The sequence below is a fragment of the Paraburkholderia sp. GAS334 genome (assembly GCF_050436625.1).
Lineage (GTDB): Bacteria > Pseudomonadota > Gammaproteobacteria > Burkholderiales > Burkholderiaceae > Paraburkholderia.
In genome coordinates this window covers 115,343-173,013 of record NZ_JBNDMO010000008.1, presented here as the reverse complement: position 1 = coordinate 173,013, position 57,671 = coordinate 115,343, and the positions used below count along the sequence as shown (strand labels likewise).

General features: G+C 62.5%; 47 protein-coding genes and 1 riboswitch (2 of these 48 running past the window's edge). Of the genes, 28 read left to right on the top strand and 19 right to left on the bottom strand.

Annotated elements, in window-relative coordinates; translation table 11 throughout:
• On the top strand, positions 1-1,575 hold the 3' portion of the coding sequence (locus P3T21_RS16925; RefSeq protein WP_429257076.1) for a DUF3857 domain-containing transglutaminase family protein. It extends 321 nt beyond the left edge of the window; only the last 1,575 of its 1,896 coding nucleotides appear in the window; the start codon falls outside the window, past its left edge; the stop codon is at positions 1,573-1,575.
• 59 nt (positions 1,576-1,634) lie between these two features.
• Here the strand turns inward: P3T21_RS16925 and P3T21_RS16920 are convergent, their stop codons facing one another.
• The 5 genes from P3T21_RS16920 to glgC form a co-directional block, all read right to left on the bottom strand.
• Positions 1,635-2,786: a branched-chain amino acid ABC transporter substrate-binding protein gene (locus P3T21_RS16920; RefSeq protein WP_429257075.1), complete on the bottom strand. Its 1,152-nt coding sequence runs from the start codon at positions 2,784-2,786 to the stop codon at positions 1,635-1,637.
• Between the two features lie 294 nt (positions 2,787-3,080).
• Entirely contained in the window at positions 3,081-3,542 is a 462-nt protein-coding gene (locus P3T21_RS16915) for a hypothetical protein (protein ID WP_429257074.1), read from the bottom strand.
• Between the two features lie 150 nt (positions 3,543-3,692).
• Positions 3,693-4,574, bottom strand: a complete 882-nt coding sequence (pdxY, locus tag P3T21_RS16910) for a pyridoxal kinase PdxY (protein WP_429257073.1) — start codon at positions 4,572-4,574, stop codon at positions 3,693-3,695.
• A 245-nt stretch (positions 4,575-4,819) separates the two neighbouring features.
• Entirely contained in the window at positions 4,820-6,280 is a 1,461-nt protein-coding gene (gene glgA / locus P3T21_RS16905) for a glycogen synthase GlgA (RefSeq protein ID WP_429257072.1), read from the bottom strand.
• 48 nt (positions 6,281-6,328) lie between these two features.
• Positions 6,329-7,597, bottom strand: coding sequence for a glucose-1-phosphate adenylyltransferase (gene glgC, locus P3T21_RS16900; RefSeq protein WP_429257071.1), 1,269 nt, complete (start codon positions 7,595-7,597; stop codon positions 6,329-6,331).
• Positions 7,598-7,983: 386 nt separating this feature from the next.
• On the opposite strand from glgC, the gene P3T21_RS16895 reads away from it, so the two are divergent.
• Positions 7,984-9,036, top strand: coding sequence for an alpha/beta fold hydrolase (locus P3T21_RS16895; RefSeq protein ID WP_429257070.1), 1,053 nt, complete (start codon positions 7,984-7,986; stop codon positions 9,034-9,036).
• Positions 9,037-9,069: 33 nt separating this feature from the next.
• Here P3T21_RS16895 and P3T21_RS16890 read toward each other — a convergent pair whose 3' ends face one another.
• Positions 9,070-10,068, bottom strand: a complete 999-nt coding sequence (locus P3T21_RS16890; RefSeq protein WP_429257069.1) for an LLM class flavin-dependent oxidoreductase — start codon at positions 10,066-10,068, stop codon at positions 9,070-9,072.
• A 997-nt stretch (positions 10,069-11,065) separates the two neighbouring features.
• On the opposite strand from P3T21_RS16890, the gene P3T21_RS16885 reads away from it, so the two are divergent.
• Positions 11,066-11,635: a hypothetical protein gene (locus tag P3T21_RS16885; RefSeq protein WP_429257068.1), complete on the top strand. Its 570-nt coding sequence runs from the start codon at positions 11,066-11,068 to the stop codon at positions 11,633-11,635.
• 14 nt (positions 11,636-11,649) lie between these two features.
• Positions 11,650-12,675, top strand: coding sequence for a patatin-like phospholipase family protein (locus P3T21_RS16880; RefSeq protein WP_429257067.1), 1,026 nt, complete (start codon positions 11,650-11,652; stop codon positions 12,673-12,675).
• Positions 12,676-12,714: 39 nt separating this feature from the next.
• On the opposite strand, the gene P3T21_RS16875 is transcribed toward P3T21_RS16880, so the two are convergent.
• Positions 12,715-13,326: a class I SAM-dependent methyltransferase gene (locus P3T21_RS16875; protein WP_429257066.1), complete on the bottom strand. Its 612-nt coding sequence runs from the start codon at positions 13,324-13,326 to the stop codon at positions 12,715-12,717.
• Positions 13,327-13,697: 371 nt separating this feature from the next.
• Between P3T21_RS16875 and P3T21_RS16870 the strand changes: the two genes are divergently transcribed.
• The 10 genes from P3T21_RS16870 (at position 13,698) to astE (ending at position 24,424) form a co-directional block, all read left to right on the top strand.
• Positions 13,698-14,387: an ABC transporter permease gene (locus P3T21_RS16870; RefSeq protein WP_429257223.1), complete on the top strand. Its 690-nt coding sequence runs from the start codon at positions 13,698-13,700 to the stop codon at positions 14,385-14,387.
• A 7-nt stretch (positions 14,388-14,394) separates the two neighbouring features.
• Positions 14,395-15,108, top strand: coding sequence for an ABC transporter permease (locus P3T21_RS16865; RefSeq protein WP_429257065.1), 714 nt, complete (start codon positions 14,395-14,397; stop codon positions 15,106-15,108).
• Positions 15,109-15,217: 109 nt separating this feature from the next.
• Entirely contained in the window at positions 15,218-16,009 is a 792-nt protein-coding gene (locus P3T21_RS16860) for an ABC transporter ATP-binding protein (protein WP_429257064.1), read from the top strand.
• A gap of 30 nt (positions 16,010-16,039) precedes the next feature.
• Positions 16,040-17,101, top strand: coding sequence for a GlxA family transcriptional regulator (locus P3T21_RS16855; RefSeq protein ID WP_429257063.1), 1,062 nt, complete (start codon positions 16,040-16,042; stop codon positions 17,099-17,101).
• Between the two features lie 124 nt (positions 17,102-17,225).
• Positions 17,226-18,458 (top strand): aspartate aminotransferase family protein, encoded by a 1,233-nt coding sequence (locus tag P3T21_RS16850; protein ID WP_429257062.1) that lies wholly within the window; start codon positions 17,226-17,228, stop codon positions 18,456-18,458.
• Between the two features lie 33 nt (positions 18,459-18,491).
• Positions 18,492-19,547 (top strand): arginine/ornithine succinyltransferase subunit alpha, encoded by a 1,056-nt coding sequence (gene aruF / locus P3T21_RS16845; RefSeq protein ID WP_429257061.1) that lies wholly within the window; start codon positions 18,492-18,494, stop codon positions 19,545-19,547.
• Complete coding sequence (gene astA / locus P3T21_RS16840; protein WP_429257060.1) at positions 19,544-20,575, top strand: arginine N-succinyltransferase; 1,032 nt, start codon at positions 19,544-19,546, stop codon at positions 20,573-20,575. The genes aruF and astA overlap by 4 nt, the downstream gene beginning before the upstream one ends.
• A gap of 2 nt (positions 20,576-20,577) precedes the next feature.
• Positions 20,578-22,041, top strand: a complete 1,464-nt coding sequence (gene astD, locus P3T21_RS16835) for a succinylglutamate-semialdehyde dehydrogenase (RefSeq protein ID WP_429257059.1) — start codon at positions 20,578-20,580, stop codon at positions 22,039-22,041.
• A gap of 9 nt (positions 22,042-22,050) precedes the next feature.
• Positions 22,051-23,391 carry an N-succinylarginine dihydrolase gene (astB, locus tag P3T21_RS16830; protein ID WP_429257058.1) on the top strand — a complete coding sequence of 447 codons (1,341 nt, stop codon included), beginning with the start codon at positions 22,051-22,053 and terminating at the stop codon, positions 23,389-23,391.
• Positions 23,375-24,424 (top strand): succinylglutamate desuccinylase, encoded by a 1,050-nt coding sequence (gene astE, locus P3T21_RS16825; RefSeq protein WP_429257057.1) that lies wholly within the window; start codon positions 23,375-23,377, stop codon positions 24,422-24,424. Before astB ends, astE begins: the two co-directional genes overlap by 17 nt.
• A gap of 58 nt (positions 24,425-24,482) precedes the next feature.
• Here the strand turns inward: astE and gstA are convergent, their stop codons facing one another.
• Positions 24,483-25,091: a glutathione transferase GstA gene (gene gstA, locus P3T21_RS16820; RefSeq protein ID WP_429257056.1), complete on the bottom strand. Its 609-nt coding sequence runs from the start codon at positions 25,089-25,091 to the stop codon at positions 24,483-24,485.
• A gap of 149 nt (positions 25,092-25,240) precedes the next feature.
• On the opposite strand from gstA, the gene P3T21_RS16815 reads away from it, so the two are divergent.
• From P3T21_RS16815 to P3T21_RS16805, 3 genes are all read left to right on the top strand, one after another.
• Positions 25,241-26,146, top strand: coding sequence for a LysR family transcriptional regulator (locus tag P3T21_RS16815; RefSeq protein WP_429257055.1), 906 nt, complete (start codon positions 25,241-25,243; stop codon positions 26,144-26,146).
• A 246-nt stretch (positions 26,147-26,392) separates the two neighbouring features.
• Positions 26,393-27,187: an ABC transporter substrate-binding protein gene (locus P3T21_RS16810; protein WP_429257054.1), complete on the top strand. Its 795-nt coding sequence runs from the start codon at positions 26,393-26,395 to the stop codon at positions 27,185-27,187.
• Between the two features lie 262 nt (positions 27,188-27,449).
• On the top strand, positions 27,450-28,838 hold the full coding sequence (locus P3T21_RS16805) for an EAL and HDOD domain-containing protein (RefSeq protein ID WP_429257053.1): 1,389 nt from the start codon (positions 27,450-27,452) through the stop codon (positions 28,836-28,838).
• Positions 28,839-28,944: 106 nt separating this feature from the next.
• Here the strand turns inward: P3T21_RS16805 and P3T21_RS16800 are convergent, their stop codons facing one another.
• Entirely contained in the window at positions 28,945-30,402 is a 1,458-nt protein-coding gene (locus tag P3T21_RS16800; protein ID WP_429257052.1) for an HDOD domain-containing protein, read from the bottom strand.
• 85 nt (positions 30,403-30,487) lie between these two features.
• Positions 30,488-32,314, bottom strand: a complete 1,827-nt coding sequence (locus P3T21_RS16795; protein WP_429257051.1) for a putative bifunctional diguanylate cyclase/phosphodiesterase — start codon at positions 32,312-32,314, stop codon at positions 30,488-30,490.
• Positions 32,315-32,615: 301 nt separating this feature from the next.
• Between P3T21_RS16795 and P3T21_RS16790 the strand changes: the two genes are divergently transcribed.
• The 3 genes from P3T21_RS16790 to P3T21_RS16780 all read left to right on the top strand — a co-directional run bounded on the left by P3T21_RS16790 (position 32,616) and on the right by P3T21_RS16780 (position 35,159).
• Entirely contained in the window at positions 32,616-33,941 is a 1,326-nt protein-coding gene (locus P3T21_RS16790) for an EAL and HDOD domain-containing protein (RefSeq protein ID WP_429257050.1), read from the top strand.
• A 79-nt stretch (positions 33,942-34,020) separates the two neighbouring features.
• On the top strand, positions 34,021-34,584 hold the full coding sequence (locus P3T21_RS16785; protein WP_429257049.1) for a peroxiredoxin: 564 nt from the start codon (positions 34,021-34,023) through the stop codon (positions 34,582-34,584).
• A gap of 110 nt (positions 34,585-34,694) precedes the next feature.
• Positions 34,695-35,159, top strand: a complete 465-nt coding sequence (locus P3T21_RS16780; protein WP_429257048.1) for a hypothetical protein — start codon at positions 34,695-34,697, stop codon at positions 35,157-35,159.
• 48 nt (positions 35,160-35,207) lie between these two features.
• On the opposite strand, the gene P3T21_RS16775 is transcribed toward P3T21_RS16780, so the two are convergent.
• From P3T21_RS16775 to P3T21_RS16760, 4 genes are all read right to left on the bottom strand, one after another.
• On the bottom strand, positions 35,208-38,522 hold the full coding sequence (locus P3T21_RS16775; protein ID WP_429257047.1) for an efflux RND transporter permease subunit: 3,315 nt from the start codon (positions 38,520-38,522) through the stop codon (positions 35,208-35,210).
• 3 nt (positions 38,523-38,525) lie between these two features.
• Positions 38,526-41,660, bottom strand: a complete 3,135-nt coding sequence (locus P3T21_RS16770; protein WP_429257046.1) for an MdtB/MuxB family multidrug efflux RND transporter permease subunit — start codon at positions 41,658-41,660, stop codon at positions 38,526-38,528.
• A gap of 17 nt (positions 41,661-41,677) precedes the next feature.
• Positions 41,678-43,099, bottom strand: coding sequence for an MdtA/MuxA family multidrug efflux RND transporter periplasmic adaptor subunit (locus P3T21_RS16765; RefSeq protein WP_429257045.1), 1,422 nt, complete (start codon positions 43,097-43,099; stop codon positions 41,678-41,680).
• A gap of 505 nt (positions 43,100-43,604) precedes the next feature.
• Positions 43,605-44,441 (bottom strand): IclR family transcriptional regulator, encoded by an 837-nt coding sequence (locus tag P3T21_RS16760; protein ID WP_429257044.1) that lies wholly within the window; start codon positions 44,439-44,441, stop codon positions 43,605-43,607.
• 789 nt (positions 44,442-45,230) lie between these two features.
• On the opposite strand from P3T21_RS16760, the gene P3T21_RS16755 reads away from it, so the two are divergent.
• The 4 genes from P3T21_RS16755 to P3T21_RS16740 all read left to right on the top strand — a co-directional run bounded on the left by P3T21_RS16755 (position 45,231) and on the right by P3T21_RS16740 (position 49,660).
• Positions 45,231-46,628: an MFS transporter gene (locus tag P3T21_RS16755; RefSeq protein WP_429257043.1), complete on the top strand. Its 1,398-nt coding sequence runs from the start codon at positions 45,231-45,233 to the stop codon at positions 46,626-46,628.
• A 67-nt stretch (positions 46,629-46,695) separates the two neighbouring features.
• Positions 46,696-47,679 carry a LysR family transcriptional regulator gene (locus tag P3T21_RS16750; RefSeq protein WP_429257042.1) on the top strand — a complete coding sequence of 328 codons (984 nt, stop codon included), beginning with the start codon at positions 46,696-46,698 and terminating at the stop codon, positions 47,677-47,679.
• Entirely contained in the window at positions 47,672-49,084 is a 1,413-nt protein-coding gene (locus P3T21_RS16745) for an aspartate ammonia-lyase (protein ID WP_429257041.1), read from the top strand. The genes P3T21_RS16750 and P3T21_RS16745 overlap by 8 nt, the downstream gene beginning before the upstream one ends.
• 60 nt (positions 49,085-49,144) lie before the next feature.
• On the top strand, positions 49,145-49,660 hold the full coding sequence (locus P3T21_RS16740; protein ID WP_429257040.1) for a prolyl-tRNA synthetase associated domain-containing protein: 516 nt from the start codon (positions 49,145-49,147) through the stop codon (positions 49,658-49,660).
• A gap of 251 nt (positions 49,661-49,911) precedes the next feature.
• Here the strand turns inward: P3T21_RS16740 and P3T21_RS16735 are convergent, their stop codons facing one another.
• The gene (locus P3T21_RS16735) at positions 49,912-50,610 is read right to left on the bottom strand and encodes an SDR family NAD(P)-dependent oxidoreductase (RefSeq protein WP_429257039.1); all 699 of its coding nucleotides are present in this window, start codon (positions 50,608-50,610) and stop codon (positions 49,912-49,914) included.
• 773 nt (positions 50,611-51,383) lie between these two features.
• Here P3T21_RS16735 and P3T21_RS16730 point away from each other — a divergent pair.
• Positions 51,384-51,689 carry a hypothetical protein gene (locus P3T21_RS16730; protein WP_429257038.1) on the top strand — a complete coding sequence of 102 codons (306 nt, stop codon included), beginning with the start codon at positions 51,384-51,386 and terminating at the stop codon, positions 51,687-51,689.
• A gap of 423 nt (positions 51,690-52,112) precedes the next feature.
• Positions 52,113-52,370: a DUF4148 domain-containing protein gene (locus P3T21_RS16725; protein WP_429257037.1), complete on the top strand. Its 258-nt coding sequence runs from the start codon at positions 52,113-52,115 to the stop codon at positions 52,368-52,370.
• Positions 52,371-52,621: 251 nt separating this feature from the next.
• Here P3T21_RS16725 and crcB read toward each other — a convergent pair whose 3' ends face one another.
• Complete coding sequence (gene crcB / locus P3T21_RS16720) at positions 52,622-53,002, bottom strand: fluoride efflux transporter CrcB (RefSeq protein ID WP_429257036.1); 381 nt, start codon at positions 53,000-53,002, stop codon at positions 52,622-52,624.
• Positions 53,003-53,078: 76 nt separating this feature from the next.
• A riboswitch (Fluoride riboswitch) is annotated at positions 53,079-53,147 on the bottom strand.
• 168 nt (positions 53,148-53,315) lie between these two features.
• Here crcB and P3T21_RS16715 point away from each other — a divergent pair.
• A complete protein-coding gene (locus tag P3T21_RS16715; protein WP_429257035.1) occupies positions 53,316-53,696 on the top strand; it encodes a DUF190 domain-containing protein in 381 nt (126 codons plus the stop codon).
• Between the two features lie 50 nt (positions 53,697-53,746).
• Here the strand turns inward: P3T21_RS16715 and P3T21_RS16710 are convergent, their stop codons facing one another.
• On the bottom strand, positions 53,747-54,949 hold the full coding sequence (locus tag P3T21_RS16710) for an ammonium transporter (protein ID WP_429257034.1): 1,203 nt from the start codon (positions 54,947-54,949) through the stop codon (positions 53,747-53,749).
• A gap of 412 nt (positions 54,950-55,361) precedes the next feature.
• On the opposite strand from P3T21_RS16710, the gene P3T21_RS16705 reads away from it, so the two are divergent.
• The gene (locus P3T21_RS16705) at positions 55,362-56,993 is read left to right on the top strand and encodes a sensor histidine kinase (protein WP_429257033.1); all 1,632 of its coding nucleotides are present in this window, start codon (positions 55,362-55,364) and stop codon (positions 56,991-56,993) included.
• A 47-nt stretch (positions 56,994-57,040) separates the two neighbouring features.
• On the opposite strand, the gene P3T21_RS16700 is transcribed toward P3T21_RS16705, so the two are convergent.
• Both P3T21_RS16700 and P3T21_RS16695 read right to left on the bottom strand, forming a co-directional pair.
• Positions 57,041-57,367: a hypothetical protein gene (locus P3T21_RS16700; RefSeq protein WP_429257032.1), complete on the bottom strand. Its 327-nt coding sequence runs from the start codon at positions 57,365-57,367 to the stop codon at positions 57,041-57,043.
• Between the two features lie 135 nt (positions 57,368-57,502).
• A protein-coding gene (locus tag P3T21_RS16695) for a DJ-1/PfpI family protein (protein WP_429257031.1) crosses the window boundary here: on the bottom strand, positions 57,503-57,671 show its final stretch. The gene runs 413 nt beyond the window's last position; only the last 169 of its 582 coding nucleotides appear in the window; the start codon falls outside the window, past its right edge; it ends in the stop codon at positions 57,503-57,505.

Below are 57,671 nucleotides of genomic sequence, written 5' to 3'. Positions count from 1 at the left end.
CCGGAAGGCATTCGCGATGTGCAGGAACCGCGCTCGGCTGGCGCACCGACGTTCCAGGACGGCGTATTGCGAACCGTCATTTTTCCGGGCGTCGAACCGGGCGCGCGCGTGCATCTCGTGTTTGGCAAAAAACGCACGAAACCCCTTCAGGCAGGGACTTTTTCGTATTTTGTGGAGCCGACGCGTGAACCTGTCGAGTTCCAGCAGCTGATCTTCGATCTGCCGTCCGACGTGCCGCTTCATGCGGACGCGCGCGGCTACGTTGCGCTCGACCCGGTGACGGAAAACGGCCGCACCCGCTACACGTTCGAATATCGTCACGGTCCGTATGTGCCGACCGAGAGTGGGGCAGTGGGCTATGTGACGTGGGGCGACCGGCTGATGATTTCCACAACGCAGGATTACGCTGCGTTTGCAGAGCGTTATCGTTCACCCGCGCTAGACCCCACCGTGAACGATCCTGCAATCGTGGAGCTTGCGCGCTCGCTCACCGCGCAGACAGACGACTCGCGCACGAAAGCGCAACTGCTTTACGACTGGATGCGTTTCAATGTGCGCTACGTCGCGCTCTTTCTGGGCGAAACAGCGGCTGTGCCGCACCGCGCGACCGACATCCTGCGCAACCGCTACGGCGACTGCAAGGATTATGTCGCGCTGTATGGCGCGCTGCTCGCTGCGGTCGGCATCCGAAGTGAGGCGGTACTGCTGAATCTCGGGCCGATCTACACGTTGCCGTCGGTGCCAGGATACGGCGCCAGCGCGATCAATCACGCCATTCTCTGGATGCCCGACCTTGCACTCTACGCTGACGCCTCGGCGGGCGGAACCGCCTTTGGCTATCTGCCGCCGGGCGTAATGGATCGACCGGTGCTGCTGGTGAACGAGGGCGTGCTATCGCGCACGCCGGCCGTGCAGCCTCGCGCGCGCAGCGCGCGGCTGCAGTTCGACGTCGGCACAGACGGAAACGCGGCGTACACATATCGTGTCGAAGATTCCGGCTCGACGGCGGAACCCGAGCGGAATATGTTCCGCCGCTCGACGCGCGCGCGGGCACAACAGATCGCCGCCGAGCGCTTGCGTCAGACCGGTCTGCATGGCACGGCGCAGGTGCGCACGGGCGATCTCAGCGCGACGCAAGGACCGTTCACGAGCACGATTCAGGGCACCGTCGAGCATTTCGCATGGCCAGATGGAACCACCGCGCTGCCGGCACTGACGAGCCTCTCTGGCGGCATCGCGACGCAGGTGCTCGCATGGCTTGCGGAACCGGTGCGCACGCAACCGTATGTATGTATCGGTGGAGACTTCGACGAGACGGCGCAGATCACGCTGCCCGCCAGCGTGCGCGTGACCGACATCCCGCGTGACACGGCGGTGCACGACGCATCGTTCGATTACGCCTCGCACTATGTATACGATCCAGTCTCACGGACGTTGCAGATCACGCGGCAACTGCACGCCGCGTTTCTACATCAGATGTGTTCGCCGGAAGAGTTTGCTGCGGCGCGTGCTGCGCTGATCAGGATCGAACGCGACGCGTTTTCACAGGTCATTGTGAAGGCAACGGGCGGATGAGATGCGGTCACGCTGTCTCGCGGAAAACGCGAGACAGCGTGAGAACCATGAGGCCTGACTTAAATCCCGCTCTTGGTCACAATCGGCACCCACGTACCGCTCTTGACCTGATACAGCGTCGAAGAAGCGTTCTTGAGCGCGCCGGTGCTATCGAACGCGATCGGTCCCGTGATGCCTTCGAAGCTGATGCCCTTCAGCGCCGGGCGGTATACGTCAGGCGTCGTCGACTTCGCTGTCTGCATGGCCTTGATCGCCGCCCACGCCGCGTCATAACCGAACGGCGAGTACGACAGGATATCGACGCCGAAGCGCGTCTTGAACTTCTGCGAAAAGTCCTTGCCGCCCGGCAGTTGTGACAGCGGTCTGCCATATTCCCAGGCCATCACGCCTTCGGCCGCATCGCCGGCGAGCTTGACGAACTCGGGATCCTGGACCCCGCCGCCGCCAACCAGCTGCGCCGTCATGCCCAGTTGCTTCATCTTCTTCGCAAGCCCCGCTGCCTGCGTATCGAGACCGCCGAAGAAAATCAGGTCTGCGTTCGTCGACTTGATTTTCGTGAGTTGCGTGCTGAAATCCACGGCCTTGTTATCGGTGTATTCACGCGTAACGATCGTGCCACCCTTTGCCTTCACGGCTTTTTCGAACTCGTCCGCTTCGCCCTGACCGAACGCGGTGCGGTCGTCGATGATCGCGATGCGCTTCGCCTTCGTGACTTCGACTGCATAGACGCCCGCGTTGCCGGCGTTCTGCGCATCGGTGGAAATCACCATGAAGGTATTGGCGAAACCGCGGCCCGTGATGGTCGGGTTGGTCGCGGCCGGGTCGATCACGGGAATGCCGGCCTGCTCATAGATCTGCGAAGCGGGGATCGTCGTGCCGGAGTTGAAATGGCCGACGACCACCGATACGCCCTGGTCCACGAGCTTCTGCGCGGCCTGCACGCCGATGCGCGGGTCGGCCTGATCGTCCTCGGAAACGAGATCGAAATGCGCGACCTTGTCGCCGATCTTGATCTTCTGCGTATTCGCCTCGTCGATCGCGAGCCGTACGCCGTTCTGCAGGTCTTTCCCATAGCCGGCGTTAACGCCCGTCAAGGGCGCGGCAAAGCCGACCTTGACCGGCAGATCGTCCGCAAAGCTGGACAGCGGTGCGATCGTCAGTGCTGCGCCGACCAGCACGGCGAAGGGTTGCATCGTCTTGCGAAGACTCATGTTCTCTCCTTCCATCGACAAGGTTCAGGGACGAAATCCGACGGTACGGGCAGCGCGAACGCAACGGAAGAAGCGGGTCGCGGCCACCCTTATCGAAGTGATCAAGCTGGCGCGAATATAGAAAGCCAATTTGAGCCCGTCTTGGCAGTTCGCGGCGCTTTGACTGCGCATTTCAGCACAGACCGCGAAGGCGCGAGACCAGGGTATGACCTCAGGGACAAGAGGTCTGGCAGTCGCAGGCGGGGGCGGCGGCCCCGGCAGCCGGAAGCCGGCGCGCGTGCGCCGGCCGGCATATCAATGCTCGCCTTGCAGGCGAAGCAGTTCTTCGCGCAGGCGGATGAGCGGTTCCTTGACGTCTTCCCCGGCCCACGTGTCGAGATCGTCGATTGCGCGCATGCAACCGTCGAGGACCACGTCAAGATCGACCGGCACGCCGTTCGCGATCGCGAACTGGATCGTCTCGGCGAATTGCTGGCATTCGTCTTCGCCGTAGGAGATGTCGAGATTGTCCGCGATGATTTCGGCGATATTGCTGCGCGCCTTGTCGTCGGCGGTGACGAGATCGATGATGCCGCTTGATACAGTGGGGGAATAGTAGAGCGCAATGTCGAGCCATTGCGCGGGATCGAAACCGGCTTCGTCGAACTGGTTCTCGAAGTACTCGATCGCTTCCTGTTCGTGGGCTTCGTCAGCGTCGACGCTGATGCACAACTGCTCGAAATACTCTTCCCGCTCGCTGCGGATGTGTCCGTCCATCGGTGCCTCTCTGCCTTGTTGCGGATGGTGCGTTTGATACGATCGATACGCTGGATAGGGGCGAACGCCCCGGGCACGAATTATAGGACGTTGCGCGGCTGTGCATCCGCACGGGCCCGGATGCACATCGCGGTGCGGTTCAGCGCGGGCTCAATCTGCATCGTTCACGACCCACGCATCGAACCAGTCACGCGGATGTGCAATTTCATCCTGCGCGGCGACCAGTTCGAGTTCATAGCGATGCGCTTCCCACGTCGCCTTGACGACCGCATTGACCGCTGCAACCGTATGTTCGAACGCCGAGCGCACCGGATCGCCGAGCAGCGTGCGCGCGACGAACACCGCGCTCGTCAGATCGCCGACACCGACCGGCTGGCGCGCGAACGGATACAGCGGACGCTGTCCCATCCACGCTTCGCGCTCAGTCACGACGAGCATGTTAAAGCGGTCGGCAGGCGTGTTGCGGTCGAGCAGATGCTTCACAAGAATGATTTTCGGGCCACGCCGGATTATTTCGCGGCAGGCGGTGACGGCTTCCTCGACCGTTTCGATTTCGCGTCCGGCAAGCCGCTGCAATTCGACGTGATTGGGCGCCATGCCGTCGGCGACTTCCGGCATGGTGCGCACCAGAAACTCCTGGATGCCCGGTTCGACCTTGCAGCCGCCCGCCGCACCGCCCGGCGCTGAACCCATCACCGGATCGCAGAAGTACCACGCGTTTGGATTCGCGGCTTTCACGGCGCGGACGATTTCAACGACAGCCTTGCCCTGGTCAGGCGCGCCCAGATAGCCCGATAGCACCGCATCGCAGCGTGGCAGCACGCCGATCGCGCCGATGCCTTCCACAAGGTCTTCCATCTGCGCGGCGTCGATCGCGCTGCCGGTCCAGTGGCCGTATTGCGTGTGATTGGAGAACTGCACCGTATTGAGCGGCCACACGTTGACGCCGAGGCGGCGCATCGGGAACTCTGCGGCGCTGTTGCCCGCATGGCCGAAGACGACGTGCGACTGAATACTCAGGACGTTTTTCATGATGTGCTTCGCCGGCGCGGACCACGCGCGCCGTTGGTGGAAACGTGGACAAGGGATGCGCGACCTGAATGCTGGGCGCACAGCGTCACGATGCAAACCGTTGACGCGTGCTGCAGCGCATTCAGGAACAATACCCGAGTTTTGGCGCGTGCGGAGCCGGTCCGGCCCCGCGTTGTTGCGCCGAACCATCACGTTGGGGCGTTTTCGCGACTGCCCCGGCGCGCAGCCATTGCGCAGCGAAGGCCTCAAACGAGCCCGCGATACAGCGCCAGGTATTGTTCCGCCGAAGCGCCCCAGCCGAAGTCCTGGCGCATCGCGCGTTGCTGCGTGGCTTTCCAGTCGGTGCGGCGCGCGTATAGCGCGAACGCACGGCGGATCGCGCTGCAGAGCGCGTCGGGCACGAACTGGATGAACACAAAGCCCGTCGCGAGATCGTCGGCGAGATTTTCGAGCGACGCATCGACCACGGTATCGGCCAGACCGCCTACGCAATGCACGAGCGGCAACGAACCGTACGCGAGCGCGTAAAGCTGCGTGAGCCCGCACGGCTCGAAGCGCGACGGCACCGCGATCACGTCGCTACCCGCGACGATCTGGTGCGCGAGCGGCTCGTCGAAACCACGTTCGACCGCGACTGCATCCGGATGCGCCTGCGCGACGCGCAGCAGGCCGTTTTCGAGCGCCGCGTCGCCGGTGCCGAGCACGACGAGCTGACCGCCTCGCCTGATGATTTCAGGCAGCGCCGCGAGCAGCAGGTCGAGACCTTTCTGCTCCGTCAGGCGGCTCACGACGCCGAACAGCAGCGCATCGCTCTTTTCCGCGATGCCGAAGCGCTTTTGCAGCGCTTCCTTGCACGCCCGTTTGCCGGCGAGACGCGAACTCGTGTAGCGCGCGGGCAGGGCGGGGTCGTTGGCGGGGCACCATATCGAATAATCGACGCCGTTCAGAATGCCGCTCAGATCGTGCGAACGCTCTCGCAGCAGCGCATCGAGCCCGCCGCCTTGTGCGAGCGTCTGGATTTCGCGCGCGTACGTGGGGCTGACGGTGGTGATCCGGTCGGCGTAGTACAAGCCCGCCTTCAGGAACGACAGCTGGCCGTAAAACTCGACGCCGTGCATGTTGAAGAAATCCGCCGGCAGGCCCAGTTGCCCGAACTGCTGCGCCGGAAAGATGCCTTGATACGCAAGGTTGTGCACGGTGAAGATGCTGCGCGCGACAGGCTTGCCCCGTTCGCGTTCGGCTGCCTTCAGGTACGCAGGCGCGAGGCCCGCATGCCAGTCATGCGCATGAACGATCTGCGGCGCCCACGAAGGATCGACGTGCTGCGCAAGCTGTGCCGCCGTCCAGCCGAGCAGCGCGAAACGCTGTGCGTTGTCGCCGTACGGCACGTGGTCGTCGTCGAGATACGGATTGCCGTGACGCGTGTACAGCTCGTCGGCGCGGATGATGTAGACCTGAAGGCCTGTCGACGGCAGCGTGCCGAGTTCGAGCGTCACGTGGGCCGCGCCGAACCGCCTGCCCAGTTGCGCAACAGGCCGCAGATCGGTGAGGCCGCTCACGACCGGCGGAAAGCCCGGCAGCAGCGCCCTGACATCGGCGCCACGTTCGATCAGCGCGGGCGGCAGGGCGCCGACCACGTCGGCGAGTCCACCGGTTTTCAGGAGCGGATACAGCTCGCTCGCGACGTGCAGGACGCGCGTCGTCATAAGTGAGACTCCTCGTCGATACGATGGTTTGCGCCATGCTTGTGGCGTCTAGCGTGCCGCCTGTCGTCGCAGCGCCTCCGGGGTGACGAGCACGACGCCGCTCTCGGTACGATAGAAGCGCTCGCCGTCCTGCGCCGGGTCTTCGCCGATCACGGTGCCTTCCGGAATCGTGCAGCCGCGGTCGATCACGACCTTGCGCAGCCGGCAGCTCGGTCCGATCGTCACCTGTGGCAGCAAGACTGCCTCATTGATGTTACAGAACGAATTCACGACGCAGTTCGACGACAGCACTGAGCGCGAAATCTGCGACCCGGAGATCACGCAGCCACCGCAGACGATCAGGTTCGTCCCGGAACCCTGCAGCCCGTTCAGGTCGCGCACGAACTTGGCGGGCGGCAACTGCTGCATGTGCGTCCAGATCGGCCAGTTCGGGTCGTACAGGTCGAGCGTCGGGATCGTCGAGGCGAGATCGAGGTTGGCCGCCCAGTACGCGTCGATCGTGCCGACGTCGCGCCAGTAGGGTTCCGTCTCGTTGCCCGTCGACACGCACGACATGCTGAAAGGATGCGCGATCGCATGCCCCTGCGTGACGACGCGTGGCAGGATGTCCTTGCCGAAATCGTGATCGGTCGCGGCGCTCGTGATGTTTTCCTCGAGCAGCGTGTAGAGGTAATCCGCGTTGAACACGTAAATGCCCATGCTGGCGAGCGCGACGTCCGGGCGGCCAGGCATCGCGGGCGGATCGGCGGGTTTTTCGACAAAGCCGGTCACGCGCCGGTTTTCATCGACGTGCATCACACCGAACGCCACCGCCTCCATGCGCGGCACCTCGATGCAGCCGACCGTGCAGTCCGCGCCGTTTTCGGCGTGGTCCATGATCATGCGCGTGTAATCCATCTTGTAGATGTGATCGCCCGCGAGCACGACGACGTATTTCGGCCGGATCGAGCGGATGATGTCGAGGTTCTGGAACACCGCATCGGCCGTGCCGCGATACCAGTGCGCGCCTTCGACGCGCTGCTGCGCAGGCCACAGGTCGATGAATTCGTTGAATTCGCCGCGCAGGAAACCCCAGCCGCGCTGCACGTGCCGTATCAGCGAATGCGCCTTGTACTGCGTGACGACCGCGATGCGGCGAATGCCCGAATTCAGGCAGTTCGACAGCGCGAAATCGATGATCCGGTATTTGCCGCCGAAGTGAACGGCCGGTTTGACGCGCTTGTTCGTGAGCGGCCCGAGGCGGGTACCGCGGCCGCCGGCCAGAACAATGGCGAGCGTGGAGCGTTGCAGATCGTTGAGGCTTGCCGGAGTTTCCATGTTTTCGTCTCCATGATTGTTTCCCCGGTTGCAATGCCATTGTTGTTATCGCAACTTCGCCTGACAGTTTTAGCATTGAATCGACGCCCACGCATAGTCTGGATTGTGTGGAGGCGGGAGACGCTTTCATGCCTGCTGGCGCTCCCAGTATCGCCCCGATCGATCCCGTGTGCGAGTGCGGTGTACCGCAAAGCGTGGGTTTTTAGGGCGCAATCAGCGTGCCACGGTCAGACTCGCGTAAGCGGGTGGCGGCCTTGCCGGCACGTCTGGCGCGCGCGACGTAGAATCGGCGGCTTCCCGATGGCGGTCGTTTCGGCGTTCTGCCGCTTGAGCCGCCATCTGAATCTGCCCGATCCCGTTCATCTGTCTTTCGTCTGCACCTGCCCATGAATTTTCGTCGTCGAATCCTGCCTGCGTTATTCGTTTCGCTGGCCTTTGCCGCTTCGTCCGGCGCTTTGTCCGCCACTTCGGCGGCCGACGAAAGCGCCGATGGCCCCGCATATGGTTCTGAGCTGCAGGGCTTCAACTATCCCGCGCCGGTTCAGCAGTTCGAGTTCACGTCGCAGGGCGAAACGCTGCATATGGCGTATATGGACGTCAAACCCGTGCATCCGAACGGACGTACCGCCGTGCTGCTGCACGGCAAGAATTTTTGCGCCGCGACGTGGGAAACGACGATTCATAGGCTGAGCGACGCCGGTTATCGCGTGATTGCGCCGGACCAGATCGGTTTCTGTAAATCCAGCAAGCCCGCTCACTACCAGTTCAGCTTCCAGCAGCTCGCGCGCAATACGCATGCGCTGCTCGCGTCGATCGGCGCGGAAAACGTCACCGTCATCGGACATTCGACGGGTGGCATGCTCGCAATCCGCTATGCGCTGATGTATCCGAAGGAGACGCAGCAACTGGTGCTCGCGAACCCGATCGGTCTTGAAGACTGGAAGGCGAAGGGCGTGCCGTCGCTATCGGTCGACCAGTGGTACGAGCGCGAACTGAAGACGACCGCCGACGGTATCCGCCGTTACGAGCAGGCGACGTATTACTCGGGCACGTGGCGCCCGCAATATGAACCGTGGGTGCAGATGCTGGCCGGCATGTATCGCGGGCCGGGGAAGAAGGAAGTCGCGTGGGATTCGGCGCTGCTTTACGACATGATCTATACGCAGCCGGTGGTCTATGAACTCGGGCAACTGCAGATGCCGACGCTGCTCCTGATCGGCGACAGGGACACGACCGCGATCGGCAAGGACACCGCACCGCCCGAAGTACGCGCAAAGATCGGCCTGTATCCAGAACTTGCGAAGCTGACCGCGAAGGCGATTCCGCACGCGACGCTGGTCGAGTTCGCCGAACTCGGCCACGCGCCGCAGATGCAGGACCCGCAGGCATTTCACAAGGCGCTGCTCGACGGGCTGGCAGCGGTTCCAGTGAACGATTGAGCCGCAGCCGTCGTCATTCGTCAAAGACCCGTTTTACTGCTTGCCTGCAATGAGTTCGTCGCGCACCTGCGCGGCGATTTCGAATGACCGCAGACGCGCCGCGTGGTCAAAAATCTGCGCGGTCAGCATCAATTCGTCGGCACCGGTCTGTTCGATCACCGAAACAAGGCCTTCGCGCACGGTGTCGCGATCGCCCACCACCGAGCACGCGAGCGAATGCGCGACGCTGCTCAATTCCAGTTCCGTGGCCTGAATGCGATCGACGGGCGGCTGCAGCTGGCCCGGCGTGCCGCGTCGCAGGTTCACGAACTGCTGCTGGAGCGACGTCATGAGCCGCTGCGCTTCGTCGTTCGTTTCCGCGGCGAACAGGTTCACGCCCACCATCGCGTAAGGTTTGTCGAGCGTCGCGGAAGGGCGAAACTGCGAGCGATACAGGCGCAACGCCGTCAGCATATGGTCCGGCGCGAAGTGCGACGCGAACGCAAACGGCAGGCCCATCGCCGCGGCCAGCTGCGCGCTGAAGAGGCTCGAACCCAGCAGCCAGACCGGCACCTGCAAACCGGCGCCGGGCACGGCTCGCACGCGCTGGCCGGACACCGGTTCCGCGAAATAGCGCTGCAGTTCGACGACGTCGTCGGGGAACGAATCGGCGCTGCCTTGCAGATCGCGCCGCAAGGCGCGGGCGGTCGTCTGGTCGGTGCCGGGCGCGCGGCCGAGACCGAGATCGATCCGGCCGGGGTAGAGCGATTCAAGTGTGCCGAACTGTTCGGCAATCACGAGCGGCGCGTGATTCGGCAGCATGACGCCACCGGAGCCCACGCGAATCGTCTTCGTGCCGCCCGCGACGTGGCCGATCACCACCGAGGTCGCCGCACTCGCGATGCCTGTCATGTTGTGATGCTCGGCAAGCCAGAAACGGCGATAGCCCCACGTTTCAGCATGCTGCGCGAGATCGAGCGTGTTTTTGAAGGCCTGCGTCGCCGTTGCGCCGACAGTAATGGGAGAAAGATCGAGTACGGAAAAGGGAACCATGGCGAAGTTATCCGGCGCCTCATGCGTGGCAGCCTGCGTCGGACGAAGTGTCCAGATGCGCGTCGGGCCGCCCGCAGAACAGGCAAAGCGCGATTGTGCCAAAGCGCCTGCATTCTCGCTGACGGCGCTCACAAGTCCCTGTCCCCAGAAGGGTGTTGTGGTGCACCGCGTTCGCGCGATGATGCTCGCGGAAAAACAGTGCAGTGCACTGCCATGTGCTCCGACGCACGTCAACGTACGTCAACGCACGTCAATGCACGGAAAGGGCGAATGCGTGTGACGTCGCACAGAAGTCGTGACGCGTTCGCGTTAGGCTGAAGCTGCCGCTTCCTGGGTGTGGACGTGCAGACGGCATTGCAGGAAGTGACAACCGTGCTGGGCATTTGACGCTGACCGGCCCGGCATTGTCACGCGTAGGTCGGCTACGCAGAACAACTCCGGGCGATGCGGACCGGTCAGGTCAATTGACGGGACCTTTCCTGCTCCGTGTGCCCTTCGTTGACCTGTGGGTGCGCTTTCACTCGACGACGTATTCATTCGCGCGTTTGACCCGGCGCATGAAGCATTGCGCATCGCTCACGCCTTTCAGATCAGGCGCATGACAACGTCCTGAGGAACGCCATAATTCGTCAGCCGAGTCGGTGTAAACGCTCTCTCGCTTAACAACCGGATTGCGTCTAGATTGTCGTCACCCGAATCGATTCAAGTCGAGGGACCAGACGACCGCGAGCAGCGGTCAGCATTGCGGCGCTACACGCTCAGGCAGGAAAGCCTGACGGGTTGCGCCGGATGCTGCGCCGCTGCCAGGCGTCTTTTTTTATGTCTCCGCACTTTGCAGCGCGATGCGTTGTTCCGCGTTGCGATTTGCCTGTACAGCCATTTCGCCCGCCTTCGATCTGCGCGCACGCGCACGCTCCTTCTGCTGAATACTCGCCCTTTTGATGACGGGCGGTTATCCTGTAACGCATCATTCATACAAGATGCAGTCGCTATCAGGATGGTGCTTCGTTCCAGATTGCCCGTCGTTGTCACGCTCACGCTCGCGTTAGCCGCAGCGCTTTCGCTTGCTGCCTGCAACGACCAACAAACCGACCAGGCCGTGCAAAAGCTCAAGGACTTCTTTAACGCCGTCAAGCCGGACACGCTCCTGCTGAAGGGCCTCACGCCCGGCATCACGACGGAAGACCAGATTCGCAGCCAGATGGGCAAGCCGGAAACGGAGCGCACCTTCACCGATGGCTCGAAACGTTTCGAATACCCGCGCGGCCCGACAGGGCTCAACACGTACATGGTCGACATCGACCGCGATGGCCGCCTGAGCGCGATCACCCAGGTCCTGACCGCCGGCAACTTCGCGAAGATCCGTCCCGGCATGAGCGAGGATGAGGTGCGGCGTCTGCTCGGCAAGCCCGGTGAAATCGCGCGTTACCCGCTGAAGCCCGAGACGGTGTGGAGCTGGAAGTGGCTCGAAGGCGGCGTGACGCCCGAGGCATTCTTCAACGTGCACTTCGATGCGTACGGCAAGGTCTATACGACGTCGCGCTCGGACATCATCCGCGGACGTTAACGGGGAGCATAGAAATGATCCATCGACGCCAGCCTCATCGACTCGGCCTCGTACTTGGCGGCGGCGCCGCGCGGGGCTGGGCCCATATCGGCGCGATACGCGCGCTGCAGGACGCCGGCATCCGGCCGGATGTCGTGTGCGGTACGTCGATCGGCGCGCTGGTCGGCGCGGTCTACGCAAACGGCGATCTCGACTGGCTTGAAGAGTGGGTCTCACGGCTCACCTGGCAAACGGTTGTGCGTCTGCTCGATCTGCGTTTTTCCGGTGGTTTGCTGGGCGGCCGGAAAGTGATCCAGGTTTTCGCTGACCGGTTCAACGGGTGCGAAATCCGTGACCTCAGGATGCCATTTGGCGCGGTGGCCACGGAACTCGATTCTGGCCGTGAGGTGTGGCTGCAGGATGGGCGCGTGGTCGATGCGGTGCGCGCATCGATCGCGATTCCAGGTATCTTCACGCCGGTGCTGCACGACGGCGTGTGGCTCGTCGACGGCGGCCTGGCGAACCCGGTACCGGTCTCGGTCGCCCGCGGTATGCGGGCCGATTGCGTGATCGCCATCGATCTGAACAACGACATCCTCAACGGGCGTGATCTGGGCGGCGTGGTCGTTGAAACGCCGTTGCCGTTACCCGTTACGGAAGTAGAAGCGAAAATCGAGGCCGAAGCTGACGGGGAAGTGGACGCGAACGCGGTTGCGAACGCGCCGCCGCCCGTCGCGCTGCGCAAGAACGGCAAGCCGTGGCCACGCTGGCTTGCGCCTGAAAACGATCGCGCCATCGGCACGGGCGACGTTCGCGTGCCGCCCCCTCCAAGCGCTCGCGTGCCTTCGATGCTGAGTTCGATCGCGCAGAGTATCGACATCATGCAGGTGCGCATCACGCGCAGCCGTCTCGCCGGAGAGCCGGCCGATATCCTGATCCAGCCGCGGCTCGGCGGCATGGGCATCTTCGATTTTCATCGCGCGGGCCCGGCGATCGAGGAGGGCCGCGCGGCCGTCGAAACCATGATGCCGGCGATCAAGGCGCGGCTCGGTATGGACTGAGTGCAAAAACGCCGCGTCAAGGCGGCCGCTTCACCTGTATCAATCTTCGCCTTCGCGCTTCGACGCTATCACGCGGCAGATGCGCTTGCCTGAACTTTCGCTCGTGACGTCCTCGAACAGCAGGATCGCGCAATCGTTCAATGTGTCCATCACGAGCGCGGGTTCGAACGCGCTATAGAGCCTTCCGTCCTTCTGACGCTGGTCTTCGCCTTCGGTCACACGCCAGGAGAGATACAGTACGCCGCTCGGCTTCAGGATGCGCAGCAGGTTATCGATCGCGAGGGGGATCGACGCGGCCGGCAGATGCATGATCACCGTTTCGCACACGACGTTGTCGAACGTTTCGTCGATCTCCGCGAGCGCTGGCAGCGAGGCCGCCCGAAACGTCAGCGCCGGATTGAGCCGGCGTGCTTCGGCGAGCAATCCCTCCGACGCATCGAAGCCCGTCACCCGGTAACCCTTCGCGGCCATCCATGCGACGTCGCGCCCGTTGCCGCAGCCGATATCGGCCGTCGCGCCGCCTGGCAGAAGATGTGTCGCGAGCAGTGCATACATGTCATCGGGAGGCGGTTGGTCGAGCCAGTCCTGGCTATAGCGGGCGGCCCCCTTTGAATAGGCGTCGAGCGTCGCGAAATCGAACCGGTCTGTCATGCGTGGACTCGCTGGAAGAAGAGGGGTGCTGGCCCGCCCGGCACGCGAGCCGGCCTCGAAAAGAATATCAGTCTAGCGAAAAGGCCCGGGAGACACGCAAACCGTCTATCGAAAAAGCGACTCGAAACTTGCCAAATCGCGGCGGTGCCGGGGGGCGCGGGATGACCTTACAAAGGGATTCGGCCCGCCAGAACGGGCATCACGCGGTTTCTCCGCTTTGAATCGCGCATTGTTGCGACGCAGCAAACGTCCGGCGTGCCTTTGAGCGATTTTTTTTTGCCTGCGACTATCCGCGCCATACAGGAAGGCCAACCGGAAGCTGCAAGGATTCGCGCGACGGCCTCCATGACACTACTTCGATGGAGACACCCGTGGTCCTATACGGCTTTGGTCCGTTGCTCCTTGCGGGCACGATGCAGACGATCGAGCTGTCTGTGCTGTCGCTCGCGGCTTCCGTGCTGCTGGGGCTGGCGGGCGCGGCAGCGAAGCTCTCGTTCAACCGGCCGCTGCGCGTCATCGCAACCGGCTACACGACACTGATCCGCTCGGTGCCGGACCTCGTCCTGATGCTGCTGCTGTTCTACAGCATCCAGATCGCGGTCAACAATCTCACCGATGCGCTCAACCTGCCGCAGTTCGATATTGATCCGTTCGTCGCGGGCGTGCTGACGCTCGGCTTCATCTACGGCGCGTACTTCACCGAGACGTTTCGCGGCGCGTTTCTCGCGGTGCCGCGCGGCCAGCTCGAAGCGGGCAGTGCGTACGGTATGAGCGGTGTGCGCGTGTTCACCCGCATCCTGTTTCCGCAGATGATGCGATTCGCGCTGCCGGGTATCGGCAACAACTGGCAGGTGCTCGTCAAGGCGACCGCGCTGGTGTCGATCATTGGCCTCGCCGATGTCGTGAAAGCCGCGCAGGACGCGGGCAAAAGCACCTTCAACATGTTCTTCTTCATCGCCGTCGCAGCGCTGATCTATCTCGCGATCACGACAGTGTCGAACTTCGCGCTTGTGTGGCTCACGCGACGCTATTCGACTGGCGTACGCCACGCTGACCTTTGAGGTATCCATGATCGAAATTCTCACTGAATACTGGCGCGCCTTTCTCTTCTGGGACGGCCACCGCATCTCGGGCCTCGCAGTCACGCTCTGGCTGCTGGTCGTCTCGATCGGTTTCGGCTTCGTGATGGCGATTCCGCTTGCCGTCGCGCGCGTGTCGAAAAAGCGCTGGCTGTCGATGCCCGTGCGGTTCTATACCTACGTATTTCGTGGCACGCCGCTTTACGTGCAGTTGCTGCTGATCTATACCGGCATCTACAGCCTTGAATTCGTACGCGCGCATTCGCTGCTCGACGCGTTCTTCCGCAGCGGCTTCTACTGCGCGATTCTCGCGTTTGCACTGAACACCTGCGCGTACACGACCGAAATCTTCGCAGGCGCGATCCGCTCCACGCCGCATGGCGAAGTCGAAGCGGCGCGTGCTTACGGCATGAGCGGGTTCACGATGTACCGGCGCATTGTGATACCGTCCGCGCTGCGCCGTGCGCTGCCGTTGTACAGTAACGAAGTGATCCTCATGCTGCATGCGACGACTGTCGCCTTTACCGCGACCGTGCCGGATATCCTCAAGGTCGCCCGCGACGTGAACTCGGCGACCTATCGCTCGTTCGAGGCGTTTGGCATCGCAGCACTGATTTACTGTGCGATATCGTTTGCGCTGGTTGCCGCATTCCGGCGCGCCGAACGCCGCTGGCTGGCCTATCTGGCGGTGCGCACGCACTGAGCGCGCTGCCTGCCGTATCCCGGTCTGGCGGTGCGCGTCATGCTGAAGCCGCCGGGCACCGTGTTGCACCCTGTCGCAGAACTGCCTGCATTTTCACTGGGAGAGCATCTTGCTCCATACAAGTCAAACCGAAGCCTGCAAGCTCGCCGTGCAGGACGTCCACAAGCGCTACGGCGACAACGAAGTGCTGAAGGGCGTGTCGCTGAACGCGAACAAGGGCGACGTGATCAGCATCATTGGCGCGAGCGGTTCGGGCAAGAGCACGTTTTTGCGCTGCATCAATTTCCTTGAGCGGCCGAACGCCGGGCAGATCGTCGTCGACGGCGAGGCGGTGCGCACGAAGGCCGACAGGCACGGTAACCTCGAAGTGGCCGACCACAAGCAGCTGCAACGCATTCGCACGAAGCTCGCGATGGTGTTCCAGCATTTCAACCTGTGGGCGCACATGAATGTGATCGAAAACATCATCGAGGCGCCGATTCATGTGCTCGGTCTGCCGCGTCGCGAAGCAGAAGAGCGCGCACGCGTGTATCTGGAGAAGGTCGGTCTCGCGCCGCGTCTGGAAAAGCAGTATCCGTCGCATCTGTCCGGCGGTCAGCAGCAGCGCGTCGCGATTGCCCGCGCGCTGGCGATGGACCCCGACGTGATGCTGTTCGACGAACCCACTTCCGCGCTCGATCCTGAACTCGTCGGTGAAGTGCTCAAGGTGATGCAGAAACTCGCCGAAGAAGGCCGCACGATGATCGTCGTCACGCACGAAATGGGTTTCGCGCGCAACGTGTCGAATCACGTGATGTTCCTGCATCAGGGCCGTACCGAAGAAGAGGGCTTGCCTGCCGAAGTGCTCACCACGCCGCGCAGCGAGCGCCTGAAGCAGTTTCTGTCGGGCAGTCTTAAATAATCCCTGCAATTCAGGCGGTTTAAACCCCAGATGCCTCGCACGTCCAGCCCGACACGTACGACCCAGGTCGCGATCGTCGCGTTGCCGCCGGTGTCGATGTCCGGCGTCGGGCCCATCGTCGACGCGTTGACGCTCGCCAACGAGATCGACGGACGCGCGCTGTATCGCTGGCAGGTGTGTTCGTGGGACGGCCGGCCCGTGCCGCTCTCGGGCGGCGCGCAATGGCCCGCCGATGCCGCATTCGGCGACGCGATCTCGTGCGACTGGCTGATCATCGTGAGCGAGCGCTTTCAGCAGTTCGCCGACTATCGTCTCTTTCTCGCCAGCCTTTCGCGTGTCGGACAGCGCACGCCGCTCGTGACCGGCATTCATCACGGCGTGTGGTGGCTCGCCATGGCGGGCCAGCTTTCCGGCTATCGCGTGAGCGTCAACTGGGAAACCTATCAGCAGTTCACCGAGCAGTTCGAACGCTCGATCGTCACCCAGCAGATCTTCGAAATCGACCGCGACCGCGCGACGTGTGCGGGCGGGCAGGCAACCGTCGACTTCATGCTGGCGATGATCGGCCGCGAACACGGCCCCGAACTCGCGGACCGCATCGCCGACACGCTCGGCGTCGGCGTGTTGCGCGCGGGCGAGGAACGCCAGCGTATTCCCTTTGTAACCGCGCCCGGTGAGCGCCATCCGCGGCTGAACGATGCGCTCCTGCTGATGGAAGCGAATATCGAAGATCCGCTGACTACCGATGAAATCGCGGGCCTCGTGGGTGTATCGCGGCGCCAGCTCGAACGTCTGTTCCGTCAGTATCTCGCTGCGATGCCTTCGCGTTACTACCTCGGGCTGCGGCTGTCGAAAGCGCGCACGCAGCTTCAGCGCACCAGCAAATCGGTGGTGCAGATCAGCCTCGCATGCGGTTTTTCGTCGGCGGCGCACTTTTCGAATGCGTATCGCGAACATTTCGGCGTCACACCGCGCGAGGATCGTCGCAATTACATCGAGAAGCAGCACGGCGGCGCAGCGGCGGACGGACGCCCGGTCGTGGCAAGCGAGCCGCGCCCGGCCGCGCTGATCGAGCCGCCGGACACGGATTAATGACGTCCGGGCGGCGAATCGATCGCCGCCCGGACACCGACATCGATAGAAACGCGTCGCGTATGAGCAAGACGGCCAGCGCACGTTTTCCTACACTAGTGACATTACTGAACGAGGATTCGCCATGAACCACCTGACTGTGACGCGCCAGACCTTCGACGAAGTGATGGTGCCGCTGTTCTCGCCCGCTGCGTTCGTGCCGGTGCGCGGCGTGGGCTCGCGCGTCTGGGACACGCAGGGCCGCGATTACATCGACTTCGCCGGCGGCATCGCCGTCACGGCGCTTGGCCACTCGCATCCGGAACTGCTGAAGGTTCTGCAGGAGCAGGGCAGCCAGCTCTGGCACATCGGTAATGGTTACACGAACGAGCCGGTGCTGCGCCTCGCAAAGCGCCTCGAAGACCTGACGTTCGCCGATCGCGCATTCTTCGCGAACTCGGGGGCCGAAGCGAACGAAGCCGCGCTGAAGCTGGCGCGCCGCGTTGCGTTTGAGCGGTTCGGTGCAGACAAGTACGAAATCGTCTCGTTCACGCAGTCGTTCCATGGCCGGACGTTCTTCACGGTAAGCGTCGGCGGTCAGCCCAAGTATTCGGAAGGCTTTGGCCCGATTCCCGAAGGCATCATCCATCTGCCGTACAACGACACGGAAGCCGCGCTGAAAACCATCGGCGCGAAGACGTGCGCGGTGATCGTCGAGCCGATCCAGGGCGAAGGCGGCGTGATTCCGGCCGATCCTGCTTTCCTGAAGGCGCTGCGCGAGGCCTGCGACAAACACGGCGCACTGCTGATTTTTGACGAGGTACAAACGGGTGTGGGCCGCAGCGGCTACTTCTACGCGTATCAGGACACGGGCGTGACACCGGACATCCTGACGACGGCGAAGGCGCTCGGCAACGGTTTCCCGATCGGCGCGATGCTGACGACGACCGAAATCGCCGCACACTTCAAGGTGGGCGTGCACGGCACGACGTACGGCGGCAATCCGCTCGCGGCAGCGATCGCTGAAAAGGTGGTCGAACTGGTTAGCGCGCCGGCCGTCCTCGAAGGCGTGCGTACGCGTAGCGAATTGCTGAAGGCGAAGCTCGCGAAGATCAACGAGCGCTTTGGCATCTTCACGGATGTGCGCGGCAAGGGTCTGTTGATTGGCGCCGAACTGAATGACGCATTCAAGGGCCGCGCGAAAGACTTCGTCACCGCTGCTGCCAATCACGGCGCGATGATGCTGATGGCCGGCCCGGACGTGTTGCGCTTTGCGCCGTCGCTCGTGATGCCGCTCGACGACCTGAACGAAGGTCTCGCGCGCATCGAAAAAGCGATCGAATCGGTTGTCGCCGCGACTGCTGAAGCCGCACGCTGATCCACCGCATCGCCTTCAACTACTGGAACGATGATGCTCTTCGTACGCCCCAGCCGTCTCGCTGATCTCGATGCGCTCGAACACATGGCGCGCACGGCCCAACCGGTGCTGCATTCGCTGCCGCACGACCGGCGGGCGCTGGAAGCGCGCGTCGCGTTGTCCGAAGACTCGTTTCGCGCGGAAGTCGATTTTCCCGGCGAAGAGTTCTATCTGTTCGTGCTCGAAGATGCCGCGACAGGCAAGCTGCTCGGCACCGCGAGCATTGTCGCGGCCGCGGGTTATTCGGAACCGTTCTACGCGTTTCGTAACGACGCGCTGATTCATGCGTCGCGCGAACTGCACGTGAGCCGCAAGATTCACGCGCTGACGATGTCGCATGAACTGACGGGCAAGAGTCGTCTCGCGGGCTTCTATATCGATCCGTCGCTACGCGGCGATGCGGCCGCGCACCTGATGTCGCGTGCGCGGATGATGTATATCGCCGCGAACCGCAAACGCTTTACGCCTGAGGTCTTTTCGCTGCTGCTCGGCGTGACCGATGACGCAGGTGTTTCGCCGTTCTGGGAAGCGGTGGGGCGCAAGTTCTTCGGTCGCAATTTTGCGGATATCGAAGTGGAATCGGGCGGACGTAGCCGCACGTTTATCGCTGAAGTGATGCCGAGCTATCCGGTCTATGTGCCGCTCTTGCCGGAAGCCGCGCAACGCGTACTCGGCGAGCCGGATGAAAAAGCATTGCTCGCCTACGATATCCATCAGGAAGAAGGTTTTGAAACCGATCGCTACGTCGATATCTTCGACGCGGGTCCGGTACTGACCGCGCAGATCGATCGCGCGGCCTGTGTGGCGCGCAATGAAAATCGCGTGGTACATGAAGCCGCCGCGGCCGCTCAGGGACCGACGTATCTGGTTGCGAGCAATCGCGAAGGCCGTTTCCGCTGCGTGCTGGCGGATCTGTCCGTCGACAGGGCGTCTGGCGCCGTGCTGCCTGCTGCCGTGCGCGAAGCACTCGGCGTCCAGGACGGCGATACGGTGCGCTGTGTGCCGCTCCATCAGGCCACACAGAACGAATATTCGGGAGAAGCACAATGATCGTCGTTCGCGTCGTGCAGACGGGCGATGTGGATGCGCTTGTCGCGCTCGCTCATGAGACCGGCCCTGGTCTCACCACATTCAAGCCGGATCGTGACGCACTGGCTGCGCGCGTCGAACGCGCGCGCCGCACGATGGAAGGCAACGCCGCGCCGCACGAAGCCGGCTATTTCTTCGTGATGGAAGATACGGCGACGGGCGATGTCGCGGGCGTGTGCGGTATCGAAGCCGCTGTCGGCCTTGAGCAGCCGTTCTACAACTATCGCGTGAGCACGGTCGTGCACGCGAGCCAGGATCTCGGCATCTGGACGAAGATGCGCGCGCTTAACATCTCGCACGATCTGACCGGCTACGCCGAAGTGTGCTCGCTGTTTCTGAGCCCACGTTATCGCACGAGCGGCGTTGGTGGTCTGCTGTCGCGTTCGCGCTTCATGTTTATCGCCCAGTTTCCTGAGCGTTTTCCGCAGCGTATCTGCGCTGAACTGCGCGGGCATTTCGATGCGAACGGATCCTCGCCGTTCTGGCGCGCGGTCGGCTCGCATTTCTACCAGATCGATTTCAACGCGGCGGATTATCTCAGCTCGCACGGACGCAAGGCGTTCCTCGCCGAACTGATGCCGCGTTATCCGGTGTACGTCGATCTGCTGCCGGAAGAAGCGCAGGAGTGCGTCGGGCTCACGCATAGCGACACGATTCCCGCGCGCCGCATGCTCGAAGCGGAAGGGCTGCGTTACGAAAATCACGTCGATATTTTCGATGCGGGTCCGGTGCTCGAATGTCATATCGCCGACTTGCGCACAGTGCGTGAGAGCGTCGTCGTGCCGGTCGAAATCGGCGCGCCGCGTGTGCATCACGACCGGCAACGTGCGCTCGTATCGAATACTTCGCTGACCGATTTCCGCGTAGGCGTAGCGCCGGGTGCGCCGGAAGAGGGCGTGTTCCGCCTGTCCGCCGACGATGCCGCCGCGCTCGACGTGCGCGCTGGCGATACCGTGCGCGTGTTGCCGCTGAAATCAAAACAAGGATGATCATGAACGAGCTTTTCATCGACGGCGAATGGGCCGCCGGCACCGGCCACGTATTTGCATCGCGCAATCCGGGCACCGACGAAATCGTCTGGGAAGGCAAGAGCGCCTCGGCGGACGATGTCGATCGCGCTGTGCGCAGCGCACGCAGTGCGTTCGCACCGTGGGCCTCGCTGGATTTCGATGCACGTATCGCGATTGCACGCCGCTTCGCTGCGCTCCTGACTGAGCGCAAGGAATCGATTGCGGAAGCGATCGGCCGCGAGACGGGCAAACCGCTGTGGGAAGCGCGTACTGAAGTCGCATCCATGGCGGCGAAGGTCGAGATTTCGATTCAGGCCTATAACGAACGCACCGGCGAGAAACGCGCAGCGATGGCCGATGGCGTCGCGGTGTTGCGGCATCGTCCGCATGGCGTGGTGGCTGTGTTTGGTCCGTATAACTTTCCGGGCCATTTGCCGAACGGGCATATCGTGCCGGCGTTGATCGCAGGTAATACGGTGGTGTTCAAGCCATCCGAGCTCGCGCCGGGTGTCGCACGCGCCACCGTAGAGGTATGGCGCGAGGCTGGCTTGCCGGCGGGCGTGCTGAATCTCGTCCAGGGCGAGAAGGAAACCGGTATCGCGCTCGCGAATCATCGGCAGATCGACGGCCTGTTCTTCACCGGTAGTTCGGACACGGGGACGCTGCTGCACAAGCAGTTCGGCGGCCGCCCGGAGATCGTGCTCGCGCTCGAAATGGGTGGCAACAATCCGCTCGTGATCGCGCCGGTCAGCGATGTCGATGCCGCCGTGCATCACACGATTCAATCCGCGTTTCTGTCGGCAGGGCAGCGCTGTACGTGCGCGCGCCGCATCTTCGTGCCGAACGATGCGTTCGGCGACCGCTATATCGAGCGTTTTGTCGATGTGAGCTCGCGGATCGCCATCGGCGAATACAATGCGGATCCCCAGCCGTTCATGGGCGCGGTGATTTCGGCACGGGCGGCTTCGCGTCTCGTCGCGGCTCAGGACCGTCTGCTCGCTGACGGCGCGAAATCGCTACTCACGATGAAGCAGCGCGATTCGAAACTCGGCTTCGTCACGCCCGCGATCATCGACGTGACCCACGTACAGGATCTGCCCGACGAAGAACACTTCGGCCCGCTTGCGCAGATCGTCCGCTACGGCAACTTCGACGAAGCGATCGAGCGCGCGAACGACACCGAATTCGGTCTCTCCGCTGGCCTGCTCGCCGATGACGAAACGCTGTGGACCCACTTCCAGCGCCGCATCCGCGCAGGCATTGTGAACTGGAACCGGCCGACCAACGGTGCATCGTCAGGTGCGCCTTTTGGTGGCACGGGCCGCTCGGGCAACAACCGGCCGAGCGCGTACTACGCCGCCGATTACTGTGCGTATCCGATGGCTTCCGTCGAAAGCGCACAACTGCAGATGCCCGCGAGCGTGTCGCCGGGCCTTCAATTTTAAGGAACGACGATGCACGCATCCGAAGCCAATTTCGACGGACTCGTCGGCCCGACGCACAACTACGCGGGGCTGTCGTTCGGCAACGTCGCGTCGCAGAGCAACGAGAAGTCCGTTGCCAATCCGAAGGCCGCTGCAAAGCAGGGCCTGCGCAAGATGAAGCAGCTGGCCGACCTCGGCTTTAACCAGGGCGTGCTGCCGCCGCAGGAACGGCCGTCGATGCGCCTGCTGCGCGATCTCGGCTTTTCAGGCGACGACGCCACCGTGATCGCACGTGTCGCGAAGGACGCGCCTGAACTGCTCGCAGCCGCCAGTTCCGCATCGGCGATGTGGACGGCGAATGCCGCGACGGTGAGTCCATCTGCGGATACGCACGATGGCCGCGTGCATTTCACGCCTGCGAATCTGTGCAGCAAGCTGCACCGCGCGATCGAACACGAATCGACGCGCCGCACGTTGCGCGCGATGTTTGCCGACGATTCACGTTTCGCCGTGCATGAAGCCTTGCCCGGCACGCCGGCGCTCGGCGACGAAGGCGCGGCGAATCACACGCGGTTTTGCGCGGAATATGGCGCACGTGGTGTCGAATTCTTCGTGTACGGCCGCGGCGAATATCGCCGCGGGCCGGAGCCGAAGCGCTTTCCCGCGCGTCAGACGTTCGAGGCGAGCCGCGCGGTCGCGCATCGTCACGGTCTTGTCGAAGGCGGCACGGTCTACGCACAGCAGAATCCTGATGTGATCGACGCAGGCGTGTTCCATAACGACGTGATCGCAGTCGGTAATCGCAGCACGCTGTTCTGTCATCAACTGGCGTTTGTCGACCAGTCGTCGGTGTATGACGAGCTGTCGACGAAGCTCGAAAAGCTCAACGCGACGTTCGGCGTGATCGAAGTGCCGGACGCGCAGGTGAGCGTGTCGGATGCGGTGTCGTCGTATCTGTTCAACAGCCAGTTGCTGACGCGTCCCGATGGTCGTCAGGTGCTGGTCGTGCCGCAGGAATGCCGCGAGAACGCGCGCGTTGCTGCGTATCTCGACAGCCTGACGGAACAGCATGGCCCGATCGATGAAGTGCTGGTCTTCGATCTGCGCGAGAGCATGAAGAATGGCGGCGGTCCCGCGTGTCTGCGTCTGCGCGTCGTGCTGAATGATGAAGAACGCGCAGCGGTGACGCCGGGCGTGTGGATCAACGACACGCTGTTCGGTCGTCTCGATACGTGGATCGAAAAGCACTATCGCGATCGTCTCGCGCCGTCCGATCTCACCGATCCGCTGCTGCTGGTCGAATCGCGCACGGCACTCGATGAACTGACGCAGATTCTCGGCCTCGGCTCGCTTTATGACTTCCAGCGCTGAGCGCGGCGTGAACGCGCTGCTCGACAATTTTCTCGCGTACACGCTTGGCGGGGCGCGTCCTTCGTCTGCTGATGCGGAAGGCACATGCGCGAACGGTGTGCGTTATCAATGGCGCGACGATGGCGTGCTGCTGCTCGAACCCTCGACGCTCAAGCGCAACACACGCAGTGTGCTCGCATCCGCTGGCATTCACGGCGATGAGACTGCACCGATCGAACTGCTTTCGTCGATCGTGCGTGATATCGCATCCGGCCATGCGACGCTTGCATGCCGGCTGCTTGTGGTTCTGGGCAACGTCGATGCAATGCGCGATGCGTGCCGCTATCGCGACGACGACCTCAACCGCCTTTTCAGCGGCCGCCATGCACAGGTGCCGCAGAGCCACGAGGCGCCACGCGCTGCAGCGCTCGAAGAGGCCGCGCGGCGCTTCTTCGCCGATGCACCGGATGCGCCCGAAGCACGCTGGCATATCGACATGCACACGGCGATCCGCGCGTCGGTATTCGAGCAGTTCGCGTTGCTGCCGCACACGGGCGCGCCGCTTTCACGTGTGATGTTCGAATGGTTGCGCGATGCGCGTATCGCCGCCGTTCTGCTGCACACGACGAAGGGGAACACGTATTCGCATTTCACCGCCGACGCATGCGGTGCGCTGGCGTGCACACTGGAACTCGGCAAGGTGCGTCCGTTTGGTCAGAACGATCTGGCGCGCTTTGCAGGTGCAGATCACGCGTTGCGTCATCTCGTAGCGGGCGAAGCCGGTGACGAAACCGCGCCTTTGCCGCGCGTGTTTACCGTCATCGACCAGATCACGAAGCAGAGCGACGCGTTCGAACTGCTCGTTGCCGCCGACGTGCCGAACTTCACACCCTTCGAAAAAGACACGCTGCTCGCGCGTGACGGCGACTATCGCTATACCGTGCATCACGACGAAGAACGCATCGTGTTTCCGAATCCGGCTGTGAAGCCCGGCTTGCGTGCGGGGCTGCTCGTCATCGACACGACCGACAGCACGCTGGCCGCGCTTGCCTGAAGCGATCAGCTGCGCGGTCCGGCGATGTCGCACAAGCCGGACCGCAAGCCTTAAACGATCACGCCTTCAATCCCTCTGCTGCCATCGCCTCCTGCACCTTGGGCCGTGCGGCGACGCGCGCCTGATACGCCTTCAACGCCGGATACGGCGACAGGTCGATCGCGAGCATGGGGCTCCAGTTCACGATCGTGAACGCGTACGCATCGGCGACGGTGAACGTGCCGGTCAGATACTCACGCCCCCCTAGAACCTGCTCCATCCCGGCAAAACGCGTGGCGAGTTTCGCCCGGCACGCCTCTTTCGTGGACTCAGCCGTATCCGGATGCCACAGCCACGGGCTGAATGTCTTGTGAAGTTCGCTGCTGACAAACGTGAGCCATTCGACCACCGCAAGACGTTCCAGCGAACCCGGTGCCGGGATCAGTGCATGCCGCGGGTCCAGATCGGCGACATACTGCAGCAGCGCAGCGGCTTCTGTATGGCGCGAACCGTCGTCCAGTTCCAGCATGGGCACATAGCCACGCGGCGAGATTGCATAGAAGTCTTCACCGCTGGCGAGCGTGTGAGTCTGCAGGTTGACCTTGACGCCCTGAAAGTCGATGCCCGCTTCGCGCAGTGCAATGTGGACTGCCAGCGAGCACGCGGCTGGAGAGAAATAGAGTTTCATGAATAACCGCCGTGGATGAGTTCGAATCAGGAATGCACGCGACACGTTAATCCCGTATGCACGCCGTTGGCGTGGCTCGTCGGCCGACAAGCCAGTGTGGTAAAAGTAGCACCGGTTCAGCGGCGAATAAACAGGCGGATGGCCAAAGCATGCGTGCAAAAACGCAATACGAACTGACGTCGACGGATACGCAGACGATACTCGCGCTCGTGCGCGCCGGTACGCTCGCCGAAGCGGCGCAGCGGCTCGGCATCGATGCGTCGACGATTTTCCGCTCGGTGCAGCGCATCGAGCGCGGGGTGGGGCAGCGTCTCTTCGAGCGCTCGCGTGCCGGCTACCGGCCGACGCCGCTCGGGTTGCAGCTCGCGCGGCACGCGGAGCGGATCGAGAGCGAACTCGCCGCCGCGCGCTCGACCGTGCAAACAAGCAGCGATCACATCGCGGGCGCGGTCCACATCACGACGACCGATACTGTGCTGTACGGTCTGGTGTTGCCGGCATTGCGCGATCTTGCCGCGCTGCATCCGGCGCTTGCCGTGGAACTCAGCACGACGAACAGCGTCGCGAGTCTGACGAAGCGTGATGCCGATATCGCCGTGCGAGCGACGCGCCAGCCGCCGGATCACCTGGTCGGCCGGCATGTCGGGCCCTTGCAGATCGCCGTATTCGCGGCGAAAACGCGCGGCCTTCGCGTCGGCGATCCTGAAACGCTGGCGCGGTGCGACTGGGTCGCACCGGACGGCTCGCTCGGCAATCACCCGTCGGTCATGTGGCGCAAGCGGCATGTGCCGACCGTGCAGCCGCGCTATAGAACCAACAGCGTGATGGCGGTGATGGAGATGATGGCGCGCGATTTTGGCGTCGGTATCTTTCCGGTGTTTCTGGCGCGCGGTCGCGAGGATCTCGTGCAACTGACGCCGCCACTCGACGAAGGCGAATCGCAGCTCTGGGTGCTCGCGCATCCCGAATCGCGTCATTTGCCGCATGTGTCGGCGGTGTTCGCGCATCTGGCCACGCGGCTCGCAATCGAGCTTGGCGCACCCGCTGGCGCATGACATCTCTTGCCTGATCGCGATACGAAATTGCATCTTCAACAGAATGCGCACGCGCTGAATCCGGCGGCGTGCCATGCAGGCGGCAAGTCAGGCCCGTCGCGCCGAGCCTGTACAATCCCGCCCTCGCGACTGTTGCGCTGCACCACGGCAGTCGCCCCGATTTGAACCGCAATGCGGGCGCTGCAACCATGCACGCCTCGATCCGGTTCCCTGTATCACCTCATTATTATCAGCAAGGACTCCCTGATGAACACAACCTGGCGTTACATGGCCGCGTTCGCGCTTTTTGCGTCGGCCGCGATGGCAGCGGGCAATGCATCCGCAACCGACATCAAGGAAATCCGCTTTGGCGTCGAGGCCTCGTATGCACCGTTCGAATCGAAGTCGCCGGCGGGCGCGCTGCAGGGTTTCGATATCGATGTCGGCAATGCCGTCTGCGCGAAACTGAAAGCGAAGTGCGTGTGGGTCGAAAATTCCTTCGACGGTCTGATCCCGGCTTTGCAGGCGCGCAAGTTCAATGCGATCAACTCCGACATGACGATCACGGACCAGCGCCGCCAGGCCGTCGACTTCACCGATCCGATCTACACGATCCCGAACCAGATGATCGCGAAGAAGGGCAGCGGTCTGCTGCCGACGCCGGCATCGCTGAAGGGCAAGCATGTCGGCGTGCTGCAGGGCACGATTCAGGAAACGTACGCGAAGGCGCGCTGGGCACCGGCCGGTGTCGACGTCGTGCCGTACCAGACGCAGGACCAGATTTACGAAGACCTGGCATCGGGTCGTCTGGACGCCGCGTTCCAGGATGCAGAGGCTGCATCGAAGGGCTTTCTGAAGCGTCCGCAGGGCGCAGGCTTCGAGTTCGCCGGCCCGGCGGTCAGCGACGAGAAGCTGCTCGGCGCGGGCGTCGGCTTCGGCGTGCGCAAGAGCGACACGGCCCTGAAGGACGCGCTCAACCAGGCGTTAAAGGAATTGAAAGCTGATGGCACGATCGACCGTTTCGCGGCGAAGTACTTCGATGTGAAGGTCGTGCTGAAATAAGCGGCACGGGTGCTGATTGAGGCGCATGAGCGCTTCGATGTAGCATCTTGCCTGTGCAGTGATGAAACCGGCCATTGATATGGCCGGTTTTTTTTCGGAAAACCGCCCCGTGCGTCTGTCTCATCAAGCCCGCGTGCGCTAGAATCTGCCAGTGCTGGAGAACCGTGCCGTGACTGCACGCAAACTGCATTCAGCCACGACGAATACACCAGAATCAGCCAGGTAGAACGGAGTGCCGTTGCGCTCCGCCGGGGGACGGGGAATGACCAACATCGCAGTCGAAGATCCGCATCAGCATGCGGGCACCGCAGGGCGACCGGACGGCGTGCCGGACGAAGTCTATGTTGCGCGTCAGCCTTTGCTGGACCGCGAGGGCATGCTCTGCGGCTTCGAGCTGAAAGTGCGTCGCCCGGCTGTGCCGGAACCCGATCCCGCCAACTTCACCGAAAGCGAAACAGACGTTGAAGCGCTGAAGCAGGCGGTAAAAGCTGCACAGGAAGCCCGCGTCGCCGTGGCGAAGCGGATGATCCAGGCCGCCGCCCACCCGGATGCCCAAAGCGCGCTCGCGGGCCATATCGCGTACGTCGATGCCAGCCGCGAGATGCTGTTCGACGAGACATTGCGTCGGCTGCCCGCGGGTCGTTTCATGCTCGAACTGCCGTCCGATCTCGACGCTGACGATGCGCTCGTCAGTCGTGTGATCGCATTGCACGCGAAACGCTATCGCTTTGTGCTCGACGACGTCACGCAGGCGAGCGAGACGTTCGCCAAACTGCTGCCGTACGCGGACGCCGTCAAGATCGATTTTCGCCGCACGCAGCCTGCCTTGCTGCCGAAGCTTGCGAAAGTGCTGAAGGCTGCGGGCAAGATCCTGATCGCGAAGGGACTCGATACACCGACCGATTTCGAGGCTGCACACGACCTTGGCTTCGACCGCTTTCAGGGCTACTTCTTCGCGCGTCCGCAGGCAGATAACATGCGTCGCGCAGGCGCGCCGCGTCATGCACTGCTGAATCTGCTGCAACTGCTCGCGTCCGATCCGACCGTCGCGCAGCTCGAAGCGGAACTCAAGCTCAATCCCGTGCTGGTGATGCATCTGATGCGGCTCGCGAATTCGAGCGGGCTCGGCGTCGGTTACAAGGTCACCACACTGCGTGAAGCGATCAACGCGACGGGCACGAACCGCATCGCGCGCTGGACGCAGTTGCTGCTTTACGCGGACGGCCGCAAGGTTTCGCTTGAAGACGATCCGTTGCTGCAACTCGCGGCCACGCGTGCACGCTTCATGGAACTGGCCATCGAGCGTCTGCCTGAAGCGGGCCGTGATGAGGCCGATGCAGCGTTTCTGACCGGCGTGTTTTCATTCGTCGACGCGGTGTTCGGCGGCTCGCTGGACAGCACGCTCGATATGCTGATGCTCACACGTCCGATCCGCGCGGCGATCCTGCGTGGCGAAGGTGCGCTGGGCGTGCTGCTGTCGGCGATCGATGCGCTGGAGCGCGGGGCGTGGAGCGATGTGGAAGCGGCGAGTGCGCAGCTTGCACCGCTGACGCCGGCTGATCTTGCTGACCTGGCGCTGGTGGCTGCCGCGTGGGCCGGTGTTGCGGATAGCAGCGCCGAAGCGGCGGGGCTGGAGCGGATCGAGGATTAAGGCAGGCAACAGGACAGGGGGCGCGAGTTGATGAGCGCCGCCGTGTACGGCCGGTGTACGATGCACCGGCGGTCGTCAGCAATGACCCGCGCATCGCCGGAGTCGCCTAAAGCAACTCCATCTCACTAGCAGGCGACTGCGCGAAAAACCGCCCCAACTCGCGCGCCAGTTCATTCAACGCCGCCATCTCTTTCTGCGATATCTTGCGCGCTTCCTGCGCGTGCGACCAGTCGCCGTACATCAGCGCAACGGTCGACTGATTCGTCTCCAGCACGACCGGCAGAATCACGAACGAACGCGCATCATCGAACGAGCGACGGAACCACTCCGGCAGGCGCGCCATGATCTTCGGGTCACGTGCGTTCTCGATGAAAATGCCGACCGAATTCGCGATCGCCAGATGGAACACGTCAGGCTCGAACGTCGCGGTGAAGCCGAGCGTCGGCAGCATTTTGTCCATCTTCGGACCGAGGCCGAGACGCGCCTTGAACGAACCCGCGCCTTGCTTCACGAACACGATCGTGCGCGTAAAGTTAAGCCCGGCCAGTACCGTTTCCGATGCCATCGCCAGCACCGGCCCAAGCGGATTATCTGAAGGCAGGGCGCGCAGATCTTCGACACCCGCAGCGATGCGTGCCTCGGGATCGAGCGCTTCGCGTGCAATGGCGTCGGCGTTGGCGCGCAGTTCGACGATCTCGCGCATCACGCCGTCGTCGGACTCTTCGCCTGCGAGCGCAATGCTCATCGCGACGAGCGTTTCCGGGTCGGTGCCCAGCGTGCGACCGTAGTGGTGCGCAAGCTCAGCGATACGCGCTTCGCGCACCGAGTCGGAAATGTTCGGCGTAGTCAGGACGTGCGAGACTTCGGTCGAGTAATTGGTGATGGCACGCAGCCACTGCACCTGACGCGATGCGTTGTCCGGCGTCTCGTACTGGCTCATGCCAGCGCGGATCATGTCCGGCAGGCGCCAGCGCGTGGCCGCTTCCAGGCCGATCTCGTCGAACGTCACGCCGAGTTCGGCGTTGCACGCTTCGTCTTCTTCCATGCCGGCATCGATGTGAATGCGGATCTTGTCCCACTCGGCGTCGAGGTAGAACACGACGAGCAGCTTGCCGACCTGGCGCATCAGCGTGCAGACCACGGCTTCCTCGCCCGCGCGCAGATCGCCGCGTTCGGTGAGCTTGCGCGCGACGCAGCCCGACAGCATCGTGCGGTTCAGTTCGAGCTTCGCGTCGATGCGGCGCGGTACGCTGTGATGGAAGTGATCGACGAGCTTGAGGCCGACGATCAGATGGCCGACCGCGTCCATGCCGAGCACCATCAGCGCGCGCGTGACGGTCGTGATGTTGCCGCCGAACGCCATGTACATCGCCGAGTTCGCGAGCCGCAATACCTTCTGCGTCAGCGCGAAATCCGACAGCACGACCTGCACGAGCGCGGTGAAGTCGAGGTCGTCATTCGTCATCGCTGCCATGGTGCTGCGCAGCGCCTGCGAGAGCATCGGGAAATCCCCGCGCTCACTCATTCGCGACCACAGTCTGTCGAGCAGCGCAGCCTTTAACATGTAAGTCCCGCCAAAGCCATACGTATTCCAGTGTTCAGCATGCCAGTGCGTGTCGGGTATCCGGGCCCCGGGTAGATCAGCTGCATCACGACACCGCGCTGTGCAGACGGAGCGTGCGCGCTTCGAAGCGCTGCGCCAGTTCGTCTGACGGCAGCGCCTTGCAGACGAGCCAGCCTTGAATGTGATCGCAGCCCATCTCGGTCAGAAGGGCGCGCTGCGCTTCAGTTTCGACGCCTTCGGCGACGAGTTCGAGATCGAGTGTCTGCGCGAGTCCGACGACCGCGCTAACGATTGCCTGATCGTTGCGCGAGGTTAGCAGATTCTCCACAAAGCTACGGTCGATCTTGAGTTTTGCGAGCGGGAAACGTTGCAGATACGCAAGGCTCGAATAGCCAGTGCCGAAATCGTCGACGGCAAAGCGGATGCCGATCGCGGTCATCTCTTCCAGCAGGCCCTTCGCGTGCACCGGGTCGTGCATCAGCAGACTTTCCGTAATCTCGAACACGAGCCGGTGCGGATCGATGCCGGTCAGCGCGATCGCCTCGCGCACACTGTCCGTAAAGCGTGGATCGCGGAACTGCTGCGGCGACACGTTCACGGCGACGTACTGCAGCGAGATGCCCTGCGCGTCCCACTGGATCAGCTGCATGCACGCAATCTTCAACACCCAGTTGCCCAGATAGTTGATGAGGCCGACCGACTCCGCGAGCGGAATGAACATCGAGGGCGGCAGGAGGCCGTGCAATGGATGCAGCCAGCGGATCAGCGCCTCGACACCGACGACACCATGCGTCTGGCTGCTCGTGATCGGCTGGAAATGCAGTGAGAACTCGCCGTTGCGCACGCCGTCGTAGAGATCGGATTCGAGCTTGAGACGCTCGGCGTCGGCGGGGTTGTCATCGGGGATGTAGAAGGCGAGGGTGTTGCCGCCGGACGTCTTGGCCTGCATCAACGCATGATCGGCCCAGCGTAGCAGCTGGCTGTCGCCTGCGGGCGTGTCCTTCAGATGCCGTGCGTCCGGATAGAGCGCGATGCCGATGCTCGCCGACAGATGCACCTGCTGGCCATTGAACGAATACGGTTGCTGCACGGCCGTCAGTAGACGCCGCGCCAGCGCTTCGGCGGCAAGGGCGGCGTTCTGGTGCGTCGAGATCAGCGGCATCAGGATCGCGAACTCGTCGCTAGCCACGCGTGCGAGGATCTCGCCGCCGTTCATCATGTTCTGCAAACGGCGCGCGGTGTCGCGCAGCATTTCGTCGCCGGCGTCGTAGCCGAGCGCGCGGTTGACGCGCTGGTAGTCGTCGATGTCGAGCAGCAGCAGTGCGGCGCTCGAACCATGCGCGTCCGCCTGCTGCTGCGCATTCAGCAGCGCGGGAATCAGCGCCGGCTGGTTCGCGAGGCCGGTCAGCCGGTCGTGATGCAGCGCGTGATTGAGGCGGTCTTCGGCCGCACGCCAGGCCGACACGTCGAAGCCCGCGATCGCGTAGCCTTCGACGCCGTCGTGCGTGTTGCGCACGACACGCAGTTCGACTGCGACCGGATAGGTCAGCGACTTCACGAGGTCGAGCGTGTCTTTTTCGATGGTGCTGCTGCCGGCCGCGCGGGCGAGCAGGGCGTCGAGCTTCGCGACGTCGGCGGGTGCGACGAGATCGTGCAGTGTGATCGTCTGCAGGTATTCGCGGTGGTAGCCAATAAAGCGCAGGCTCGCGTCCGAGACATACAGGAACTTCAGGTCACGGTCGACGTGGGCGAGAAAGTCCACCGCCCCGACGGCCCCAACCGTATCCCCGATGAACGGGCGGTTGCCGCTGCGGGCGGTTTCGCCGCCCGTGCGCCGGCCGAGCGTACGTAACCGGTCGATGACCGTGCGCAGAGGGCCCCGGCGGGGCGCGGTGACGCTGTTCGCTTGCATGTTTGTCGGTGGCAACCCGTGTTCTCACTTACAGGCGGACGACTGGTCCCGCCGTTTCCGGTGGCGCGGCTCAGAGGCACGAGCCCGCCCATCAGAACGAGATAACGACCCTTACGCGAAAATCTTTAGCCGAAGGAGCAAAAAAGCAACGCATACCGGAAGCGCTTCCATGGGGGCTGTAATAAATTCCGGATTCGGTTACAGTTGCGCGGAAATGTCGTCGATGCGCCAGATCCCAGCAGAAGCGCAGGCACGCGATTCGCGCGCGCTGTGGTCCATCAGAATCCCATCTGCCAAAGACATGTCTGAACCGATCGAGACCGGATCAACTTCTGCGCGCGCTAATAGCGGCGCGGACCCGCAGGCGCCTGAGGGCGCCGTTGCGGCGTGCCAGTTTGCCTTTCTGGGCCGGCAGCCGATCCTCGACCGGACGGGCGCGCTATCCGCCTATGAGCTGCTGTTCCGCTCCGGCGAACAGAATTTCGCCGAAGTCAGCAACGACGCCGAGGCTACGGCGCACGTGGTCGCGCGCACGATTGGCGGTCTGGGCGTCCCGGCGGTGCTCGGCGAGCATCGTGGCTATGTGAACATCGGCCGGGAACTCCTCTTCGACGACATCGTTCATCTGATGGCGCCCGAGCGCTTCGTGCTCGAAATCCTCGAAACGGTCACCTTCGACGCCCGCGTGTTGAGGCGCCTCGGCCAGTTGCGCCGCGCCGGTTTCCAGATCGCGCTCGACGACGTGGTCGAACTCTCCGATGCGCTGCTCGCGGTGCTGCCGCATACGGACATCGTCAAGGTCGACTTCCTGCTGACCGACCGCGCGAAGCTGCCCGAGCTGGCGGCGACGATCAAGCGCCTCGGCAAGACGCTGCTCGCGGAGAAGGTCGAGACACACGAAGACTTCGCGCTCGCCGTTGAACTGGGCTTCGATCTGTTCCAGGGCTACTTTTTCGCCCGGCCGCAGGTGCTGAGCGCACCACGTCCGCGCCCTTCGCGTGACGCGCTGTTGCGGCTGCTGGCGCTGCTCGCGCGCGAGCCTGACATTGGCGAAATCGAAGACGAACTGAAGCGCAATCCAAGCGTCGTCGTGCAGTTGTTGCGACTCGCGAATTCGAGCGCGTTCGGGCTCGGACGCGAAATCTCGTCGTTGCGCCAGGCGATCACCGCAACAGGCACGCGGCAGATCGCGCGCTGGACCCAGCTGCTGCTTTATGCGGACGGTCGCGACCTGCCGTGGCGCTCCGATCCGCTCGTGCAACTTGCAGGCACGCGTTCGCGCTTCATGGAGCTGACAGGCAACTGGCTGCGTCCGTTCGACGACCGTTTCTCCGACGCGGCCTTCATGACCGGCATCTTTTCGCTTGTGCACGTGGTGGTCGATTCGACGCCGGAAAGCACGCTCAACCGCCTCGGCCTCGCGCCGGAGATTCGCGATGCCATTGTCCACTACGCCGGTCCGCTCGGCACGCTGCTGCGCATTACCGAGACGATCGAGCAGGGCGGGGATGTGGACGCCATCGCGTGTGGAACCCCACTGCCGGAGTTTGCCGGGCTCACACCCGACGTGCTCGCCGAGTTGAGCCTTTCTGCAGCGTCGTGGATCGGCGCGCATACTGACGTCTGAACGCAGCATGGCGGGCACGGTGATCAGGCCTGATTCGTGCCTGCCATGCTGCACATCAGTCGCTCGAAAGGAATCCATGATGAAACGAAAAAAATGGCCGTGGATGGCGGCCGCCTGTCTGTCAGCGGCCTTTTCGCTGCATGCGCTCACCGCCAGCGCCACGCTGAAACCGGGCGATACCGCGCCTGACTTCAAGACGCAGGCTTCGCTGGGCGGCAAGACATACACGTACGAACTCGCCGACGCGCTGAAAAAAGGCCCTGTCGTGCTGTATTTCTACCCGGCCGCGTTCACGACGGGTTGCACGATCGAAGCGCACGAATTCGCGGATGCAGTCGACGAATACAAAAAGTACGGCGCAACGGTGATCGGCGTGTCGCACGACAATATCGAAACGCTCACGAAGTTTTCGGTCAGCGAATGCCGCAGCAAATTCCCCGTAGCCGCCGACGAGAACAGCAAGATCATCGACTCGTACGATGCGGGGCTGCCGATGCATGCATCGATGGCGAACCGCGTGTCGTACGTGATCGCACCCGACGGCAAGATCATCTATGAGTACACGAGCCTCTCTCCAGAACAACACGTCGGGAACACGCTGAAAGCCGTGAAAGAGTGGGCCGCGACGCACAAGCCGCAGTGACGGTGTCGTGCAGATGAAGCGCGGCGGGTGATTCCGCCGCTTTGCATTTGTGCGCGCTGCTTTTGTGGTTGCTTTACCGGCGCGTTGTATCCGTATCGAGGTGATGCTGAATGCCGATTCTGGTTCTGCTAATTGTCTTTATCGCGCTGATCTATGGCGCGGTGCGGGCGTTCGATTATCTGTCGCTGCAGTTTGGTCTGGGCGTGGCGGTGGGGGTGGCGACGGTCGTCAGCATCGCTGTGCTGCTGGCGATCGCGTGGTGGTGGCGGCGTCGCCGCGAAGTGGCCGCGAATGTCCACGGTGGCGACTGGACGCATGAACTGAAGGGCGAGTGGGGCGAGGTGAAACTGGCCGCCGCGAAGCGGTTCATGACGGTGCGGGTCGGCGATACCGTCGGTCAGTATATTTTCGCGGATCTTGTGAAGGCCGAAGCAGCACGCGCCGCGAACGGCTGGCAGGTGGCGCTGACGGTCAAGGATGCGATGCAGCCGGTCTGGCAATTGCCGATGACGAGCGATCGGCAGGCGAAACAATGGGCGAGGATTTTTGCGCTCGCGGCCGCGCAAAAGCTCTGACTTCGGGACAGCACGCGACGCCTTTAACAAAGGCGCCGCGCTTCGTTGTTATTCCACCGCCGGCGTCGTACCGCCGCGACGCCGTTCACGCCGCGCATTCCAGCGCACGCGAATCCGGTCCATGTACAGATAGACGACCGGCGTCGTGTAGAGCGTGAGCATCTGGCTCACCATCAATCCGCCCACAATCGCGATGCCGAGCGGCGCACGCAGTTCAGCGCCTTCGCCGCTGCCGAATGCGAGCGGCAGTGCGCCGAGCAGCGCAGCGCACGTCGTCATCATGATCGGCCGGAAGCGCAAGAGACATGCCTGGAAGATCGCGTCGCGCGAAGACAACCCCTGGCGCGACGCTTCAATCGCGAAGTCCACCATCATGATCGCGTTCTTCTTGACGATACCGATCAGCAGGATCACGCCGATCAGCGCGATGATGCTGAACTCCGTCTTGAAGAGCAGCAGCGCGAGCAGCGCCCCGACACCGGCTGAAGGCAGCGTCGACAGAATCGTCAGCGGATGGATATAGCTCTCGTAGAGCATCCCGAGCACGATATAGACGGCGGCAAGCGCGGCGAGAATCAGGATTGGCTGATCCGACATCGATTGCTGGAACGCCTGCGCGGTGCCCTGGAAGCTGCCGCGGATCGTGCCCGGCACGCCGATCTCGGCCATCGTCTGGTAGATGATGGCGGTGGCCTGCGATAGCGACTTGCCCGGCGGCAGGTTGAATGAGATCGTCGACGCGACGAACTGGCTCTGGTGATTCACCGACAACGCTGTATTGCCCGGCTCGAACTTCGCGATGGCCGACAGCGGAATCATTGTTTCCTTGGACGTTGACACCGCCGCGCCCGACGACGCGCTCGATTTGCCACTCGCGGCAATCGAGTTGGTCGCCTGGTTGCGCGCGGAGTCGGCTGCGATCGCGGCGGCGCTCGAAGCCGTCGTGCCTGCCGTGCCGCCGGATTTCGCGCTCGTACTGGTGGCGGCCGATGTCACCGTGCCGGCGGTCGCGTTCGTGGTCTGCGCGCCGCTCGCGCTGCCGCCCGATGTACTGACCCAGATCTGGTTCAGCATGTCCGGGCTTTGCCAGTACTTCGGCGCGACTTCCATCACGACGTGATACTGGTTCAGCGGGTTGTAGATCGTCGATACCTGGCGCTGGCCGAACGCGTCGTACAGCGTGTTGTCGATCTGCGAGGGCTTGATGTTCAGGCGCGCCGCGGTCGCGCGGTCGATCGTGACCATCGCTTCGAGGCCGCCTTGCTGCTGGTCCGAGTTGACGTCCGCGAGTTCAGGGCGATGCTGGAGCGCTTCCGTCAGCTTCGGCACCCACGTGTAGAGATCGGACGTCGAATCCGACAGCAGCGTGAACTGGTACTGCGCGTTCGACTGCCGGCCGCCCACGCGGATGTCCTGCACCGCCTGCAGGAACGTGCGCACGCCCGCGACGTCGCCGAGCGGCGCGCGCATCTGCTGGATCACCTGATCGGCGGAAATGCCGCGCACGCTCTTTGGCTTGAGCGTGACGAACATGAAGCCCGAATTGGTCTGCCGGCCGCCGGTGAAACCGACCACGCTGTCGACAGCCGGGTTCTTCTGCACGATCGCCATCATCTCGGAGAACTTCACCTTCATCGCCTGGAACGACGTGCTCTGGTCCGCCTGAATGCCGCCGACCAGCCGGCCGGTATCCTGCTGCGGGAAAAAGCCCTTCGGCACGATGATGTAAAGCCAGACGTTCAGGCCGATGGTCGCGATCAGGATGGTCACAATCAGGCGCGGATGCAAGAGCGCCCAGCCGAGCGTGCGCTCATAGCCCCGCTGCATCGACGTGAAACCGCGTTCGAGCCAGCGTCCGAGGCGACCTTCTTCCTTCTGTTCGTGATGCTCGCGCAGCAGACGTGAACACATCATCGGCGTGAGCGTCAGCGACACGAGCAGCGACACGCCGATCGCCAGCGACAACGTGAGCGCGAACTCGCGGAACAGCCGCCCGACGATGCCGCCCATCAGCAGGATCGGCAGGAACACGGCGACGAGCGAGATACTGATCGACATCACCGTAAAGCCGACTTCGCGCGCGCCGACAAACGCGGCTTCCATGCGCGACTTGCCGTTTTCCATGTGCCGCGAGATATTCTCGAGCACGACGATCGCATCGTCGACGACGAAGCCGGTCGCGATCGTCAACGCCATCAGCGACAGGTTGTCGATCGAGAAGCCGAGCAGGTACATCGCGGCGAACGTGCCGATGATCGAGATCGGCACGGCCACGCTCGGAATCAAGGTGGCGCGCCAGTTGCGCAGGAACAGGAACACCACCATCGTAACGAGCGCAACCGCGATGATCAGCGTGCGCTCGGTATCCTTCAGCGACGTGCGGATCGTGGTCGAACGATCGGCGGTCGGGATCACGTCGACGTCGGCGGGCAGCGACGCTTTCAACTGCGGCAGCATTGCCTTCACGCGATCGATCGTCTCGATGATGTTCGCGCCCGGCTGGCGATACAGGATCACGAGCACCGCGCGCTTGCCGTTGATGAGGCCGAGGTTGCGCAGATCCTCGACCGAATCGACCACCTCCGCGACATCGGACAGATGCACCGCCGCGCCGTTGCGATAGGCGATCACGAGGTCTTGGTACTGCGCGGCCTTCGTCGCCTGATCGTTGGTGTACAGCTGCACGTGGTTCGGGCCGAACTCGATCGAGCCCTTCGGACTGTTCGCATTCGCCGCGGCGAGCGCGGCGCGCACATCCTCGAGACCGATGCCGTAGTGGAACAGCATCTGCGGTTCGAGTTCGACGCGCACGGCCGGGTTGGCCGAACCGCTCACATCGACTTCGCCGACGCCATCGACCTGCGACAGCGACTGCTGCAGGACAGTGGCCGCCGAGTCGTAAAGCTGGCCGGCCTGTAGCGTATTCGACGTGAGCGCGAGCACGAGAATCGGCGCGTCGGCGGGATTGACCTTGTGATACGTCGGGTTGCTGCGCAGGCTTGCCGGCAGATCGGCACGCGCGGCGTTGATCGCGGCCTGCACGTCGCGCGCGGCGCCGTCGATGTCGCGATTCAGGCCGAACTGCAGCGTGATGCGCGTGGAGCCGACCGAACTCGTCGACGTCATTTCGGACACGTCGGCAATCGAACCCAGATGGCGTTCGAGCGGACTTGCGACGCTCGTCGCGACGGTATTCGGGCTCGCGCCCGGCAGACTCGCCTGCACGGAGATCGTCGGGAAATCGACCTGCGGCAAGGGTGCCACCGGCAGCTTCACGAACGCGAAACAGCCGGCGAGCGCGATGCCGATCGCGAGCAGCGTCGTCGCGACGGGGCGGGAAATGAACGGACGCGACAGGTTCATCGCTCAGTTCCCCGCGTCGGTGGCCGGCGGCGGCGCGTCTTTCGGCGCATCGCCACGATGGAAGCGGGCACGTGCGCGACGCGCCAGCGAATCGAAGCCGAGATAGATCACGGGCGTGGTGAACAGCGTCAGCAACTGGCTCACGATCAGACCACCTGCAATGGCGATCCCTAGCGGATGGCGCAGCTCGGAACCCGCGCCGGTGCCGAGCATCAGCGGCAGCGCGCCGAGCAGCGCCGCGAGCGTCGTCATCAGGATCGGACGGAAGCGCAACAGGGCGGCCTGATAGATTGCCTCACGCGGAGGTTTGCCGTGATCGCGTTCGGCTTCGAGCGCGAAGTCGATCATCATGATCGCGTTCTTCTTCACGATACCGATCAAGAGCACGATACCGATGATGCCGATGATGTCCAGATCGTGCCCGGTGATCAGCAGCGCGAGCAGCGCGCCGACACCCGCTGACGGCAGCGTCGACAGGATCGTGATCGGATGAATGAAGCTCTCGTACAGCACGCCGAGCACGATATACATCGTGACGATCGCGGCGAGGATCAGGAACAGTTCGTTCGACAACGACGCCTGGAACGCGAGCGCCGCGCCCTGGAAGCGCGTCTGGAATGACGCGGGCAGGCCGATATCCTTTTCTGCCTGATCGATCGCTTTTACCGCTGCGCCGAGCGATGCGCCCGGTGCCAGGTTGAACGAGACCGTCGTAGCCGGGAACTGGCTCAAATGGGTGACGAGCAGCGGCGACGGTCGCTCATGGAAGCTCGCGATCGAGTTCAGCGGCACCTGTCCGCCCGAAGCGGTGGAAGAGGGCAGATAGATCGAATTCAGCGATTCGATGTAATGCTGCATCGTCGGCTGCGCTTCCAGAATCACGCGGTACTGGTTCGACTGCGTGAAGATCGTCGAGATGATGCGCTGCCCGAACGCGTCGTAGAGCGCGTTGTCGACGGTGGCCGGCGTGATGCCGTAACGCGCGGCCGTGGCGCGATCGATTTCGACGTACACCGACTGACCGTTTTGCTGCAGATCGGTGGCCACGTCCGCGAGTTCCGGCGACTGCTTCAGCCGGTCGACCAGCTTCGGCACCCACGTCGCGAACTCGGTGATGTTCGGGTCGGTCAGCATGAACTGATACTGCGTCGGGCTGACGGTCGAATCGATCGTCAGATCCTGCACCGGCTGCATGTACAGCGACACGCCCGGGATATGCGCGACGTCCTGCTGCAACTGGCGGATCACGTTGCTCGCGGTGTTGCTGCGTTCGTCGCGCGGCTTCAGGTTGATCAGCATCCGGCCGCTGTTCAGCGTGATGTTGCTGCCGTCGACGCCGATAAACGACGTCAGGCTTTCCACGTCCGGGTTCGTCAGGATCTGCGCGGCGAGTGCCTGCTGACGCTCGGCCATCGACTGATACGACACCGACTGCGGCGCCTGCGTGATCGCCTGGATCACGCCCGTGTCCTGCACCGGGAAGAAGCCCTTCGGAATCACCACATACAACAGCGCGGTGAACACCAGCGTGAGCACGGCGACGACGAGCGTCGAGCGTTGACGGTCCAGCACCCACGTAAGCGCGACGGCATAACGGCCGATCACGTAATCGATGAACTGGTGCGCTCTCGCCTCGAAGCGATGGCTTTCCTTCGGCGGCGTGTGACGCAGCAGCTTCGCGCACATCATCGGCACGAGCGTCAGCGAGACGACGGCGGAAATCACGATCGTCACGGCCAGCGTGATCGCGAATTCGTGGAACAGGCGGCCCACCACGTCGCCCATGAAGAGCAGCGGGATCAGCACGGCGATCAGCGACACCGTCAGCGAAATAATCGTGAAACCGATCTGTTTCGAACCCTTTAACGCTGCTTCCAAAGGCGGATCGCCTTCCTCGACATAGCGCGCGATGTTCTCGATCATCACGATCGCATCGTCGACCACGAAGCCGGTCGCGATCGTCAATGCCATCAGCGAGAGGTTGTCGAGTGAGAAGCCGCACAGATACATCACCGCGAGCGTGCCGATCAGCGACAGCGGCACCGACAGACTCGGGATGATCGTCGCGTAGATGTTCGCGAGGAACAGGTACATCACGAGCACAACGAGTACGACCGACATCAGCAGTTCGAACTCGACGTCGCGCACGGAGGCGCGGATGGTCGTCGTACGGTCGGTGACGACCTCGACGTCGAGCGCGGCGGGCAGCGACTGCTGCAACTGCGGCAGCAGCGTCTTGATGTTGTCGACGACCTGGATCACGTTCGCGCCCGGCTGGCGCTGCACGTTCAGGATGATCGCGGGCGTGTTGTTGACCCACGCGCCGAGCTTCGTGTTTTCCGCGCCCTGCACGATGTTCGCGACGTCCGTCAGCATCACCGGGCGGCCGTTCTTGTACGCGACGACGGCGCTCTTGTATGCCTCAGCGTCGGTTAGCTGGTCGTTTGCGTTGATCGTGTACGAGCGCGTCGGGCCGTCGAAATTGCCCTTCGGCGTGTTGACGTTCAGGTTCGAGATCGTGGTGCGCAGGTCGTCCAGATTCAGACCGTACGACGCAAGCGCGCGCGGATTCGCCTGGATCCGCACAGCAGGCCGCTGGCCGCCCGAGAGACTCACGAGACCGACGCCCGCTACCTGCGAGATCTTCTGCGCGAGACGCGTGTCGGCGAGATCCTGTATCTGCGTCAACGGCAGCGTTTTCGACGTGATGGCGAGCGTGATGATCGGCGCGTCGGCGGGATTGACCTTCGCGTAGATCGGCGGCGCGGGCAGGTCGGACGGCAGCAGGTTGCCCGCCGCGTTGATCGCGGCCTGGACTTCCTGCTCGGCGATATCGAGCGGCAGATCGAGACTGAACTGCAGCGTGATGATCGACGAGCCCGCCGAGCTTTGCGACGACATCTGGTTCAACGACGGCATCTGCCCGAACTGCCGTTCGAGCGGCGCGGTGACGGATGACGTCATCACGTCCGGGCTCGCGCCCGGATAGAAGGTCTGCACCTGGATCGTCGGATAGTCGACTTCCGGCAGCGCCGACAGCGGCAGAAAGCGCAGCGCGACGAGCCCGACCAGCATGATCGCCGCCATCAGCAGGGCGGTGCCGACCGGACGCAGGATAAAAGCGCGGGATGGGTTCATGCGATATCAGCCGTACCTTATTCCGCCGACGCTTGCGACGCCTGCTTGTGACGATGAGCATGCGCGCCGGATGCGCCGGAAGCCGCGGCGGCGCCCGATGCACCCGCACCGGATGCACCCGAAGCGCCCTTCGGCCTGTCCGCCGGAATGGTGATCTTCGCGCCTTCGCGCAGGCGGTCCGAACCGTCGATCACGACGCGTTCGCCAACCTGCAGACCTGATTTGATGCTGGTGCGTTCGCCGTCGACCGGCCCGACCTTCACCGGCCGCACGGTGACCGTGTTATCCGGCTTAACGACATACACGAACTGTCCCATCGAGCCGTTCAGCACCGACGAAGTCGGCACGATGACCGCGTCCTTGATGACGTCGACGAGCAGGCGCGTATTGACGAACTGGTTCGGGAACAGCAGGCCGTTCGGGTTCTGGAACGTTGCACGCAGCTTGACGGTGCCGGTGGTGGTGTCGATCTGGTTGTCGATGGTTTCGAGGAAGCCGGCTTCGAGTGAAGTCGTATTGCTGCGGTCATACGCTGTAACCGACATCTTCGTGCCGGTGCGGATCTGTTTCGTGATCGCCGGCAGGTTGTCTTCGGAGGTCGTGAACAGCACGCTGATCGGCTGAAGCTGCGTGATGACGACGATGCCGTTCGTATCGCCCGGCGTTACATAGTTGCCCGCATCGACCTGGCGCAAACCGACACGTCCGGACACCGGCGCGGTAATACGCGCGTAGACGAGGTCGAGCATGAAGGTATTGATGTTCGCCTGGTCCGACTTGACCGTGCCTTCGTACTGTCTGACGAGCGAGGCCTGCGTGTCGACCTGCTGGCCCGCGATCGAGTCCTGCGACAGCAGCGTCTGGTAGCGCTTCAGGTCGAGACGCGCGGTTTGCAGCAACGCCTGATCTTTCGCGAGCGTGCCCTGCGCGTTGTCGAGGGAGATCTGATATGGACGCGGGTCGATCTGTGCGAGCACGTCGCCCTTTTTGACCATCTGACCTTCCTGGAAGGCGACCGTCTGCAGGATGCCGCTCAACTGCGTACGCACGGTGACGTTCGCCAGCGGCGTGACCGTGCCGAGCGCAGTCAGCACAACGGGCATTTCGCCCTGCTTCGCCGCGGCGACGTGGACCGGCTGCGGCACGTTGGCCTGATTGGCGCCGCCGCGGCCGCCACGACCCGCAGAGGCACCGCTGGCGCCGCCAGGCGCTGCGGCGCCGCTCGGGGCGCCCCATGGATGCCAGCGCACCAGCACGATGCCCGCGATCACCACCACCGCGACGATCAGCGCGATCATGCGGCCCCGGTGGCGCTTCGGGCCGGGCGGTATGTCGCTGCCGGTGCCGCCCGGGCCGCCGGCAGTGTCAGTGGCGCCGGGCGGTCGTTGAGCGGGATCAAGGCGGCGCGGCGTTTCCGAAAGCTTTTGTTGTTCGTCCATCGGTTCAGTCAGGTGGCTGGCTTGGAATATGGAATGGGGCAAGGCGCGATACGCGGCACATGCACGGCATCACGGGTTGCAGACGACCGGTTGCAGGCTACCGGCCGCGGGCGGCCGGTAGCGGACGGCGTTCGGTCGTCCGCACACGATGTGCCGGCCCTCACGCATCGGCCGTAGCGTCGACATCCGTGCCTGCGCGATGCTACGCGAGGCGCGGGGAAAAGGGGTTACACGTGTAATGTTCGGCAGGGGCAAGAGGCCAGCGCGAAGGCCGCTTTGGGCCACACTGCGTCCCGCGCCGGAGACCGCGTGGGATGCTTGCGTAACCCCTTGATCCGCATGCGGTGAGCCGCCCGGCAAGCCGGCGGCGCTGCCCGCCGCGCCTGAAAGCATGATGCTACGTCCCGTCCCTTGTTACAGTCCAGCGGCGTATTTTTCGTTTGATTACCCTGGTTACAGATGTGCAAGGTGGGAGATACCGGCACGCAGCGTTTTCGTCATCGCGTCAGGTATCGAGTCGCCGGCCGGGCGTGCCGCCGATCTCATAGACGATTTTCTCGATGCATTCGAGGAGGGCGGGCGCCGCGCGTTCCATCAGCCATTCACGCGGGCATTGGTGAGCGGAGCCGCCGCAGTTGACCGCATAGCGTTCCCCCGACGGTCCGATGAAGCCCGCCGCGATCGCGTTCAGGCCTTCGTGCCACTCGCCCACGGCAATCGCATAACCCTGCGCGGCGGTTTCCTGCAACGCGGTGTGCAAGCGGTTGCTCAGGTGGCCCCAGTCGTCGCCGGTGGCGGCCTGCACGCCGGTCAGCAGCTTGTCGCGTTCCGCGTCGCTGAGCGCGGCCAGATACGCCCGGCCGACTGCCGTGCGGCACATGTCCATCCGCGATCCCACTTCGAGACGCGATACGAGTACAGCCGAGCGCGGCCGGATCGCGTCGATCACGACCATGTCGAGCCGGTCGCGCACGGCGAGATGCACCGACAGCGAAGTGCGTTCGGCCAGTTCGATCAGGAAGGGCCGCGAGCGGGCGCGGATATCGAAGTTGCGCAGAAAGCCGTTGCTCAGTTCGAGCACCGATGACGTCAGCACAAAGCGCTCGCTGTCGGGCAGACGAAACAGGAAGCCGGCGCCGACGAGCGTCGCGGTGATCCGCGACACGGTCGGCTTGGGAATACCCGTCAATTCGGTCAGCTCGCGGTTGCTGAGCGGCGCATCGGCGGCGGCGATCCGCCGGAGGACGGTGAGGCCACGCGCCAGCGCTGTCACTTCGTCGCCGGAGCCTTCCTTTTCCTGAAGGGGATCAGCGTTGCCGATGGACGTGAGTCGCTTGTTCATGTCGTTTTTATGGAACTGTATTTCAATTTAATCGCTCTGGTCGACCCGTCATCCGGGCTGCGCAAAACCCTGCGAAGCCCATTCAAACAGCGTCTCCAGCGGTTTTCTTATGAAGATTCATTGTATCGGAAGGTTCAGTGCGCACGCGCACGCGTGGGCTACTTTTTGCTTGACTTAGTCAGCTTAAACATAAAAAATGGAACCTCATTTCGAAAGACGAGCTACTCATCTTTGTTTTGAATCTTTTTGTCGCATGGCTGAACGGCACGGAGTGCGGATTCAGGCTGGAGCTTAAGGGTTTAGGCAGAGCCGGATGGGCAAGATCGAATTTCGGATCCCGTCTCTCAGGTTCTAGCACGGCCCTCGGAATGGCTAGAACTTTTTAAGGCGCCACGGTTACGTGGCGCTTTTTTTTCGTCCGTATTGCGGCACAACAAGGTCTGCGGCATTCATAAAATGCCCCTTTGCGTGCAACAAAGTCTGCGGGTTTCCTCCCTTTTATGCCACGTTGCAGCAATTCCGGGCTGCGCTGTCACGTCGAGGTCGATGCGCAAACCGCCCCGCATTGGGTGCCCGGTTTTCGATATTGGCGACAGTATTGACGCCCAATCCGGCGGCACGGCTACCCGTCGCTTCCTGGTGTTTGTGCAACTTCAACACGGCTGGGTCTCAGTATTAGAATTAGTGATACTAGGTCGCGACATGCTGTTTTCTTGAATTCGTCACCATAAACTGGTTTCCAAGGCGCTGCTGACTTGAGCGCCAGAACGAGAGACACAGGAGACGATTGTGAACAAACAGGTGTTGCTGGAGGATTTGCCGCTGCGCCCATTCCACGTGGGCGTCGCGTTTAGCGGAACGGGCGGCCAGTTCAGTGATGGTTTCGTGCTGGGGATTATCGGTATTGCCGTCAGCATGGCTGCCGGTCCGCTTCATCTCGATGCTCTCTGGATGGGACTGCTCGGGGCGGCGTCGCTTGCGGGACTCTTTTTTGGCAGCATGCTGGCGGGCCCGATTGCGGACAAGTATGGCCGCCGGACGATTTTTGCGTTCGACATGTTGCTCTTCGCGGTAGTCTCAGCCGCTCAGTATTTCGTGACGTCACCTGCACAGTTGCTGGTCTTGCGCCTCGTGCTCGGGTTCATTCTCGGCGCCGACTACGTTGTAAGCAAATCCCTTGTGACGGAATATTCGCCTCGTCGCTATCGTGGACGTCTGCTTAGCGTGCTCGCGGCGGCTTGGGCCGCCGGGTACGTCGGTGCCTACCTGGCCGGCTTCGCGATGCGGGATATCGGCCCTGACGCATGGCGCCTCATGCTTGCAGCAAGTGGAGTTCCGGCCTTGCTGATTCTTCCGTTCCGGCTCGTCGTGCCCGAATCGCCGATGTGGCTGATGAAGCGAGGTCGCGGCGATGAAGCGCTTGCCATCATCCGTCGCAAGTTCGGTAGAGAGGTCATGCTTTCGAAGCCGACCGTGGCGCCTCAACAGCGTCGCGGCGCCTGGTCGGAGCTGTTCTCGCCGCGTTGGCGCAAGAACACTATCGTTGGCTGCGTCTTCTACACGTGCCAGGTGATTCCTTACTTTGCGTTGGGCACCTTTTCACCGAAGGTTCTTGAGGCTCTGCAAGTAAAAGACAAGTTCGTGGGCGGCCTCGTCTACAACATCCTGCTCTTTGCTGGCGCAGTGATTGGCCTGCTGCTCATCGATAAGCTCTCCCGTCGCACATTCCTCATCGGGACCTTCTACTTTGCGGCGTTTGCCCTGGCTGTGCTCGCCTACGCCAGCTTTGGACCCATCGGCACGATGCTGGCGTTCGGGCTCTTCGCATGCATTCTGTCGGCCGCAGCAAACCTCGAATTCGTCTATCCGCCCGAACTCTTCCCGACGCACCTTCGAGCATCTGGCGTCGGCCTGGCCGTCGCCTCAAGCCGCTTCGGTTCGGCCATCAGCACATTCCTGCTGCCGCTCGCAGTTCAGCACGTTGGCATTCACGCTGCATTGGGTGTCTGTGTTGCGGTGCTGCTGTTCGGCGGAGTCTTCTGTCATATGCTGGCTCCGGAAACTGGTGAGGAAAACCTCTCGGACGTAAAGTCCGATGCTGCTGGAGAAGACCAACCGATAGCTGAAGAGCGACATGACACATCCATCGCTACCTCAGCGTTGGGCCGCAGCAAAACACGGTTCTGATTGCCCATCGAAAGCCGGCGGTCCGGACGCGAGAACACAGGCCAGTACGCTCTTGTCAGGACGCGCCATGTCGCCAAACAAACCCATCGATATGCATGCAGTACAGGTCTTTGTCGCCGTCGCCGAAGAGGGAAGCATGTCCTCGGCGGCAGCCAGGCTGGGTATATCTCAATCTGGCGTATCGCAAATCATTCGGCAACTCGAGGAAGAACTGGGCGTCGTGCTGGTGAACCGCACGACGCGGCCACTGGCGCTAACACCCTTTGGCATTGCACTTAGGAATCGAGGCGCCGTTTTAAGCGAAGAGATTGCAAATCTGAAGGCACAGGTTGTCGAAGCCGGCCGCGGCATCAAACCGGACCTGCGCATCGGACTGGTCGATTCGTTCGCGTCTACTTGCGGCTCGGTATTTACGAAAAACCTGCTGGGAAAAGTTTCACAGTTGTCGATACGTACCGGATTGAGTCCGCAGCAGGGAGAGGCACTCCTGCGCCGCGACCTGGACCTGATCGTCACGAGCGACCCGCTGATAGACGCCAATGATGTAGTTCGGTATCGACTTTTTTCGGAGCGCTACTTTGTCATAACGCCGAAGGAGCACAGAAAGCCCGTGCGAACCATCGAGGATGTGCGAGCGCTTGGCAACAGTCTGCCCATCGTTCGTTTCAATCGCACATCGCAGGTTGGAATGCAGATTGAGCGGTATTTGCGACGGATTGAAGTACGACTTCCGAACCGGCTTGAACTGGACAACGCCGATGCTTTGACTTCAATGGTCGCGGAAGGAATTGGATGGGCCATCACGTCCCCGATGTGTCTTCTTCAGGGAGTGACCCATGCAGGAAACGTTGCGACCCATGTGGTTGAGAAGTTGGGACTGGAGCGCTCACTCTATCTGGTGGCGCGCCGGGACGAATACAACGCTTTCTTCGATGACGCTTGCGATACAGCGCGCGAGGTAATTGAAACGTCATTCATGCCGAGGCTGAAAGCCTTAGGCGGAGAAATAGAGAACCTTATTACCGTTGGCGAAAGGAATTCCTATGAATAAGCTCACTCAAGGTGAACAAAGAATTGAACGTGACCATGTCGGCGAGGTCACCATTCCAGCTGACAAGCTGTACGGAGTTAACACGGTTCGCGGCGTTGACAACCTCACGGTTTCGTCTCTGAGCATCGCTCACTACTCGCAGTTCCGGGACGCTTTCGCCCAGGTCAAGTGGGCTGCTGCGCTGGCCAACCGCGACAACGAGGTCGTAACCAGAGAGCAATGTGAGGCCATCGTCAAAGCGTGCCAGGAAGTCATCGAGGGGCACTTTGACTCTTCGTTCGTGGTCGACCTGATGGAGGGGTCCGGCGGGACATCCACCAACATGAACTTCAACGAGGTCATCGCCAATCGCGCCCAGCAGCTTTTGGGTCATGCAGCCGGAAACTATGAAGTGATTCATCCGAATGACCACGTCAACCTGTCCCAATCTACGAACGACGCCTATCCGGCGGCGTTGAAAATTGCGACGTACGCAATGCTCGACCCGTTAATCAAAGAGGTCACGCAGCTTGCAGCACTGTTTGATAGCAAGGCCACTGAGTTCGCTGACGTGCTGCATCTGGGCCGGACCTGCCTGCAGGACGCCCAGCCGATGCGACTGGGTCAACTCTTCGGCGGCTACGCGTCTCTGACGGAGCGTCTGGCAGAGGAACTTGTGGCGGTCCGCGACAAGCTCCGAACACTTCCTTTGGGCGGCACCGCAATTGGCACCGGCTTCGGCGCGCCCGCGGGTTACCGTGCCAATGTGTACACGCACCTTCGCAGCATCACTGGTGTGGATTACCAGGCACCGGCGAATTCGTTCGATGCAATGCAGAACATGGATGTGTTCTCACGCGTTTCAGCTGAACTTCGTACTTGCGCTGTTTCTCTCGCAAAAATCGCGTCTGACCTGACAGTCCTGTCGTCGGGTCCTGTCGGCGGCCTTGGAGAGCTGAAGCTGCCGGAAGCGCAGGCCGGGTCATCCATCATGCCGGGTAAGGTCAATCCTGTCCTGCCGATGGCGATGATTCAGCTGAGCTTTGCGGTTGTTGGAAATGACGTTGCAGTTGCGCAGGCAGTGCAGTATGGCGAACTGGAAATCAACCATTTCGAGCCCGTGGTCGCGTCGCGCGTTTTCGACAGCATCGCGCTGCTCACAAACGGCATTCAGCGCTTCGCGCAGAAGTGCGTCACGGGCATCAAGGCTGATGTTGCGCGCAACGAGCAGCATTTGATGGAATCCATGGCAGTTGCCACGGCACTGGTTCCGAAGATTGGCTACGCTCGTGTAAGCAAGCTTGCGCGCCAATCCGTGGCCGAAGGTCGCTCTTTGGTCTCGATTCTGGACGAGTCCGGACTGCTTTCTAAGGAAGACACCGTCGCGGCAATCCGCAAGGCGTCGTATCCAGTGTTTGACGCGTAAGCGTTCGCTGCGAGCGAGCCGACCTGGAGCCGCTCCGGGTCGGCTCGCTCTTCACTCTATATGAACGACAGCATGCCAGGAAAAGACGAACTACTGAATCTCCTGAAACAAAGGGATATACCGTTTTTCTGCGAGGAGCATGATTCGGTGCTCAATATGGCCGAGTCTGAGAAGTTGACGCTTTCGCTGGATGGTGCACGCTGCAAGAATCTGCTCCTCCAGGATAAGAAGGGCCACCACTTTCTTGTAGTGACAACCGCTACGAAGTCGCTAGACCTGTCTGCGGTCGCCGAAGCGCTGGGCAGCAAGCGGCTTTCGTTCGCATCCGCAGACAAGCTCTTCGAGTTGCTGGGGATACGTCCCGGCTCTCTGAGCCCCCTCGCGTTGGTCAATGATGAAGCCAAACGTGTACGACTCGTCATCGATTCGGAACTGGCCGGAGAATCAACGTTTCTGTTCCACCCGCTTGAGAACAATGCAAGTGTCTCGCTTTCTCGAGCTGGATTGGATGAGTTCCTCGCGAGCGTAGACCACCCTGCAGATTGGCTGGTCTTCGCTGGACGTGCATCCGATTAGAGCCATCCATCCGACGTTGGTGATTTTGTCGCCGCGCAGCCGGGGCCTCAAGCCGCTTGCGCCAGTGGCCGTGCCACGTGTCCCCGCACTCCGCTTCCTCGGTCTTTTTGCTTGATTCAGCGAGTCAAACGACTCGCTGGTGGCGGTTACGGTATAACCGACATAGTTCTTGAGCCGGCGCGGAGGGGGTACGAAGCTTTCGGTGTTAATGCGAAGCCGGCTCTTTCTCCGTTCCACGGTCGAGATGCGCGCTAAAACTTCTCTACCCAAGGACGAAGTTCTACCTCCCATGTCCACGCACTACGATGCTGGCGATGGATATGGAGGTATTCCATGGCGATGGCGTCAGGGTCCAACCATTTGTCGTCATGGCTGGCATCGTCCGGTTGAGGACGGCTACTGGCGATGCCGCCGTCGATGACAAAATGCGCTACATGAATATTTTTCGGAGCGAGTTCTCGCGCCATACATTGGGCCATCCCCCGCAACGCGAATTTGCCCATTGCAAATGGCGTCGAACCGGGTAGACCTTTCACGCTCGCCGTAGCGCCGGTCAGGAGAATGGTGCCGTTGCCGCGGGCCAGCATTCGAACCGCTGCGGCCTGAGCTACGAGAAAGCCACCGATGGCGGTCACCTTAAGCGCATCCTCAAGTTTCTCTGCCTCGACATCTTCGACAGCCGCGCGATAGCGGCCGCTCGCGTTGTACACAACGAGGTCAGGAGCGCCGAATGCGTCTTCTACGTGGTCAAAGAGTGCCTTGACATCGTCCGGCCGACTGGCGTCGCAATTCAAGGCGAGAGCGCCCGTCTCGTCGACGAGGTCCGTCAGCTTGCTGGTATCGCGGGCTGCGAGCGCGACGTGCATACCTTCTGCCGCAAACAGTCGCGCGAGCGAAGCACTCAATCCCTTTCCCGCACCCACAATCAAAGCAGTCTCAGTTCGACTCATGATTCCTCCGGATTCAGTAGGAGCGGCGCGGCAGCGTATGCCGTGCCGTGAGTACCTGTTCGCGCCACGCCTCGCTGATTGTAGTCGCTCGTCCGGAACGACTGCGTCCGGTCGCTTTCTGCGGTGCCATGTTAACGAAACGCGGAAGCCTGCGATGCGAGCGTGGACTTGCCTGGGTTCCGGCGCTTTATCTCCGCGACGTACGGCCCCGATGTTGCGCCGCGGGTTTGTGAGTTGTGAAACCGACTGTTTCAAGGGTGCTGGCCGGATGAAATGACGCACTCATCGAAACAAATCATCAGGGGCGCTTGCCCCATTTTCTCTCGCAATTGCGCACGTCTCAGACACCTTGCCATACCATGCGCCGCTTATGCGCATTGCTCCGAGATTTGCGTGAACAACGTCAGTGATGCTACGCGTTGACTGCTAGTCCAGGCAAACGTATTGCACCCTGTTGGGATCGTCCGGTCTGATTGCTCTGAGCCGACAAGGCTGCAAGCTCATACGACACGTTTCGTTACACACAAATACATCGGTAATTCCCGCTCTCGATAGCGTGGTCTCAAGACCAACGGGTGGGGCATTCCATGAAGAGAATCCTTGTGTTGACGCTAGTGTCCATATGTCTGGGAAGCGCATTGAGCGGCTGCATTATCGTTCCAGAAGGCGGCGAATATCACCACCATCACGACTACGAGCTCTACTAATGGAAGCAGGGTCTCCGTGGAAGCAGCCGCACTGACCTGCCTATACCTATTGGAAAGGAGGACAGAATGAACATCACATCCAGTCGTCTGTTCGCCATAACCCTCGTTACGGGTATTGGCATCGGTGTATCGTCCGTCGCACTCGCGCACGTCGACGTTGGCGTTGGTATTGGAGTGCCGGCGCCAACGTATGCGCCGGCACCACCCTACGTCGAGCCGCAACCGGAGTATGCCCAACCTCCGGGTGTTGTCGTCGTGACACCGGGCTGGTACGGTGACAGGTACTATGACGGACATCGTTATTGGGCGCGTCGAGAGTGGGAGGAGCGCCATCACGATTGGGCGCGAGGTGATTGGCGTCACGACCACTAACGCAGCCTCGGGCGGAGCGGGCGGTGAATCGTTCCCCTCATCGTGTGCGCTCCCGTAAGCGATTACGACGCGACCCCGGCCGCTCCGGATTTGCCGCTTCGCGATTATCCTGTTAATCACTGCCTCAGCGGCCTATAACAGAACTGCAGCATGGTTCTTATTGGCTAGCGGATTTACAACGTCCTGCCACCAGCGTACTTATTGCGCACCGTTCTGCTCCGCCCGGTACCAGCCTCGCGTCATTGCCCACATAGTCATCTGATAAGTTCGGTATCTTGCACAGGGCGTGCCAGAAACCGGCTTTGGATCCGCTCGCCTCGACGGGAACGTACGGGTCGTCGGCGAGGCCGCGTCGACATTGTCTGGAACGGCCGCTCTTGCCTGGTTCGAGAGACCGAACCATATTACGTGGAGTACATAGATATGAACCCGCTCAGATTCGCAGCAGTTAGTGTCGCCGCTCTCGCATTCGGGTATGTTCAGGCTCAGGATATGTCGCCTGCAACGCCGGCCACCAGTCCCGCTGTGTCTTCGACAGAGTCTGCCGGGGGTGTCCCGGCCACGACCAGCGAGACAGGCATGTCAATGGGCAAAACCCGGGCTCAGGTCTATCAGGAATATGTGCGCGCGCGCCAGTCGGGTGAACTCGACAAGATAAACCAGCAATATGGAGGGGAATAACGACAGGGGGTGTGCGATTCCAGGGTAGCCAACCGTTTCAAGCTCGCCCGAACGCGTCAGGCGGCAAACGGTCGGCAATTGCTATCACACGTCGCACGCGGCTATCCGAAAGGCAAGCTCCGTTCTTGCCATGTGACAGTGAACAGGATGAGGGCGACCCGAGGTGCGAAGAGCCGGTGAATCAGCCAACCCACGAGCAGCCGTTCTAGCGCGACCGCGGCGATTCAAAGCCCGACCGCGTCACAACGCACTCACCGTGTAACCAGCGCAACCGTCCCGAGACCCAGCAGCGTCATCGCCAGCGAACTGCCGACGTGAATCGCGATCTCGGCGGCGGCCCAGCCGGGACGGCCCAGCTGAAGATGGGCGACCACTTCGGCGGAGAAGGTCGAGAACGTCGACAGTCCGCCCATCAGGCCGGTGATCACGAACAGCCGCCATTCGGGCGCGATGCCCGGATAACGTGCGAACACCGCGACCGCGATGCCGATCACATATCCCGCGATGATGTTCGACGCGAGCGTGCCGAGCGGCAATACAGGCAGCACGGCATTGAGCCGCAGACCCAGAAACCAGCGAAGAAGTGAACCAAGTGCGCCGCCGATTCCGACGGCAAGAATGGACAGATACATTGTTGTTAGAGGTCCTGGCAGGTCGATAAACCGGATCGTTTGCGGGCAGACATGGCGCTGCCCGCCGGTCTCCCGGGCGAGGGCAGGCATCATCAGCCACGAGGGCGGTTTAGGGACAACGGAGAATGCCATCTCCGGCCGGCAGTCTATCACCGGGGCGGCTGTCCGGGCGAGCGGCGATGGGCTTCGCGCGCGAAGGTGTCGCGTCGTGAACGGCGTAAACTAGAGTAAAGCGAGACGCCTGCCGCCGTTAGGATCCACGCCTCGACGACGGGCGCGCCGTCGTATCCTCGCCCCTCGCCGGAGGCCACTCATGAAGGGCTACCAACTCACGTTCTACACGGAACAGAACCGGCGGCACGGCCGGCAACCCGTGATCGACTGGCTACTCGCGAAGGCAAAACATACCGGCATTCAGGGCGCGACCGTGATCGCCGCCACCGAAGGCGTCAGTCATGCGGGCGTCCATCACGCCGCGCGTTTTTTCGAGCTGACCGATCAGCCGATGCAGGTCATTTTCGCGGTCACGGAAATCGAATCGGAGTTGATGCTCGACGCAATCCGGCGCGAAAACGTACACGTGTTCTACACGCGCTGTCCAATAGAGTTCGGCGTGCTAGGCGGCGACCAGCCGGCGCCGCGCAGGGCGAAGCTTTTTTCACTGTTCCATCGGGTACACCGTCCGGCGCATTGAACCGGGCCGGCCGGTGTTGAGCCGATATTCAGCCAGAAATCAGCCAGAAATCAGCCGACCGCTTCACGCTCGGGCGTCGATGTGATCCGGTGAATTGACAGGTCAGCGCCGTTGAATTCGTCTTCCTGGTCGAGCCGCAGGCCGACTGTCACGCGGATCGCGCCGTAGACGGCCGTACCACCCAGCGACGCCACGACAACGCCGCCCAGCGTACCGACGATCTGCGCGCCCAGCGATACCCCACCGAGTCCGCCGAACGCGTGCAGTCCGAAAATCCCTGCGGCAATGCCACCCCACGCGCCGCACAGGCCGTGCAGCGGCCAGACGCCGAGCACGTCGTCGATCTTCCAGCGGTTTTGCACGCACGTGAACATGTAGACAAACAGCGCGCCCGCGATGCCGCCCGTCACCAGCGCGCCGAGCGGGTGCATCACGTCGGACCCGGCGCAGACCGCGACCAGCCCGGCGAGCGGTCCGTTGTATGTGAAGCCAGGGTCGTTGCGGCCCGAGACCCACGCAGTCAAGGTGCCGCCGACCATCGCCATCAGCGAGTTGACGGCGACGAGGCCGCTGATTTTGTCGATGGTCTGTGCGCTCATCACGTTGAAACCAAACCAGCCTACCGCCAGCACCCACGCGCCGAGCGCGAGAAAGGGAATGTTCGACGGCGGATGGGCGGCGATGCGCCCGTCGCGATGGTAGCGTCCGTGGCGCGCGCCGAGCAGCAGCACGGCGGGCAGCGCGACCCAGCCGCCGAACGCATGCACCACCACGGAGCCCGCGAAATCGTGGAACGGCGCGCCGAACGTCGAGGCGATCCAGTTCTGGATACCGAACCGGCCATTCCACGCAATACCCTCAAAGAACGGATAGACGAAGCCGACCAGCACGAACGTCGCGAACAGTTGCGGGTTGAATTTCGAGCGTTCGGCGATGCCACCTGAAACGATCGCCGGGATGGCGGCCGCGAAGGTCAGCAGGAAGAAGAAGCGCACGAGCGCGTAGCCGTTGTGGGCGGCGAGGACATCGGCGGAATCGTAGAACTGCACGCCGTACGCAATCGTGTAACCGATAAAGAAATAGGCGATCGTCGATACCGAAAAATCGACGAGGATTTTCACCAGCGCGTTGACCTGATTCTTTTTACGCACTGTTCCCAGTTCGAGAAATGCGAAGCCCGCATGCATCGCCAGCACCATGGCGGCGCCGATCAACAGAAACAGCGTATCGGTGCCGGTCTTCAAGCTTTCCATCCGTGAGTCTCGCTTTGCGCAAAAACCGGGCACGGAACGCAAGAAGTGGGCCAAATAGGGGCCCGTTGCGGTTTATCGCGGTGCATGCTGGCACCAGTATGGTTTTTGCCGGCATTCTTCGTTTCGAAGACGACCTTGAAACGAAACTAAAATGCACCATGAAGGTGCTTTTGGCTTATAAGTGGGCGCGGTGTGTCTCGTATCGGGGCAATATCTTCGATTTCGTTTACGCGCTGATTCGATTTGCTGACGACAGCATTTCAGCGACGCTTCACCTTTCGCGCTTACGTGAAGCCGACGACCGCCTGTCTCCAAACGAGACGAAACGGCGCCTTTGTCATCCCGTGCAAACGCCGACATAATGGCCGTCCCGGAGCGGCGTCCGCCGCATCTGGACCTTCCTTTCGCGCGCATGAGACTGACCACCAAAGGCTTGTTGCTGATCGCGATTCCCGCGCTGTTCGAACTGGCGCTGCTGGCAGGCGTCGTCGAGGCCCAGGCCGACGCGGCCAATGCGGAGCGCTGGGCGATTCACAGCCAGGACGTGCTGCGTCACACCACCGCGATCCTCGATCCCGTGCAGTTCGAATCCGTGCGTCTACGCGGCTCGGCCGTCTCCGGCGACGCCGGCGCGGCCACACCGATCGCGATGTGGATGGACATCGACCGACGGATCGACCAGCTCGTCGAACTGGTCGCGGATAACCCGTCGCAGGTCGAGCGCGCCGTGCAGATTCGCCAGGCGATCCAGTCTTACCGGCAATGGTCCGACCGGATTCAGGATCTGCTGCGCTCCGGGCGACGCGCCGAAGTGCTCGACCGTTTTCGCGACCCGACGGCGGAAGCCGTGCTCGATCGCGTCCGCACGCGGATCACTGCGTTCCAGCAGGAAGAGCGGCGTCTCGATATCGCACGTACAGCGGCCGCTGCGACGGCGCGCGAGCGTCAGCAAATGCTGGTCGTCGCGGCGGTGCTCGGTTCGATTCTGTTCGCCGGGATTGCGTTTGGGCTTTTGGCGCGCGGTCTGCGCGGGCGGCTTGCCGCGCTGTCCAGCAATGCGCAACGTCTTGCGCGGAACGAGCCGCTCGCGCCGCTTGCCCCAGGCACGGACGAGATTGCGCGGCTCGACGTGACGCTGCACGAAACCAGCCGGCGCCTGCTCGAAGCCGATCGCCTGCAGGCGCGTTTCCAGTCCGATCTCGCCCGGCGCGCAGGTGAACTCGCACGCATCAACGAGACGCTGCGGCAGCAGACGCAGGAAAACGAGATGTTTATCCACAGCGTGTCGCACGATCTGCGCTCGCCGCTCGTCAATCTGCAGGGCTTTTCGAAGGAACTGATCCACGCGTGCGACGACCTGCGCGCGGCGGTGCGCGCGTCGTCGCTGACCGCGACGCAGCGCGGGCACATCGAACGGCTCATCGACGAAGACATCAGCGAGGCGCTTCGCTACCTGCAGACGGCCGTGCTGCGCGCATCGCACATCATCGACGCGTTGCTGCGCCTGTCGCGCGTCGGACGCGTGGAGTACCGGCAACAGCATGTTGACGTCGCCGATATCGTGCAACGCGTGATCGACGCGATGCAGGTGTCGATCCGGGCGCGCGGCGCGCAGATCATCGTGCGCGAACTGCCGACGGTATGGGGCGACGCGACGGCGCTCGAACAGGTGTTCGGCAATCTGATCGGCAACGCGGTGAATTATCTGAATCCGTCGCGCGAAGGGCGTATTGAGATCGGCACGACGCCGGCGCCCCCCGGCGTGCATTCACTGCGGATTTTCTACGTGAGGGACAACGGACTCGGCATTCCGGAAGTCGCACTGCCGCGGCTCTTCAACGCGTTCCAGCGGCTGCATGGCAACGTGGCGCCAGGCGAGGGGGTCGGACTCGCGCTCGTGCGACGGGTGGTGGAGCGGCACGGCGGCCGCGTCTGGGCGGAGTCGGTGGAAGGCGCCGGAACGACGTTTTATCTGTCGTTGCCGGAGGCCGCAAGGGAGACGCGCGACGTGCCTGACGTCGCCGTCAGTGAAGCGAAAACCTAGGACGCGACTTCACGCGCGGCCCTGGGACGTGGCCCGAGGATGTGGCGTTAGGACGCGGCGAAGAGCCGGCGCGGTTTCAGTAACCTGCTGCCGCGCACCGACCAGTAGCAGGCGACGGCGATCAGCATCAGGGCACCCGCCATGACCGTATGCGGCGCGAGACGCAGCCCGGCAATGTCTTCGAGCGCGAAAACGCCGCGCTGGAGGAGTAGCAGCGCGGACCACAGCGCGAGGGCGGCCTGCACGAGCAGCCGCGTTCCGGTCAGGCGTCGCACGCGGTTTTCAAGCGACCAGTTGGCGCGCGCGCGCGTGCAGAAAAATGCGATCGTCATCAACGCGACCGCAAGGATGATCATCCAGTCTGTCAGTTCCATCGAAAGGCTCTCAAAAGTCGACCGGCGACTATAGGCAAGCGCGTTCTTCGGAAAAATCAGACGGGTCTCAAATGGCAGGGCAGGGAAGATGACGGCGGCCGGGCTGCGGTCCGGCCGCAGCCCAACTGAGGCGTTCTACAGTTCGATACGCGTGCCGAGCAGCACGAGGAACTGGCGGATCCATTCCGGATGCGCCGGCCAGGCCGGCGCGGTGACGAAGGGCGCATCGGTCACGGCGGCGTCGATCGGGATATCCGCATAATCAGCGCCGGCCATTTTCACTTCGGCGGCACAGGCCGGGTAA

Bases quoted from the DNA above. Each gene is read 5' to 3' on its own strand.
- P3T21_RS16785 (WP_429257049.1), top strand. From the start codon at position 34,021: ATGAAACGAAAAAAATGGCCGTGGATGGCGGCCGCCTGTCTGTCAGCG.
- P3T21_RS16740 (WP_429257040.1), top strand. From the start codon at position 49,145: ATGAACGACAGCATGCCAGGAAAAGACGAACTACTGAATCTCCTGAAA.
- P3T21_RS16700 (WP_429257032.1), bottom strand. From the start codon at position 57,367: ATGGAACTGACAGACTGGATGATCATCCTTGCGGTCGCGTTGATGACG.
- P3T21_RS16875 (WP_429257066.1), bottom strand. From the start codon at position 13,326: ATGACAGACCGGTTCGATTTCGCGACGCTCGACGCCTATTCAAAGGGG.
- crcB (WP_429257036.1), bottom strand. From the start codon at position 53,002: ATGTATCTGTCCATTCTTGCCGTCGGAATCGGCGGCGCACTTGGTTCA.
- P3T21_RS16775 (WP_429257047.1), bottom strand. From the start codon at position 38,522: ATGAACCTGTCGCGTCCGTTCATTTCCCGCCCCGTCGCGACGACGCTG.
- P3T21_RS16855 (WP_429257063.1), top strand. From the start codon at position 16,040: ATGCCTCGCACGTCCAGCCCGACACGTACGACCCAGGTCGCGATCGTC.
- P3T21_RS16750 (WP_429257042.1), top strand. From the start codon at position 46,696: ATGTCGCCAAACAAACCCATCGATATGCATGCAGTACAGGTCTTTGTC.
- P3T21_RS16890 (WP_429257069.1), bottom strand. From the start codon at position 10,068: ATGGTTCCCTTTTCCGTACTCGATCTTTCTCCCATTACTGTCGGCGCA.
- glgC (WP_429257071.1), bottom strand. From the start codon at position 7,597: ATGGAAACTCCGGCAAGCCTCAACGATCTGCAACGCTCCACGCTCGCC.
- aruF (WP_429257061.1), top strand. From the start codon at position 18,492: ATGCTCTTCGTACGCCCCAGCCGTCTCGCTGATCTCGATGCGCTCGAA.
- P3T21_RS16895 (WP_429257070.1), top strand. From the start codon at position 7,984: ATGAATTTTCGTCGTCGAATCCTGCCTGCGTTATTCGTTTCGCTGGCC.
- P3T21_RS16810 (WP_429257054.1), top strand. From the start codon at position 26,393: ATGAACACAACCTGGCGTTACATGGCCGCGTTCGCGCTTTTTGCGTCG.
- astA (WP_429257060.1), top strand. From the start codon at position 19,544: ATGATCGTCGTTCGCGTCGTGCAGACGGGCGATGTGGATGCGCTTGTC.
- glgA (WP_429257072.1), bottom strand. From the start codon at position 6,280: ATGACGACGCGCGTCCTGCACGTCGCGAGCGAGCTGTATCCGCTCCTG.
- P3T21_RS16765 (WP_429257045.1), bottom strand. From the start codon at position 43,099: ATGGACGAACAACAAAAGCTTTCGGAAACGCCGCGCCGCCTTGATCCC.
- P3T21_RS16865 (WP_429257065.1), top strand. From the start codon at position 14,395: ATGATCGAAATTCTCACTGAATACTGGCGCGCCTTTCTCTTCTGGGAC.
- P3T21_RS16920 (WP_429257075.1), bottom strand. From the start codon at position 2,786: ATGAGTCTTCGCAAGACGATGCAACCCTTCGCCGTGCTGGTCGGCGCA.
- P3T21_RS16715 (WP_429257035.1), top strand. From the start codon at position 53,316: ATGAAGGGCTACCAACTCACGTTCTACACGGAACAGAACCGGCGGCAC.
- P3T21_RS16780 (WP_429257048.1), top strand. From the start codon at position 34,695: ATGCCGATTCTGGTTCTGCTAATTGTCTTTATCGCGCTGATCTATGGC.
- P3T21_RS16770 (WP_429257046.1), bottom strand. From the start codon at position 41,660: ATGAACCCATCCCGCGCTTTTATCCTGCGTCCGGTCGGCACCGCCCTG.
- P3T21_RS16705 (WP_429257033.1), top strand. From the start codon at position 55,362: ATGAGACTGACCACCAAAGGCTTGTTGCTGATCGCGATTCCCGCGCTG.
- P3T21_RS16800 (WP_429257052.1), bottom strand. From the start codon at position 30,402: ATGTTAAAGGCTGCGCTGCTCGACAGACTGTGGTCGCGAATGAGTGAG.
- P3T21_RS16710 (WP_429257034.1), bottom strand. From the start codon at position 54,949: ATGGAAAGCTTGAAGACCGGCACCGATACGCTGTTTCTGTTGATCGGC.
- pdxY (WP_429257073.1), bottom strand. From the start codon at position 4,574: ATGAAAAACGTCCTGAGTATTCAGTCGCACGTCGTCTTCGGCCATGCG.
- P3T21_RS16885 (WP_429257068.1), top strand. From the start codon at position 11,066: ATGGTGCTTCGTTCCAGATTGCCCGTCGTTGTCACGCTCACGCTCGCG.
- astE (WP_429257057.1), top strand. From the start codon at position 23,375: ATGACTTCCAGCGCTGAGCGCGGCGTGAACGCGCTGCTCGACAATTTT.
- P3T21_RS16795 (WP_429257051.1), bottom strand. From the start codon at position 32,314: ATGCAAGCGAACAGCGTCACCGCGCCCCGCCGGGGCCCTCTGCGCACG.
- P3T21_RS16880 (WP_429257067.1), top strand. From the start codon at position 11,650: ATGATCCATCGACGCCAGCCTCATCGACTCGGCCTCGTACTTGGCGGC.
- P3T21_RS16760 (WP_429257044.1), bottom strand. From the start codon at position 44,441: ATGAACAAGCGACTCACGTCCATCGGCAACGCTGATCCCCTTCAGGAA.
- P3T21_RS16815 (WP_429257055.1), top strand. From the start codon at position 25,241: ATGCGTGCAAAAACGCAATACGAACTGACGTCGACGGATACGCAGACG.
- astD (WP_429257059.1), top strand. From the start codon at position 20,578: ATGAACGAGCTTTTCATCGACGGCGAATGGGCCGCCGGCACCGGCCAC.
- P3T21_RS16730 (WP_429257038.1), top strand. From the start codon at position 51,384: ATGAACATCACATCCAGTCGTCTGTTCGCCATAACCCTCGTTACGGGT.
- gstA (WP_429257056.1), bottom strand. From the start codon at position 25,091: ATGAAACTCTATTTCTCTCCAGCCGCGTGCTCGCTGGCAGTCCACATT.
- P3T21_RS16850 (WP_429257062.1), top strand. From the start codon at position 17,226: ATGAACCACCTGACTGTGACGCGCCAGACCTTCGACGAAGTGATGGTG.
- P3T21_RS16735 (WP_429257039.1), bottom strand. From the start codon at position 50,610: ATGAGTCGAACTGAGACTGCTTTGATTGTGGGTGCGGGAAAGGGATTG.
- P3T21_RS16725 (WP_429257037.1), top strand. From the start codon at position 52,113: ATGAACCCGCTCAGATTCGCAGCAGTTAGTGTCGCCGCTCTCGCATTC.
- P3T21_RS16745 (WP_429257041.1), top strand. From the start codon at position 47,672: ATGAATAAGCTCACTCAAGGTGAACAAAGAATTGAACGTGACCATGTC.
- P3T21_RS16790 (WP_429257050.1), top strand. From the start codon at position 32,616: ATGTCTGAACCGATCGAGACCGGATCAACTTCTGCGCGCGCTAATAGC.
- astB (WP_429257058.1), top strand. From the start codon at position 22,051: ATGCACGCATCCGAAGCCAATTTCGACGGACTCGTCGGCCCGACGCAC.
- P3T21_RS16805 (WP_429257053.1), top strand. From the start codon at position 27,450: ATGACCAACATCGCAGTCGAAGATCCGCATCAGCATGCGGGCACCGCA.
- P3T21_RS16915 (WP_429257074.1), bottom strand. From the start codon at position 3,542: ATGGACGGACACATCCGCAGCGAGCGGGAAGAGTATTTCGAGCAGTTG.